Source organism: Bacillus sp. BF2-3, from assembly GCF_008368795.1.
Taxonomy (GTDB): Bacteria; Bacillota; Bacilli; order Bacillales; family Bacillaceae_G; genus Bacillus_A; species Bacillus_A cereus.
In genome coordinates this window covers 57,672-103,939 of sequence record NZ_QOSA01000003.1, presented here as the reverse complement: position 1 = coordinate 103,939, position 46,268 = coordinate 57,672, and the positions used below count along the sequence as shown (strand labels likewise).

Below are 46,268 nucleotides of genomic sequence, written 5' to 3'. Positions count from 1 at the left end.
GTTCTGGCGGCAATGGCTCTGGTGGCAATGGTTCTGGCGGTAACGGTTCTGGTGGTAACGGTTCTGGCGGCAATGGCTCTCAAGGCGGCAATCGTGTTAAAGGTGATAGCAGTTCTCAAGGGGGTAATGGCTCTCAAGGTGGCAATCGTGTTAAAGGCGATAGCAATTCTCAGGAGGGCAACGGTTCTCAAGGGGGTAATGTAAAAGATAATACGAAAAAACAAGGTGATAAATTACCTAATACTGCAACGCATTACCCTATATCTATTTTAATGGGGCTTTCAACATTCCTAATTGGTATGTTACTGTTTATTCGTCGTAAAAACGTAAAATAAGAACAACATCCTTCCATCTAAAAAGTACATGAAATACTGTATAAAACTAAAAAGGACTTTGGATTACATTTTATTATGCAGCCCAAAGTCCTTTTATCACCTATCAGAAAAAGTATTAATACGCTTTTCCCCAATACACCATTTGTTTAGCTTCTTTACCACAACAAATACATTCTTCAGCTAAATACTCTTGCTCAAAAGGCATACAACGTGAAGATACGCCAACTTCTTCTTTTAGTTTTTCTTCACAAGCTAATTCCCCGCACCACATTGCCTTAATAAAGCCTTGCTTTTCATCAGCTATTTTTTTCATCTCTTCGAAATTTGTCGCAACATACGTCTTCTCATCGCGAAATGCTTTTGCTTTATTAAATAAAGCAATATGAATTTCTTCAAGTAATGCTGGAATACGTTCTTCTAATTGATCCATTGGTACAAACTCTTTTTCCTTCGTATCTCTTCTTACAAGTACAACTTGATTCTTTTCAATATCTTTAGGGCCAACTTCTAATCGAATTGGAATCCCCTTCATTTCATACTCATTAAATTTCCAGCCTGGTGTTTTATTACTAGCATCTATTTTTACTCGTGCAACCTTTTGAATATGTGCTTGTAACTCTGTTGCTTTTGCTAAAACTCCTTCTTTATGCTGAGCAATTGGTACAATAACAACTTGCACTGGAGCGACTTTTGGTGGCATTACAAGTCCATTATTATCACTATGAACCATTATTAGCCCGCCTATCATTCTTGTTGATACACCCCAAGATGTTTGGTGCACATATTGCCACTTACCGTTACGATCTAAAAACTTAATATCAAATGCTTCTGAGAAATTCGTCCCAAAGTTATGAGAGGTTCCTGTTTGAAGTGCTTTTCCATCATGCATTAAACTTTCAATTGTATAAGTTGCCTTTGCTCCAGCAAACTTCTCTTTTTCTGTTTTTTGTCCTTTAATAACTGGTATTGCTAAATAATCCTCACAGAAAGAAGCATATAAGTTTAAAATATTTAATGTTTCAGCCTGCGATTCTTCTGCCGTTTCATGGATTGTATGACCCTCTTGCCATAAAAATTCAGTCGTACGAAGGAACGGCCTAGTTGTCTTCTCCCAACGAACTACTGAACACCACTGATTATATAACTTTGGCAAATCATTATAGGATTGCACAATTTTTGAAAAGTGCTCACAGAATAAAGTTTCAGATGTAGGACGTACACAAAGTCTTTCCGCTAACTTTTCATCTCCGCCATGCGTAACCCATGCTACTTCAGGAGCAAATCCTTCAACATGATCCTTCTCTTTTTGCAATAAACTCTCTGGGATAAACATTGGCATATATACATTTTCATGGCCAGTTTCTTTTAACTTCTCATCCATCACCTTCTGCATATTCTCCCATAAGGCATAACCATACGGACGTAAAATCATGCATCCTTTTACACTTGAATAATCAACAAGTTCGGCTTTTTTTACAATATCGGTATACCACTGCGCAAAGTCCTCTTCCATCTTCGTAATGGCTTGCACTTGTTCTTTTGCCATAGTCAGTCTTCCTCCTTCTAGAAAATACAAAAAAGCCCGCGTCCCTAAATAGGGACCGAGCTTTGTCGGCGTTACCACCCTGATTCATGCACAAAAATTGCGCATGCTCTCTTTTTGATAACGGGAAATTCCCGCTGCATATGCAGAACTCAAAGGCAGGTTCCATATTGCCTTTTTAAGAATCTTTCAGCCTGACGGATTCTCTCTCTGCTAAAAAGGTTGAACATGTACTAGTCCTTTTTCATCGTTATAACGAAATAAATTTGTTGATTATCATAATACAAATTCTTTTTTAAAACAATAGCTAATTTTCTTATTTTTATATATTCTTTTCATTTTTTGCAGTTTTATACGTAGCTTTTCCGCGTAATTTTCACAAGTTGATGTGCAATCATACCGATAAGTGTACCAAGTAGGACGAAGAAACCAATAAATCCATATCCCATTCCTTCCCACCCACCAATAACAATCATTGTAACGGGAAAGGACGCTAAGCAAAGAAGTATTAAACTAAGTGCAAATATAATATCGAACTGTTTGTCTGGAAACCGTTTCTTTAGTAAATATGAAATAGCAAATACAAGGATAATCGTGATTCCGCCAATGATGTAAAAGATACCAAATCCATCTAACCAATCCATAGTGTTTCCTCCTTCCATAGATTCCCTTATACTTAATTATATGTTTAATTTTTCTGAAAATAAATAATAAATTTTCACATAAAAATATATTTTTATTACTAGGTATTAATAGTAATATATAAGAATAGGTTTTATATAATCAGGAGGGAACTTTATGGATAAAGCATTAACAAACCATGTCATTATTTTATCATTCGACTGTTTATCAGCTTTAGATTTTCCTATACTACAAAAACTACCTCATTTCCAATCTCTAATAAAAAAGGGCACGGTTGTCGAAAAAGTAGAACCAATTTATCCTTCTGTAACATATCCAAGCCACTCAACAATCGTAACCGGTAATTACCCTAACAAGCACGGTGTTGTTAGCAATACGTTACTTCAACCAGGGCGTGAATCACCTGATTGGCATTGGTACCGAAAATCAATAAAAGGAACAACATTGTATGATGAAGCGCGCAAAGCAAATTTAACGACAGCTGCCCTTCTATGGCCTGTTACTGGAAGAGCGAACATCGATTACAATTTACCAGAAATTTTTCCAAATAGACCTTGGCAAAATCAAGTGTTAGTTTCCTTATTTAGCGGTAGCCCACTATACCAATTAGATTTAAATCGTCGTTTCGGCCATATAAGAAATGGTTTATCACAACCAGAGCTGGATGATTTCGTCCTCGCCTCTGCTGTGCATACAATCCAGACGAAAAAGCCTAATATCATGTTCGTACATTTCACCGATCTAGACACACAAAGACACTATCACGGCTTTGAATCTAACGAAACAATAGCTGCTATCCAGAGACACGACGAACGTCTAGGGAAAATTATTCAAGCACTAAAAGAAAGTGACTTATACGAAGAAAGTACAATTATTGCCCTTGGTGATCATAGCGCTTTAAGTGAAAACAAATCCATACAATTAAATGTGCTATTCCATCAAAGAGGACTTATATCTCTTAATAAAAAAAGAAAATTAGTAGACTGGAAAGCCTATTGCCAAAGTTGCGACGGCTCTGCCTATGTATATGTAAAGGACAAAAATGATACGGATACAATTCGGGAGGTACAACTACTCCTTGAAGAACTACTTCAAAATAAACAAAACGGAATTGAATTTATACTTCATGATGAAGCTGCGAAAGACTGCGGTGCAGACGGTAATTGTTTATTTATGTTAGAAGCACAAGAGGGGTATTATTTCACTGAAAACTATACAGGAGATTTTATAAAAGAAATTACTGCAAAAGATGTTACGCCTAGTAAAAAATATACATTTGGTACGCATGGATACTCTCCAACAAAACCTAACTATGAAACAATTTTTATAGCTGCTGGGAAAGGGATAAAAAGCGGCATTACCATACCGTATATGAGACTTATTGATGAGGGCCCAACTATCGCTAGACTACTCGGTTTACACTTAGGTGAAACAGACGGATCAATTGTAGAGGATTTACTCCAATTGTAAAGAACTGTGTATATATGTAAAAGTTATGTAAAATTCATCATTGTTTCTCTTTTTATAATTTTTATTTTTGTACACTGTTAGTAAAACAAATTTGAGGGGGAACATTATATGAAAAAAATGTCCAGACAAGAAAAAAGCTGGATATTATACGATTGGGCGAACTCCGTATATTCGCTCGTCATTACAACTGCATTATTTCCAATTTACTTTAAAGCAGCTGCAAAAGAAGCGGGTTTATCTGGGGCAACTTCAACAGCATATTGGGGATATGCAAACTCATTCGCAACACTTTTAATTTCTATACTTGCTCCTATTCTTGGCACAGTTGCTGATTATAAAGGATTTAAAAAACGTTTTTTCACATTCTTCTTTGGACTCGGTATCGTATTTACAAGTATGTTAGCAGTCGTTCCAACCTCTCAGTGGTACTTATTGCTAGGGTGCTATATGCTCGCCTTAATCGGCTTTGCTGGAGCAAACATTTTCTATGATGCATTTTTAGTAGACGTCACTTCTGAAGATAGAATGGACCGAATTTCTACAAGAGGATTTGCATTAGGTTATATCGGGAGTACAATTCCTTTTATCGGTTGTATCGCTCTTATTATTCTTTCCCAAAAAGGAACTATTCCCTTATCGGTCGGCATTGCTAGTCAAATTTCCTTTGCAATAACAGCTCTTTGGTGGGGATTATTTACAATTCCAATGCTAAAAAACGTAGAGCAAACACACTATATTGAGCGTCATCCAAGACCTATTAGAATGAGCTTCAAACGTCTTGCTGATACTTTTAAAAATATTAAAGAATATAAAACTGTATTTATGTTTCTAATCGCTTACTTTTTCTATATTGACGGAGTCGACACAATTATTACTATGTCTACCGCTTACGGAACCGATCTCGGTATTAGTGCAACGAATCTATTAATCATATTATTTGTAACACAAATTGTCGCTTGTCCATTTGCTTTACTATACGGAAAATTATCTGAAACATTTACTGGTAAAAAAATGTTATATGTCGGTATCATTATTTATATCATTATTTGCACATATGCTTATTTTTTAAAAACGACACTTGATTTTTGGATTTTAGCAATGTTAGTTGCTACATCTCAAGGTGGTATTCAAGCACTAAGTCGTTCATACTTTGCAAAACTAGTACCTAAAGAATCTGCTAATGAATTCTTCGGATTTTATAATATATTTGGCAAGTTTGCCGCAATTATGGGTCCGGTATTAGTCGGTGTTACAACCCAATTAACAGGAAAAACAAACGCTGGTGTTCTTAGTATTATTGTTCTGTTTATTATCGGAGGATTCTTACTAACTAGAGTTCCAGAAAATAATACATCCGTTACACCACCTAGTCCAAAGACTAAAACGCTATAAGAAAAGATCCTCTTCTCATAAGAAGAGGATCTTTTTTATTTTTAAAGGTGCGACTTATAATGAACGACTCTACTGCTTGTACAAAAATAATTTATCAACAGTTGTTCCTAATACTTCAGCTAAACGGAATGCTAACGCTAAACTTGGATCATATTTATTATTCTCAATTGCATTTATCGTTTGTCTAGAAACCTTACATTTATCAGCTAATGCGCCTTGTGAAATATTATTTTCAGTGCGTAATTCATAGATTTGATTTTTCACACCATTGCTCCTAACCTGTAAAATCGTTTTTACAACATCAGTATATAATTGGCTCATATAGTTGTCAAAAGTTCCTCAAAGAAAAAGGGAGCAATATTGCTCCCTTACAATAGTTATTTCGAAGCTAACGAATTTGTTAGTGCCTCTTTATTAGCAACATCTTCTTTTTTTATTTGCATACGTAGAACTGGCCCTATCGCTAATAAAATAAGTGCCATTGCTATACAAAACACAGTAACTAGTGAAGTTAGTTCCTTTAATCCTCCAGCTAGTGAAGTTCCAATTAGCATTGCCCCCATAAACAGTGGTAAAATCGTCCCATTTACTCTTCCAACCATATTTTCTGGTACAAGTTGAATCATAAGCGTACCGACAACAATATTAACACAAGCTAAACAAATACCTGTTCCAAACCTCATGAAACTAGTAATCCAAAATGATGTAGATAGCCCTTCTACTAAAAATGACATTGCTAATATGCCCATACCGAATACAAACATTTTTTTCGGATTCACTTTTGAAGCGAAAATTGCAGCAACAATACCACCAATTAACATACCTATTCCATCAGCTGCAGCTAAATATTGAACTGCTTCCTTTTCCATTCCAAGGCGTTCTATTACAAGAAACACCTCTAATGGAGTTGTTAATCCAACAGCTAAGCCTATAATGGTGAAAGTGATCGTAATCATACGTAAATTTTTCGTATGAAGAACATACTTCCAACCTTCTTTTATATCATTTTTTAATGAATCTCTCGCCACTTGCTCTTTTTCAACCCATTTTGGTAAAAATGAAAGGGCGATAGCAGATAACAAAAATAAAATGATTAAGCTATATAGTGACGTAAATAAACCAAGTTGTGTATACACAAGCGATCCTACCACTGGTCCAAAAATTAGAAATAATGACTGTAATGTTTGGTTAAATGCAATCGCATTTGCTACCTGTTCTTCTTTTACATAGCGCTTAAATATACGCGAAGATGAGGGCTGAGAAAACTGACCTACAATCGCGGAAATGAGTGTTGCAAAAAATATAGCCTGCCAATAATCCAACTTTAACAACAGGACAATTCCTATAATAGACAGTACACTCAACACATCTCCAGTGACCATTGTTCTTTTCGGATTCCAGCGATCAGCTAGCGCACCACCGATAAACGAGAAAATAAAAATAGGTGCATATTCCATAACTGATAACAAAGAAACAGAAACCGGATCATTATTCGTTCGCTCCATTATAAAATACAAAAGAGCCATATTTCTGATCCAAATTGCAAATTGTTGTAAAATATCAGACGCCATAACGAGCATAAATGCTCGGTTTTTAAATAAAGCGTTCATTTTCATTCCCCTTTCACAAACCGACCGTTCAGTCTAATTTATTTTGTAAGAAAAGCAACTGACCTATTATTCAGCTGCCATTCCTTTTAACAATACATCTATTGCCTTTTTATAAATACGCTTCAACTCTTTATAATCTAGCTCGTAGTAAAGTACTCCAAGCCCTGATAATAATCCATTCACAATATACATAAGATCACGAGTATTATCTTCACGGAACTCTCCAGACTGTATACCTGCTTCAATTAATTTCTCAAACATAACATATGATTCTCTAGTTAAAGCTAATAGTTCCTCCAAAATCTCTTTACTTACAACTTGACTCATAGAGAATTCCTCTATGGCATTTGAAATTGGTTGCTGTATGTCCTCTACATGATATTCCGCGAGACCATATAGTTTTTCAGTACTAGTGCTATACAACTTCTCTTTTTCATTCCATTTTTCAAGCCAATCATACGTATGCTGTTTCACTACAAATAAAAATAATTCTTCTTTACTTTTAAAGTGATAATAAATACTTCCTTTACTTCGCTCTGTAATTTCACAAATCTCTTCCATAGATGTAGCTGCGTAGCCCTTCTGTGAAAATAGACTTTCTGCTTTGTATGCAATTTCTTTCTTTATCTCTTCTGCGCTTCTTCTCATATTCACACCTCTTTAAACCGACCGTTCAGTCTAATAATAACAAATCAAAAACCTCTATCGCAAGAGGCTATATTCCTTATTTAAGAAAACGTACTTTCAAACCAAGTTCGAATCATATGTATTGTTCCAAATTTAAATGCTAATTTAACAAGAAATACGCCTCCCGCAGCTAATAAAAATAACACTACTTTCCCCTTATTTTTCACTTTCGGTTCCCTTTTCATTTCCATTCCCCTTAGTATGTTAAAAATATTAATCAAACGTTTGTTTAACTGTGTTTATGTATATGTAAGCCGACTAATCAAACGTTTGTTTAAAAAGAAATACGCCTATATAAGGCGCATTTTCATCAATCCCCACCGCCACCGCAGCTTCCTCCGCTATCTCCCCCAAAAGAGCCTCCACAATCATGTGAACCGCCATCATGCGAGCTATCATTATCCGATCCAGCAAAGAAAAATAATGGTGATGAGCTGTTAGATGAATTATGTATGTTATTTTGTTTCGCCAAGTTCACCTTCTTTTTGTTCGATCGAACTGCTGTTACGATTATTCCAACTACAACAAATAATAGTATGACAATAATAAATCCCATATAAAAGCCTCCCCTATTCCTCGAATAATTGAATGATTCTCTCTAGATTTTCAAGTGAAATGAAGCGTGATTCACGAAGAATTTCTTTTCCATTATGAAATAATAAAATTGTTGGCCCTGTAAATACTCCATATCGCCCCGCAATCTCTTGCATGTCTTGTAGTAATATCTCTATTTTCTCTACGTAATCATAATTCTCTAATACGCAATTTACTTTTCTTAGCATAACATCACAAACACCACAATTTTCCGTTTTAATAAACAGAAGTACCAATTGTTGTTCTTCGATATAGGTCGCTAATTCTTCTATCGTTTTAAATGTAGTCATCTTATCCCTCTTAGCGTAATTTACGAAATAATTTGCCTTGATACATACGAAAAGCTGAACTATCTTTAATCTTTCTCTTTTCCATTACCTGCTGAAAACGAAGAGTTTTTGCTGTTAACTCTTCTCGTAATTTCTTTCTCTCTTCTTCATCATAACAGCAAGCAATTAGATCCTCTATTTTTAATATATCTTTTTGTAGTTCCATTTCTGGTGGAATCATTCCCGCATTTTTTAAAATTTTATAACTCATTCTAAGTTCTGGAGGTACCATTGAAAGATCTTCTAATTGTAGTGGTTTTCCTTTTCCCGGAAGATAATCAAGATCACCATTCCGTATTGCTTGTCGAATTTTTTCTTCAGCAATGTTCAAAAACACATCCACACTATTCCCTCCTTTACATATTTTTACTATTATTTTACATGATATTTCCTTATCTTTCTACGTCTTTAATAATTGGCTCCATACAATTTTTTCTCAAATTTATTTATAATGAGCTTTTTCTTCCCATACCAATCTTTAGTTTTCATATATAGTTTGTATTCAAGCCTTTTTGTATTGAGAAAGTCTTTTTCAACTTAATAAAGCGTTTACACTAAATCTTACATTTGTTACGATTTAATCACCCCCAGCTCCCTTGTATAGACTTCGTGATGTCTGATCATTTTATCTAGACGTTTCATACGTCTAGATTCATTTTGGTTTATTGGCGTATGCCTTTAAATATATCTTTTATTTTGAAAGGAGAAATGGCTATGAGGTCTCAAAAATTCACACTGCTATTACTATCTCTACTACTTTTCTTACCTCTTTTTCTCACAAATTTTATTACTCCAAATCTCGCATTAGCAGATTCACCAAAGCAAAGTCAAAAAATTGTTGGGTACTTTCCTTCGTGGGGCGTTTACGGACGTAATTATCAAGTTGCTGACATTGATGCATCAAAGCTTACTCACCTTAACTATGCTTTCGCGGATATTTGTTGGAATGGAAAACATGGAAACCCTTCTACTCATCCTGATAATCCAAATAAACAAACGTGGAACTGTAAAGAATCTGGTGTACCATTGCAAAATAAAGAGGTTCCTAATGGTACTCTCGTACTCGGTGAACCATGGGCTGATGTTACCAAATCGTATCCTGGCTCAGGGACAACTTGGGAAGATTGCGATAAATATGCCCGTTGCGGAAATTTCGGGGAACTAAAACGATTAAAAGCTAAATATCCTCACTTAAAAACAATTATTTCCGTTGGTGGCTGGACTTGGTCTAACCGCTTTTCTGATATGGCCGCTGATGAAAAAACAAGAAAAGTATTTGCTGAATCTACAGTAGCTTTTCTTCGCGCATATGGGTTTGATGGCGTAGATTTAGACTGGGAATATCCGGGCGTTGAAACGATTCCTGGTGGTAGTTATCGTCCTGAAGATAAACAAAATTTCACTCTCCTTCTTCAAGATGTCCGAAATGCTTTGAATAAAGCAGGTGCTGAAGATGGCAAACAATATTTACTAACAATCGCTTCAGGCGCAAGCCAACGCTACGCTGATCATACAGAGCTAAAGAAAATTTCTCAAATACTCGATTGGATTAATATTATGACATATGATTTCCACGGCGGATGGGAAGCTACTTCTAATCATAATGCAGCTCTATATAAGGATCCAAATGACCCAGCAGCAAATACGAATTTTTACGTAGATGGTGCTATAAATGTTTATACAAATGAAGGTGTTCCAGTCGATAAACTAGTATTAGGCGTACCCTTTTACGGACGTGGCTGGAAAAGTTGTGGCAAAGAAAATAACGGACAATATCAACCTTGCAAACCAGGTAGTGATGGGAAACTTGCTTCTAAAGGTACTTGGGATGATTATTCTACCGGTGACACAGGTGTGTATGATTACGGTGATTTAGCAGCCAATTACGTTAATAAAAATGGTTTTGTACGCTACTGGAATGACACAGCTAAAGTACCTTATTTATATAATGCAACTACAGGCACATTTATTAGCTACGATGACAATGAATCTATGAAATACAAAACAGACTATATAAAGACGAAAGGTTTAAGTGGAGCAATGTTTTGGGAACTAAGCGGAGATTGCCGTACAAGTCCAAAATATAGTTGCAGTGGTCCAAAATTACTTGATACGCTAGTAAAAGAATTACTTGGTGGACCTATTAGTCAAAAAGATACTGAGCCACCAACGAATGTTAAAAACGTTGTAGTTACGAATAAAAATTCAAACTCAGTTCAATTAAACTGGACTGCATCTACTGATAACGTAGGAGTTATGGAATATGAAATTACTGCTGGAGAAGAGAAATGGAGTACAACAACAAATAGCATTACAATTAAAAACTTAAAACCTAATACGGAATACACATTTTCAATAATTGCCAAAGATGCTGCTGGAAATAAATCACAACCTACCGCTCTTACTGTCAAAACGGATGAAGCTAATACGACACCTCCTGATGGAAATGGTACTGCTACATTTTCAGTCACTTCGAATTGGGGCAGCGGTTATAACTTCTCGATTATAATCAAAAATAATGGAACGACTCCTATTAAAAATTGGAAATTAGAATTTGATTATAGCGGTAATTTAACACAAGTTTGGGATTCTAAAATTAGTAGTAAAACAAATAATCATTATGTAATTACGAACGCAGGATGGAATGGTGAAATTCCTCCTGGTGGATCTATTACAATTGGCGGTGCAGGAACAGGTAATCCTGCCGAACTTTTAAATACCGTCATTAGCGAAAACTAGACGTAATATCCATTAATTAATTCACTAAAGTTTGAATTTAGGTTTGAGCAATACCTCCTAAATTCAAACTTTTAATTTTACGAAAAATCAAAAATATCATAATAACCTATTATAATTATATTTAATTTCTAATATGAAGTTTATATGAAGTTCATTTGAATTTTACATGAATTTCCTTTAATTTCTATTGTCTTCCTATAATATCCATATTATCCTTTACATAAAGGAATTATTTTCATTCCATTTTGAACTATCTATATATATAAAGAAAGATAGTCACCTGTTAGGGAAAGGCTTTCGTATTATAAATATAACAAAAGAAAAAGCACGCTTATAAGCGCACCATAAGAGTGCTTCTTCATACAATTCTCATGTAAGAGTTCTCGAAAATCATGTTAATCACAAAGAAAAGGCATTAGCTCCTAAAAGCTAATGCCTTTTCTTTATTCATATTGTTCAGTATTCCAATCTTCTATATTCCATACTTTTGTTATCCACGATTCATAGAAAGAAGGTTCATGTGAGACAATTAAAACCGTTCCTTTGTATTGTTGTAACGCTTCCTGTAAAGCCATCTTAGTTTCTACATCCAAATGATTAGTCGGTTCGTCTAAAATTAAAATATCAGCTTTTTCTATTTTTTCATATAAGGAGCTAACACACTTAAAATCTCTTCTTTATCCTTTTTTAATTCGAGTGATGTTAACATATCCATCGTTCTCGGCCTAGGTAATTTCACTTGTACCTCGCCAACTATTGACGCTGGTCTTTGAGATAAAATAAATACGCGATCTGAAAGCAAGATTGCCTCATCTAAGTCATGTGTCACCATAACGATTGTTTGCTTTTCTTGATGCCAAGAGTTTAAAAGCCAGCTATGTACTTCCATTTTTGTAAATGCATCTAATTTACCAAAAGGCTCATCCAGCAGCATAATTGGCTTTTCACATAAATATGTGCGCAGAAAACTAATTCTTTGACGCATACCACCAGATAATTCATCTGGATAATGGTCTGCATATTCATCTAGTTGGAACTGCTTTAATGCTTCCATTCCTTCTGTCAGCCTTTGTTTTTTCGGCTTTCCTTCAATTTCTAACGGAAGAACGATATTTTGCAAAGCTGATCGCCACGGTAGTAATAAATCTTGTTGTGGCATATAACTAACAACATCTTGCTCTTGTACTTGCTTATCGTTATACGTTACGTTCCCGCTTGTTGGTTTTTCAACATTTGCAATCATGTTTAATAATGTGCTTTTCCCGCAACCACTCGGTCCTACAAAGGAAACAAACTCTCCCTCTTGTATAGAGGCACTAATATTCTCTAATACATTCTTTCCGTCAAAAGATTTCACTATATTTTTTATGTGTAATCCGCTCATTTTTCACTTGGAAGGAATTCATTTGTAAAAGCATCTTTTACATCGATTTTCTTTTTAATAACTTTGTTGTCATATAAGAAATTCATGTAATTCGTCCAAATTTCTTCCTTCTGTACTCCCCATGCTTTAGCATCATCTTGATACTTCGTACTTAACCATTTTTGGCTTTCTTGAACTAAATCTTTATTTACATCTGGAACAGCTTTAATTAAAATATCAGCAGCCTCTTTCGGTTCCTTAATTGCAAAATTATAACCTTCTGTCGTTGCACTCATAAACTTTTTCACAAAGTCTTTATCTTGCTTCGTATGTTTTTCACTCGTAATAATAACAGGACTATAGAAATCAAGCGCTGGATCTAAGTCCTTCACCATAATCGTATTTAACTCTTTTCCTTGGCGCTTTGCTTCAATACCATCCCAACCGTAATAAATCCATTCGAAATCTGCATCACGACCGATTGATTTAAAGAAATCTGTTTGTCCTAAGATGATTTTTTCAACTTTATTAAAATCAGCTTGATGTTTATCCATAATCGTCTTTAATGTCGCTTCTTCCGCTGGTCCTCCCCAGCCGCCGTAACGTTTACCTTCAAAATCTTTCGGTGACGTCATATTATCTTTCTTAAGCGATGCAAACGCTGAAGTGTTATGCTGAATAATCGCTCCTACAGATACAACAGGAATTCCTTCCACACGAGCTAACGTTACATTTTCTTGTGCGCTTATTGCGAAGTCTGCTTTTCCTGATGCTATCATTTGCTCTGCTGTTACATTGTCACCTGGTTGAATAATTTCTACATCTAATCCTTGCTTTTTGTAATAATCTTTCGTTTGCGCTACATACAAGCCAGTATGATTCGTATTTGGAAACCAATCTAATACTACTTTTACTTTTTGATCTTTACTTGCACTTTCTTCTTTCTTCGCCGGATTACATCCAGCCACACCTACCGCTACTAAGGCAGCTAACATAACTTTCAAACCTTTTTTCATTTTCTGCCGTCCTTTCTATATATCCATGGTGCTGTTATTCTTGCCATAAACTCTACGATAAAATACAGGCATAATGTCACCATAACGATGATTGCTGCAACACCAAATACTCGGGCAGTCAAAAAGGATTTTGTAGCCCTCGTAAGCATAACGCCTAATCCTTCACTTGCACCGAGCCATTCTCCGATAATTGCCCCCATTACGCTATATGTAACTGCAATTTTTAAACCTGAGAAAAAGTATGGAAGCACTGCTGGAAATTTTACTTTCTGGTAAACTTGCCATTTTGTCGCCTTCATTGTTTGTAACAGTTTCAGCATGTTTTTATCTACTGTTTGAAAACCTTCTAAAATACTAAGCGCAATTGGGAAGAAACAAACGAGTATTACGACCATTACTTTCGGCAACATCCCATATCCAAACCAAATAATAAATAGCGGTGCAAGTACAACAATTGGAATTGTTTGCGAAATAACGAGCAATGGATTTATTAAAATACGAAATAACGGTATAACGTCCATAATAATTGCGATGCTCGTCCCCAATAAAATTGCAAAGAATAGTCCAATTATAACTTCCTGCAGTGTTTGCATCGTATTTGGTAATAGTAAATCTTTCATCCCAATTAATTCTTGAACAATGGCAGAAGGCTTTGGTAAAATCCACGGTTCGATTTTAAATAATGAAACAGATCCTTCCCATATCGCAATGAGAAGGATAAGCCAAATAGTTGTAATAAGTTTAGATTGCTTCTGGTTTTGCATATTCATCACGGTACTTCCAAACCTTTTCATCTATCGTTACACCAGTGCTTGGACGATAATGGATTTTAATAGAAGTAATCACTTCTTCTGCTCCAGCATCGACGCAAGCTTGTTGCGCACGTTTAACGACATCAAGAAGTACATCTAATTCTCCTTCCAAAGTTGTTTCCATTGCCCCTACTTCATAACGAACTCCCGATTGTTGCACAACTTCAATTGCTTTATCGACAACAGAATATACATCTTTCGTTTTCGCTTGTGGTACTACTGAAAATGACATTGTAACTTGTTGTGACATAATAAAATCCCCCTTATAAAATTAAATTTCAAAAATAAGAAAAGGCTTTCCTACTGCGTAGGAAAGCCTTGTATGCAAGTTATTACAGAATAACATATGCTACATCACTTTAAGTAACTCCCTACGCTGGCATTATCCAGATCAGGTTGAGGGTCGATGTTTACTTACATCCTCTCAGCCAATTGGCTCCCCGGTCCTTAATTCGTTTTCATTGTAGCATGATTTATTTTATTGAACAAACAAAAGCATGCATAATCATTTCATTATTTTTGGAAAATAACCAACTTTTTCACCATGAGCTAATAACTGCTGAATAAATTCTTTATTAATTGCTGGTACTATCAATTCTTTTTTCTTAATCCATTTATTCGTTCTACGCGTACCCATTACAATTTCAGATTGCTGCGCTCCATCTCCTGCAACTTGAGAAGCAATTAACTCTGCTATTACTTCATTTCCCTTCGCTAATGCAAGTCCGGTATTTACATATTCTGAAAGTGGAACCATTTCAAGATTGTATCCACACTCTCCAATTAGCTGTATAAATTGTTCAAACTCAATTTGATGTGGATGACAAATATGTAACGTCTCTCCTATAATTTGCGCATCTTGCAAATACGATACAATTGATTTACTAGCAAAATCAATTGGTGTGAAATCAACTTTCCACTTCACATTTGGTGCTTCCCCAATTAATAGCATTGTTTTAATAAGACGATAAAATGCGTTTCCTTCAATATTTTGTTGGAACGAACCTGTTTCTGAATGACATGCTAAATTACCTGCACGATAAATATTTCCGCGCAAACCATTTTTCATTGCTTCACGAACAATGTTTTCCGCTTGTAGTTTACTATTTGAATATACATTCTCTAAGTCTACACTGTAATTAAAATCACCAGTTTTCATGTATGTATCCCATTGATCTACCGCTAATTCTAACGGGATACCAATTGTAGAAATAAAATGGAATGTAGCACCTTTCTCCGCTAATGCTAGCATACGGCTAGTTCCTTGGACATTTATATTTTCAAATTGTTTTACATCCCCAAAATGTCTTACATCTGCACCGCAATGAATTATCGTATCCATCTTAGAACTGATGAACATAAATTCTTCTTCGCTCATCCCAAGATACTCTTCTCCCAGATCACCAGCTACGGCCTGTATACGCTGTAACCATTCTTCACATACATCATTAAAGTAGCCTGTTAATGTATCTATAATTCTTTGCTGCACATCTTTAGTTGGTCTTACTAAACAATAAATAGTAGCAGCTGTATCTCTCAACAATTCATATAATATGTGTGATCCTAAATAACCAGTAGCTCCTGTTAAAAAGACATTTGAAATCTGGTTTTCTTCCAAAACGTTTGCATACGTGATAGTATCTGGTTCGTGAATCACTTTATATTCACGAAATACTTCTTCTTTCTCTACTTTTACTTCTCGCTCAATTCGAGCTAATCCATATATCGTTCTTTCTTTAAAGAAATCTTGAATTGTTAAATGTGAGAAATCTTCTTTTAACAATGTTAAGACTCGTAATACTTTTAATGAATGTCCACCAATTGTAAAGAAATCATCATGCACTCCAACTTTTGAAATTCCTAATACTTCCGCCCAGGCGTTCGCTATTTGTTTTTCTGCTTTATTAGAAGGTGCAACATATTCTTGTAGACGAACCGGTTCATACTTTTCTTCTAACTGAGCTAACTTCTTAACATCAATCTTTTTATTAGGTGTAAGTGGTAATTCATTAATATAAATTAGTTTAGATGGCACCATATAATCTGGTAATTGCTCTTGTAACTGATAAACTAATTCTGGTATTTCTTTTTTATTTAAAGTTGTATAGAACGCGATTAAATATTGGCTACCTTCCTTACTCTTCTTAGCAAAAACAGCATTTTCTTTTATATTATGATTTTGAGAAATTTTACTTTGGATTTCGCCTAGTTCAATACGATGTCCTCTAATTTTTACTTGATCATCTTTCCGATGTAAAAACTCTATATTTCCATCCTCTAGCAACTTAACGATATCACCTGTTTTATATATATTAACTATAGGATTAAAAGGGTTCGGAATAAAAGCTTCAATTGTTTTATTAGGCTTATTAAAATACCCTTTTGCTAATCCCACTGAATCTATATATAATTCACCAGGTACACCAATTGGACAAAGATTCATATTCTCATCCAAAATCATAACTTGATAATTAGCACATGGTTTACCAATGGGAATACTCGCAACATCCTCATTTAACTGACTAGGTATTTTATAGGTTGTCGTCACTACAGTACATTCTGTCGGTCCGTATACATTATGAATTTCAACATTTGTACCTATTCTTTCTCTCCACAATTTAATAACCTCTACAGGCAACATTTCACCGCCAATCGCAATTCTTTTTAGGGAAGCTAGCTTATATATATCTTCTTCTGCTAAATAAGTTGCTACTTGTCGAACAAAAATTGTTGCTAATGCCAAGATTGAAGTTGCTTTCACTTTATAGATTGCATTTGCAAATGCTTCTACAGACAATCGCTCTTCCTCTAATAGTACATATAAGTTTCCTCCACAGAATAAAGAAGCAAATGACTCCCATACAGAAGCATCGAAACTAAAGGAAGGAAATTGGGCAAATACATCCTCTTCTGTCAATTCATATTGCTTTTTCATCCAAGTATACAGATTAACAACGCCTCTATGTGCTAACATCGTTCCCTTTGGATTCCCTGTTGAACCAGATGTATAAATCATATAAGCTACATCATCACAATGAATAGACAACTTTACATCTGTATCTTCATAAGTTTCACTATCATACATTGAAACTGTTTGAACCCCATCACATGTTATAGGCGTCTCTTTCATCAATATAACTTTCGCTTGGCTATCTTGAATAATGTACTGTATTCTACTTTCCGGATAATCTGGATCAATCGGAACATACGCTGCACCAGCTTTTAATATAGCTACCATACTTACTACTGTGTCTATGCTACGTTTCATAAATATTCCAACATAGTCTCCTAATTGGACGCCGTTTTTAATTAACATATGAGCTATTTGATTACTTTTTTTATTTAGCTCCTCATAAGTTAAAGTACCTTCCCTTGAAGATAAAGCTATACGATTTGGAAATTGAGTAACAGTATTATAGAACATATCGACGATACTTTTCTCAGGATATACTGCTGTCGTATCATTCACTTGACTATAAAGTGACATCTCGGCCTCTGTAATAACATTAAAATTATTTATATGATTATTATTATTTTGTGATTTATTAATTAAAACACCTTGTATTTGTTGTGCATAACGAGTAATTGTTGTCTCTTTCCAATTAACACTATTAAATATTATTTCTACACTTTGCATATTTTTACTAAATACAAATTGTAATGTATTCGTGTCTTTTAGCTCATAATATGTTTCACCAATAATAATAGGTGACATTTCATATAACGTATTACCGTTTTGAAACTCTTCTATTTCTTCCTCATTCATTTCTTTAATTTGCTCCAGTTGCTCTTCAATTTGTAAATTTAAACTTTCATAGGAGAGAAAATTAGAAACTTCAATAGTAATCGGAAATAAACTTCCTCTTACATGATAAAGCACGACAATATGTTTTTCTTTAGAAATATGATATAACCACGTTGCAGTCGCTCCTATTAAATCTACAATGTGAGTCAAATTTGAAAACAGTTCCGTTTTCCTTTTTATCCTAAGTTCTGTTCCTTGCACATCTTTAGGTATTTTAATACTTCCTTCTACTTTTCCTAAAAATTCTTTTACCATCTCACTATAAGAAATTGCTAATTTCATATTTATGTAAATTCCTCTCTTAAATATAATAAAGGTGTGAAAATTCACACCTTTTTTATCCCTTATTAAAGGGCAGATTCGTTCAATTCATAATCAGTAGCGGAGATACGCCCTTGATTAGAATTGAACTTTCTCCTTATTCGCTTTTAAACTCACCAATAAGCTCTTGTAATTCCTGAGAGAGCCAACTTAAAGAAGTCGCTAATTCTGCAATATCTTGTACTGATATTTCTTGCTCTTTCATGCTTTCTTCAACATTACTACTGCTGTTGGCATAAGTATTTGCAATATGTGATAATTCATTTACGACTTGAACAATATTCTGGCTATTTTGTAAAATATCACTCGAATTACCAGAAACAGCTTTTACTTGATCTGTAACAGATTGCGCTGATTTTGAGATTTTTTCAAAGAAATCTCCGCTACTTTGAACAAGCGAAATTCCAGTTTCTACTTCTTTTGAACCTTTTTGCATGGAAACTACAGCATCTTCTGTCTCAGCTTGTGTTTCACCAATTAATTTCGCTATATCTTTAGCAGACGCTTCCGTCTGTTCTGCTAATTTTCGTACTTCATCAGCAACAACTGCAAACCCTCTTCCAGCTGCTCCAGCACGTGAAGCCTCAATAGAAGCATTTAAAGCTAATAAATTTGTTTGATTTGAAATGCCTGTAATTACAGTTACGATATCACTAATTTCTTTTGACCTTGTTTCTAACGAATAAATGATGGAAGATAAATCTTGTACTGCATTTTGGATTAAACTCATTTGATTAATAATTTGTCCAATCACTTCATTACCTTCAATTGAATGTTGCTCCATACCTTCAGAAGCAACCGCAACTTGTTTCGCAGCCCCAGTTATCTCTTCTACCTTATCTTCCATTCCATGTACAATCCCTAAACATTGTTGTACTGAAGTTTTTTGAGACTGTGCCCCTACTCTTAAACCTTCAATAGAACTTGCAATCTCTTGAACTGCCATGCTGTTTTCCTCTGTACTCGCCGACAATTCTTGTGAAGAAGAAGAAACTTGCTCAGCAGTTTGCCTTACTTTATCTATAATCCCTTTAAACTTTTCAATCGTGTTATTGAAATAAACATTAATAATTCCAATATCATCTGGTCTTTCTTTTAATTTAATACTCAAGTCACCTTCGCCAATTTTACGTAACCCTTCTCGTAAATCTTTTAATGGAGCTAGCGAGTGACGCACGATAAAGAATTGAGTAATAGTCGCAATTGCTAATGAAATAATGATAAAGAGTAAACCCTGTATCATAAACTTCTCTTTTGTAATAGGAACAATGGAAGCATCTAAGTCAGCGGCAACAATTGCAATAATATTGTTTTCTCCATCTGTAATTGGTTCTAATATTGTCACCCACGAACCTATTTCATCTTCATATACTTCTGTCATTTGAGCCTTTTTCGTATCAATCACTTTATCGTATGCCTTCATCCAATGAGCGGGTTGTTCATAATAATCTCCCGGCTTTATAGGAAACGCATTTGTTAACTCTGTAGTCAAACCAACGAGTTGTAATTCTCGCTTTTCATTCGGCTTTGCTCCTGTAACATACGTTTGTCCAACGCTTTTCAATTCTTTTGATACTTCATCTAATTTCTCTGTTAACTTTTCTTTTTTCACTTTTTCGGCTGTAGGATCTTTCGCCATGTCTCTAACTAATTCTACATCCAGTTTTTTCAATACTATTTCTCCTGTTTCAATAGACTGCCTTTCAAATAAAGACATCATACTATTTTGAAACATATTGAAACTTAACGCACCCATACTTCCAACAAGTGTCAAAATAACTAATACGGTTAATAAGACGTTCTTTTGAAGGAACGATAACTTATGCCAATATTTTTTCATTAATATCCACCTTCCTTAATCAACACAAACAAAAAAACAAAATATATGGATATTTTGTTTGAAAATGTTTCTCAATATGTTCGAGAATAAAAAAAAGCCAATGTAAAAGCATTGGCCAAGACCAACCCTATCCGTCCGGTAACTGGCTAGCGTAGCCTTTCGACCTTAGCTCCTGTAGTTTTGCGTCCTCATGTTTCCATCAGTTTGCCTTTCTCGCTGAACGAGTTGAACGATATGGGAGTTCTATGAGAATTAATTTATTCTCTTTCAAAGATTACAACATATAAATCAAAATGTCTACTTATTTAGAGATATAAATACAAATTTTTAATGCATTGCTTTTTCGAAATAATTTCAAAAAGTACGTGAATGTTACTTTTTTTGTGTTATATAATAAAAAATGTATAAATAACAAGGATTTCTTCGGGTATTTATTTAATTTTCATTCAAATTAAACTATTCGAATATATCTTAACTAATGAATTTCGGAGGTAGTTTATCATGTTTTGGCTACAATTTCTTACCTTGTTACTCTGTATTTTTATTGGTGCACGCCTAGGCGGAGTTGGTTTAGGAGTAATGGGTGGAGTTGGTATGGCAATACTCGTTTTTGTCTTCCACCTACAACCAACCGCGCCTCCTATCGATGTAATGCTTATGATTTTGGCAGTAATTACAGCTGCTGGTGCTTTGCAAGCTGCTGGAGGAATGGACTATCTTGTTCATCTAGCTGAAAAGGCATTACGAAAAAATCCAAAGCGTATTACTTTTTTTGCTCCAATTGTTACTTATTTATTCACACTATGTGCAGGTACTGGTCACGTTGCCTATTCTGTACTTCCTGTTATTGCAGAAGTCTCTCGTGAATCAGGGATTAGACCGGAACGCCCAATGTCAATTGCCGTAATCGCTTCTCAACAAGCAATTACAGCTAGTCCAATTTCAGCTGCCACAGTTGCTCTTTTAGCAATGTTAGCTGACTATAAAATCACTTTATTAGATATTTTAAAAGTGAGTATTCCTTCCACTTTCATTGCTTGTATGTTAGCAGCATTCGTTGCTAGTAAGATGGGAAAAGAATTAAATGAAGACCCTGAATACTTAAAACGATTAAAAGAAGGAATGATTCCTAAGCTTGAAGAGAAAAAAGAATTTGTAGGTGTAAAGGGCGCAAAATTATCAGTTATCCTTTTCCTTGTAGGAACCTTCCTTGTTGTACTTCTTGGTTCATTTGAAGCACTTCGTCCAGGATGGATAGTTGATGGGAAGTTAGCCCGTCTTTCCATGCCGAATACAATTGAGATGGTTATGTTAACTATCGCGGCTCTTATTATTATTTTCTGTAAACCAAATGTAGAAAGCATTGTGTCTGGTAACGTCTTTAAAGCGGGGGCAACAGCAGTTGTTGCTATTTTCGGTATCGCTTGGATGGGAGATACTTTCTTTAATGGAAACTTAAATATGATTCAAGGATCCATTCAGCATTTAGTAACAAGTGCACCTTGGCTATTTACCATCGCACTATTCATTCTATCTATTTTACTGTACAGCCAAGCAGCAACTGTTCGTGCCTTAATGCCACTTGGACTATCTCTTGGCATTCCACCAGCGCTACTGATTGCTATGTTCCCTGCAGTAAATGGATATTTCTTCATTCCAAACTATGGAACAATCGTTGCTGCTATTAACTTTGACCGTACTGGTACAACAGGTATCGGTAAATACGTATTAAATCATAGTTTTATGATTCCTGGCCTAATTGCAACATTTACTTCTATCGGAATTGGAATGCTCTTAATTTCAATTATGTTTTAAAGAAAAAGCACAAACCTTTATTTAAAAAGGTTTGTGCTTTTTTAATCAAATGTTTGTTTAAATTTTGGGGCAGTCTATTTCTCCATGTAGCACTTAAAATACTACACGTCCTTCCCTACAAACTTCTCTTTACTTCTTCAGCTAATTTTCTCGTACTTTCATACGCAGATTCAGCTAAACTAATTGCTGAAATAACTGAAACACCGTCCGCACCCGCTTCTATAACTGCCGCTGTATTTTCAATTGTAATCCCACCAATACCAACGATTGGCACTGTAATTCCTTGTTCTCTAAAATAGGCTAATCCTTTCGTTCCTTGAACCGCTTTCGTATCTTTTTTCGTACTCGTTGGGAAAATAGGTCCAACGCCTAAATAATCTGCTCCATTTTCGATTGCAAAGCGTGCTTCTTCAATTGTATGAGCAGATACGCCGATAATTTTATCTCCCATTTTTTCACGAACAGATGTAATTCCTTCATCATCTTGTCCTACATGAACACCATCTGCATCTAATTCAATGGCTAATTCTACATCATCATTTACAATGAAAGGAACACTATATTCCTTACAAAGCGTTTGCAATTCTTTTGCAAAGCGCACTCTATCTTCTCCGATTAAAGAACCTTCCTCCTTCTCGCGAAACTGAAAAATTGTCACTCCACCATCTAACGCTTCTTTCAATACAACTAAAGGATCCCTCGTGCAGTTATTACTTCCCATAATAAAATACACTTGCAATAGCTTAGACATTTTATCTATTTCAATGCGTGCCATTTCTTTCACTCCCTCTTACTCTAACTCCTCAATCTTTCCATACTTCTCAATATCACTAGAAGTAGTATTCGCTAACTGATTTAAAAATTCAATTTGGAAACTACCAGGTCCCTTTTCCACGGTCTTAGCAGCTGCCAGTTCCGAAGCTACACCATAAAACGTTAATGCTGCTACTGCTGCTTTTACATAATCTTTTTCCACTGCTACAAATGCTCCTATTACAGAAGTTAGTAAACAACCTGTTCCCGTAACTTTCGTTAAAATAGGGTGACCATTTCGAATAACAATAGTTCTCTTTCCATCTGTAACAACATCTTCTTTTCCAGTAATGACCGCAACTGTATTTAGTTCATCTGCTGCCTGCCTTGCAATACTTACAACATTGCCATTTCCAGTACCAGCGTCTACCCCTTTAATTTCCCATTTCTCATTAATAACATTTGCTATTTCAGCTGCATTTCCGCGGATAATTGCTAACTCAATTTCAGCCGGAATATGTCTCGCAACTTCTGTTCGATACGAAGTTGCTCCTGCACCAACTGGATCAAATAGTACTGGCACATTGTTCGCATTTGCTGATTTACCCGCGAGTAACATCGCTTCTACTTCTTCAGGACGAAGTGTCCCCATATTTAATACTAACGCTCCAGCAATGCTAGCCATTTCTGCTACTTCTTCTTTCGCATACGCCATTACAGGCGATGCCCCAAGTGCCAACAAACCGTTAGCAGTAAAATTTGTTACAACAACATTTGTAATATTATGAACAAGCGGATTAGATTCTCTCACCAAATCCACTACTTTACTAATTTCTTTCATATTCATCCTTTTCATCTCCTAACTATAATGATGGGAGATACACAAAAAGACACTTTGCGCGTACGCAAAGTGCCTGAATATGTGCTTTTACACTCTCCCTACGCTGGCATTATCCAACAGGTTCAAATGGTCAATGACGGACTAGTAGCCATACTCTCAGTTTGTATCCACAAACTCCCATGTGTTTCTTATTCATCTACTTCAAAGTCTACTCTTATTCTAGTAAAATAACAAGTTCTTTACTTTTCTATTTGATATAGAGGCAACTGATAAAGTGAAACTTTAATCAGTTGGGATTTTGTTAACTCCATTAAAAACAGCTGAAATATGGAGCGAAACTGAATCTCAAGAAGATGTATGCTATATTTAACTTATGGAAATTTGAAAGGATGTTTTTAATATGTCAAAAAGCGTTGTAATCGCTGAAAAACCTTCCGTTGCACGAGATATTGCTCGTGTACTGAAGTGTGATAAAAAAGGAAACGGCTATCTTGAAGGTAGTAAATATATTGTAACTTGGGCTTTAGGTCATCTCGTTACATTAGCAGATCCAGAAAGTTATGATGTGAAATATAAAAAGTGGAATTTAGAAGATTTACCGATGCTACCTGAGCGTTTGAAATTAACGGTTATTAAACAAACTGGTAAACAATTTAATGCTGTAAAAAGTCAGCTACTTAGAAAAGATGTAAATGAAATTATTGTAGCAACAGACGCTGGACGTGAAGGGGAATTAGTCGCACGCTGGATTATCGATAAAGTTAAGCTAAATAAACCAATCAAACGTTTATGGATTTCTTCTGTAACCGATAAAGCAATTAAAGATGGTTTTGCAAATTTAAAACCAGGTAAAGCCTATGACAATTTATACGCTTCAGCAGTTGCGCGTTCAGAAGCTGACTGGTATATCGGTCTTAATGCAACTCGTGCTTTAACGACTCGCTTTAATGCCCAGTTAAATTGCGGCCGTGTACAAATGTATCCCGTCAATAGCTAGGGTGAAATTAATATTTCTAGTATTTATATGACTTGTATGATTTCCTCCCAAATTTATATGGTTATAATGATAATTTAAAGTAGTAAAAACCTCGAATTGATTGTAAAATACCTCTCCTTATTTGATAAGAAACAAAAGGAAACCATTTTGAAAAAAAATTAATCAAAACAGATTCCTACTCCCTAAACCATTATACATTTATTGTAAAAAACATTCCCAGCATCTGCTTAATAATCCGATGAATTGTTTATCAGTGATTCTTTATATCTCCATGTAGGTTTAAAATAAAATTTGATCAAAATTATGCTGCAAACATTGATTTATAGATAGAATAAACCCACGTGTTTTAAACTTAGATTGATCAAAATACGTAGGTTTTGTTTTTGAATTATGGAAGTTTTTATAAAAAGATTGATTAGAAAGATTTTTGTAAGGTATTTTCAATTTGAATAGGTACATGAATACGGTCTCTTGCTACTACTGTACCTTCGTAAACAATATAACATTCTACGAAATGATCTCCATTGAAATTAGCAGGTTCTGTACATTTTTCGACGCCCTTTTTTATTTGCCCTCGAATACAATTTCTACGAATTGCTTCTTCTCCCCTATTTAAAACCTTCCAATATATATCAAATTTAAATTTCTCATCAGAACTTAGTTGTTTTATTGAATTGCGTTCTTGAATGACTTTTTCAAATTCATTTTCAACAATCAAAAATTCAAGTGTTTTTCGACGTTTAATTCTATTTTGCATTTTCAAGAGGTCTCTTAAAAATGCAGGTCTGTAACCATCCTGTTTAATAATACAGTCAATTTTAAGAGAATAACGTATATCAACTTTAAATTTATTTTCAATAAATTCCTCAGTATTAGTTGCTCTAGTATAAGCAGACTCAAAGTAGGCAACAGATTTATTAACCGTTTCTGGAACTGGGAAGGTTTGACCAAATAAATATACTAGTGTTTCATATAAGTCTGTACTACCCTCGTCTAAATCTTTAATTTTGTTATAAGCCTTCTTTGCTTTCTTTACGAACTTACACTTTTTATTGTAGACTTTTTGATTGCTACCTAGAGCATACCAATAAGTTTGTTCTTCATTCAAATCTTTTAAATACTTAAATAAATCCTTTAACAAATCTAAATAATCAGCAAAAGTTGCAGAATAATACTTAGAATTTTCGTTCAAGAATTTGTAAACTAATGTGTCAATCAATAACCCACCAAATTTAAACCCGATGTTATTTTTCCAGGCTCTAACTAAATAACAAACATAGCTAAAATTATTATTGGTAGTAGTATTGAAAGTATTTGCTTCAGCGATTTCTGGAATTGGGTCTGTTTTTTTCCAACTACCACCTTCGTTTGCATCAGGGTATAAAAAGGAGTCATCCGATTGTTCAAATACAGGGCAGACTTCAATAATCTTTTTTAAACTTTCAAAACTTACAACAACAACTTGTCCATCGCCACGTACAATTGTCTTAGGATATCGTTTTTTTATTTCTTTTTTTACATCTTGCAGTAGTTTTGATTGACCATTACCATCATGATCATCATATTGCTTTTTTTTACTGCTTGGTAAAATAAATAACATATCTACATCACTAAATGATTTAATTGCTGTTTGTCTTCCCAGTGATCCCACAACTTCACAATGTTCGGTTTCACTTTCACAACCATCGTAATAAGATTTGTTTAATCTCTTTGTAATTTCCTTTACGCGTTTAGTCTCCTCTTCAGTATCTTCTATCTTTAAAGAATCAATGAATTCTTCCATGTATGTAGCTAGCATCCCTTATCTCCTTTACTGGTGATTTTCACATTAAAACTTTATTACAAGAATTAAAATTGTAATTGTCAAAATGACGGTCCATATTCTCAAAGACATTGGAAATTTATCTTTCCAAGTAAAGCTTTTTTGCTCATCAATCCATTCATGCTGCGCTTGATAAAAGAATTTGTAATGGGCATACCAATCGCTAAATGCTATTTGCTTTGTAATGCTTGTAGCATAATAGTCATTCAACAATCTTTTAAGTTTTTCTTGTTCTTCATCAGTCACATCAGATTCAGTAGAACTGTTTATCTGATAATACATATCTTTTAACTCATTATGAATTTCTGTTAACCTTATGCCAGCTTCCATATAATCTTCTTTTTGAGCACTATATTGATTTATTTGAAGAGCCACCACACTTACTAAAATAATTACAAGAGACACTTCTTTGCTATAGTCAAAAGACGGTGCATACAATTGCCATATACCGATTAATAATGTAATCAATGCTATGCCACTTGGTATTTTTTCAACAATATCATACGTTGCAAAATGCTTTTTAGCGCCAAACATCACATTGTATCCATGTTCTGCTAACGACTTTAAAAAGGTTTCTTTTTTCATATTAACTCCCTTTCTATAAAAAAATCATTCTAATATTGCATAATACTAGAATGATTTTTGATTTTTAAATAAACATTTGTTGCATAAATCCTTTTTTCTGCTCTTGTAGTAAATCAATTTTTTGTTGTTGGAGTCGAATTTTTTTGTCAATCAATTCTAAAAAAGAACTAATTTTTTCTTGTTCTTTAATACAAGGTAAATAAATAGTTAATGAACCATATTCTTCCCCATTTATCCCTGGTTGTCCAGATCGCATAGACATTACCTTAACCCATTTATAATAATCATTTGTTAATGTTTGTTGATAAATAAAATTAGCATTATAAATTCTACTAATTCTTGCTCGAATCAAAAATCCTGCAAAATAAAACTTTCTTTCTTCATTTTTAAAAATAAAACTTTTCCCTGTACTTGCTCCTGTACGTGCAAATACAATATCATTCTCTTTTAAAAGATATTTCTCATTTAATTCACCGTCAGGAGAAACTTTACCTTTTTCAATAAAAGAACGATTTTTTTCTTCAATATCAGTTATTCTTAAATAAATGTTTTCTCCATCAAATTCTTTTGCTGCTGCATTCATTCCATAGGTAATTGAATCTGTCAGTTCTTTTAAATGTTTTTTAACCCATTGCCCACTAAACTCTTTAAATCTCAACTCTTGTTTAAAAATCTTCTGCATATATCCTTTTTTTTGTTCTTGCAGCAAATCCATTTTTTGTTGTTGGAGTTGGATTTTTTTCTCTATAATTTCTAAAGCAGAAGAAATGTATTTTTGTACTTCTAAACTTGGAAGTTGAATTTTAGATTCCATAAAATCTTTTTGACTTAGCGTCTTATTACGACCTGCCCCACCAGGAGAAGCATCTTCTAATAGTTTTTTTCCCTTTGGAGTTAATAAGTAATGCATTAAATAATCTAAATTTACATTCTTCTTTGTTTTGTACATTGGAAATCTATGTGACGCAATCAATCCATTTAAATCTGAAGTTGTTTTAGAAACAGCACGCTCCCATGCAAAAACAATATTCACTATTAAACAATCTGGTTCAATCCAAAAAACTCGTTTGTTCCCTAATGATTCACCCGTAACAGGTTCTTTAACAAAAATACCTTTACCGTGTGAACGAATACCTATCTGGGTGTAAGTTTCGGCTTTTTCAACTTCAACTGGTTTACTTATTCTACTCAATAAATCTTTCAATTTAAATACTTGTAAAGTATTCTCTAGGAGATTCACACCCTACACCCCCAATTCTTTGAAGTATGCAGCTAATTCTTCATCGACCTTGGCGATTTCTTCATCGATCTCCTGAATACGTTTTGCGACTGCTTCTAAATCAACTGGTTCTTCTTCCTCGAATGTATCAACGTAGCGAGGGATATTTAAATTGTAATCATTTTCTTGGATTTCATCTAATGTTGCTGCGTAAGAGTATTTGTTGATTGTTTCACGTTTTAAATAAGTAGCCACGATTTTATCAACATGATCATCTGATAAGTGGTTTTGATTTTTACCTTTTTCAAACTCATTTGAAGCATCAATAAAGATTACATTGTCATCGTGTTTACGGCATTTTTTGAACACTAGAATACATGTGGGAATACTTGTACCGAAGAAAATATTCGCTGGTAAACCGATTACCGCATCTAAATAGTTTTTCTCTTCAATTAAATATTTACGAATCACACCTTCTGCAGCACCACGGAATAATACACCATGTGGTAATACGACTGCGAATGTACCGTTATCATCTAAGTGATGAATAAAGTGTTGCACAAATGCAAAGTCGGCTTTTGATTTTGGTGCTAATCTTGCATAATTACTAAAACGTTCGTCGTCTTGGAATTTATCATCAGCACTCCATTTAGCACTATATGGTGGATTGGCAACGATTGCTTCAAAGCGTTTATCCATGTGCTGTGGTTCTTCTAACGTATCGGTATTTTTAATATCAAATCGTTGGTATGGAATATCATGCAGCAACATATTCATACGTGCTAAGTTGTACGTTGTCGATACTTTTTCTTGGCCGTAGTAGTTATAAACTTTCGTTTCTTTCCCTACACGTAGTAACAGTGAACCCGATCCACATGTACCGTCATAAACATCTTTGATTTCTGTTTTACCAGCTGTGACGATTTTCGCTAAAATACGTGATACTTGTTGAGGTGTATAAAATTCGCCAGCTTTTTTCCCTGCATTAGCAGCGAATTGCGAAATCATATACTCATAAGCATCACCTAATACGTCGATTTCCACATCATCTTGTAAGAATGGAATATCTGCAATATTCACAAGTACTTTCGCAATTAGTTCTGAACGTGCTTTTACTGTACGACCTAATTTTGATGAGTTTAAATCCATATCATCAAATAAGTTTTCAAAGTCTTCTTGACTAGCCGCACCCATTGTAGAAGCCTCAATTGCCTTTACACCATTTTGAAGCATTTCAATATCAAAGTTACCATTCGCACCTAATTCGATTTCTTTTACAAATGTAGAAAATAAATATTGTGGTGTAATGACATAACCTAATTCATTAATTAAATACTCTTGTAAACCTTCACGATATTCTTCATTTTCCCAAGCTTCCGCAAATTTCAATTCATCTTCCGCAAGTAATGAATTCGCACGTGATTCCACTTTTTCTGATAAATACCGATAGAAAATTAGTCCTAAAATATAATCTTTAAACTCATAAGCATCCATTTGACCTCGTAAGTCATTCGCCATTGCCCATAGCTTCTTATGTAACTCAGCTTGTTGCTGGCGTTGTTTTTCACTTGTTGTCATCTATATGACCTCCTATTGTTCTGTGATCTTCACCATTTGATGATGAAGGAAAAGTTGTTCCAATGTATCTTTTTCTTTTAAAAGTGCTGACTTTTTCTTTTTTAGTTGCGCAATCCGTCCAATTTTTTGTTGCTTTTCAATTGATGGAAGTATAAGTTCAATTTCTTTTACATTCGATAATTTCAATGAAGAAATAATACTGCCTTCTGTAAATAGCACTATTTGTTTTTGAATCGAAGGATGTTCATTAAATAGCCATTCCATAAAATGCACATCTACTTCTTTCGAAAAACTTATTTTCATAAAGTTATTCGTTAATAATAGCCCTTGATATTCGGGAGGAAACCAAACAACCTTTTGCGTTAATGTATGCAGCACAAGGCTGTCCGTATCTGTTAATACTTCTTGTTTAATCTTCTCTTTTTTCACATAAATGGAGCGATCTTTTTCTTGGGAAATCCGATAATCCGTTCCAAGTAAATGATTGAACTCTTTTAATGTTACCAACTGCAGCTGAACACTGTCTTCATTCAAATTCGATGTTTCAATTCGATTTGTAAAAACACCTTGTGTGACTTCTGCACATTCGCTTAACTTCATCGTATGACCTCCTCTCTTAAGAATATACTAAATGATATTTTAAAAAATATCAAGTTTAATTGATATCATTTTTGATATTTTTTAAAATAACAAAAAAGAGAAGGCAGGTTCCCTCTCTTTTTTTCTATGCGCCATATTTTGCTACTTGCTCATGAATAAAGCTTTTAATTACCTTAATCGCCTTATTTTTCTTTAAGAATGAACCGGATAAGCAGTCCATAATCGTACTATCTTCAATAACATTAGCATATTCATATGTCGCTACTTGTTCTTTTAAAACGGATTGCTCTAACCCAACTTCACTTGCAAAGGTATTCATTTCTTCCTCTTGTACCTCTTCTTCATACTTTGAGTATTCATCAAGAATCGATACATTTGCACCGAGCTGCGGCACAATTTTATCTAAGAAATTGTGAATAAGTTCCACTTTTAAACGTAGCTTCTCATCAGATGCATGATCCAACTCTAACTTAATCAGCTTAATCTCTTGCTCACGTGTTTTGTCGTCATCCATCGTAAGATTGGCGATCAGATTCATAATGTAGCTCACATTGATACGATCTGTATACATTAGCTCTAACTCGAAGTCGATGTCTTGTAAAATTGACTCTTTACGTGGACCTTCTTTTTTCAAACGATCATGGATTTTAAAATATTTACTTTTATAATCCTCGTATGATTGCTCAGTGATTTGTAACTCAGTTTCATCAAATTTGAAATCTGAAAATGATTGCAGACGTTGAAGCATTTTCGTGACGTTTTTGAAGGCCACAATAAATTCACGTTGGTCTTCTTCGGTTTGGAGTGCATCTACTTGTTCTGGTGATGCTGCAAGTTTCTTTAAATCCGTTAATGCTTCTTTAAACTTCGCTAAATAGGCATCATAGTTTTGCATTAACACATCATCAACTGAATTTGTTTTAGAGAATAAACGAATGGTATCATCTGTTTGTGTTTTTAAATTGCGGTAGCACACTACATTCCCATACGGTTTAGTCGCCTTTTCCACACGATTTGTCCGACTATAAGCTTGTAATAAGTTATGATACTGCAAGTTTTTATCGATATATAGTGTATTTAACGGCTTACTGTCAAAACCCGTTAAGAACATGTTCACGACTAGTAAAATGTCAATTTGTGCTTTCTTCATTTTTTTCGATACGTCTGAGAAATAACGGTCCCAAGTATCTGTTGAGTAATCTGTTCCAAACATTTGATTATAGTCCACAATTATACGGTCCAATGCTTCACGTGAATGTTCTTCTGTACCATCACTTTCTTCATTTGCACCGAATGAATAGATTCCTGCAATTTTCAAATTATGATCCTTTGCTTTAAATAAATCGTAGTATTTAATTAATGTTTGAATCGAATCAACCGCAAAGATACCACAATACCCTTTACTTTTCGTACGACGGTTATGATTATCGATAATGTGCTCTGTAATCATATTTAAACGTGTAGGATGGTGCAACACTTCATCCGTATCAATTCCCTCTACTTTAGTATCATCTAATTCATCAACTTTAGATTGGAACGTCCTAATGTATTCGACTGAGAAACCTAATACGTTACCATCACGAATTGCATCTTTGATTAAGTAATGATGCAAACACTTTTCAAATAGATCAGCTGTAGTACGACCATCTTGGCTTTTATTTTCTTCAAATCGTGGCGTACCAGTAAAGCCAAAGTATTGTGCATTTTGGAAGTGATGATCAATATCTTTACGCATATCACCAAATTGACTACGATGGCATTCATCAATAATAAAGACGACATGCTCTTGCTTGTACGGCTCCATTACTTTCCCATAACGTGGATTTTTAACGGCGTTACTCATTTTTTGAATCGTTGTTACGATAAAACGTTTCATTGGATTTTTGATTTGCTTAATTAATTCCTCCGTTTTATCCGTGCGGTCCACAGAGCCTTTTTCGAACTTGTTAAACTCTGCAGTAGTTTGGCTGTCCAAATCTTGACGATCGACAAGGAAGAATACTTTCTTAATGCTTTCTTCATTTGCTAAAATTTGCCCTGCTTTGAAAGAAGTCAGCGTCTTGCCCGAACCCGTTGTATGCCAAATGAATCCATTATTATTCGTTTCATTTGCACGCTTTACTAAGGCTTCTACTGCATATACTTGATATGGACGCATAACCATTAAAGCTTTATCTGTATCATTAATAATCATATAACGGCTAATCATCTTCGCTAGATGACAAGGTTGTAAAAATGCCTTCGTAAAATCCTGTAAATTCGTGATGATATTATTTTCTTCATCTGACCAAAAGAAAGTAAAACCAAATTGAATATCATAATCAGAATTGGAGAAGTACTTCGTATCAACGCCATTACTTACAACAAAGATTTGCAAGAAGTGATATAACCCTTGGAATGAATGGCGACGATAGCGCTGGATTTGATTAAACGCTTCTTTAAAGTCTAGTCCACGGCGCTTCAACTCAATTTGAACAATGGGTAAACCATTAATGAAAATCGTGACATCATAACGATTTTCATATTTACCGAACATTGTCGTCTGTGTTGTTACTTGAAATAAGTTTTTACACCATTGTTTTGTATTCATTAATTCTAAATAAAGTTCTGTTCCATCTTCACGCTCGATTAATAACTTGTCACGTAAGATTTTCGCAGATTCATAGATACTTTTATTTTCTGTTGCGACAAGTACACGCTTAAATTCTTTATCTGTTAAAGGTTGCCCATTTAATTTCTTTTCATTAAATTTATTTAGTTGCGTACGAAGGTTTTCTAACACACCTGCATAATCCGATAACTGTACAGCCTCATATCCTTGCGTTTGCAATTGTTCGACTAAATGTTTCTCTAGTTGTGCTTCTGACTGATAACCCACTTTTTCATATCCCCCATCTCTTCACTTTTCTTACTTTATATTATAGTATATTTCATTTACTAATTAATTAAATTTATTAATAACCAATGATGCCCTATGCTCATAATTTTTCTTACTATGCTTTGATTTCTGTATGGTAATTCCGTTTTCTTCAATCTCAATAAGCGATTCCTTCAACCATACTCCACTATCTGTAACTAAGTTTCTTAGTAATGGTTCTATTACCTCATGCCAAAAAAGAGAGCTAATCCAAATCACCTTTGCTCGCTCTCCCTTTTCAAATGGCCAATTATTTAGTTTAACCGAGCGTCCTCTCACCTTCTGACACTTCCTCTTTATACTGAATATACGCTGCTAAGGTTGTTTTAATTTCTTGAAAATGATGTAACTTAATTGCTGCTTTTCTCTGAATCTCCCATATCTTGAAAGGTTCATTTTGTTCAATTAACTGATTTATGATTTTACAAGCACGTCGAATTTGAAAAGCTTGTACAGTCTCTATAATTTGTGAAAGCAGTTCTTCTGTAAAAGGCATTTTATCCAAATGATGCTGTAGATTTACTAGAACCCCTAATCGATTACCTAAAGTAGAAATCGTAATTCGTACTGGCTTTTTTTTCGTTCAATAAATGTTTATGCACTTGTTTAATCTGTTGCACATATTGTTAATCACTGTTATGCCAATCCACCTTTTGAATTGGCGTAGCTTTCTTTTTCAGCGTAGGAACATTTGACGTTAACCACTCTTTATCATTGCGATATAAATACATATAAACCGCACTATTTTTCTCTCTTGATGCTGTACGTGATAACTGTGGATACGTATTGCATAGTTCTAACTATCTTCTTTTGCATTCCTCAAGCTTTTCTATGGATAACTGTTTATCCTTTACTTTATTTAATTCAACATTTCCATTTTAATTCCTTTTTACTGTTTTTTGAATCTACTTCTAATGCTCTTGCTATCGCACGAAAACTCAAATTCTCTTTGTGTTGTTTTAGAATAAAGTTTGTTCAAATTAATGCAAATAACCTTGATAAACAAACAAAAAGAAAAAGCGTGTTTTGAAAAAAGATTAATCAAAATGGAGTCTTTTCTATTCAAATAAACATTCTTTTTTATAAAAATGTTTGATTAAAATTCTTTAATTAAAAGGGGAAACAGCGTAACTCAAAATTTTAGTAGAAGTTTGGTAAGCGCAATACATTAACAAAAATATTTTTTATAAAAAATTAAATATGATAGATTATAAATGTATATATTATAACAATAATTTAATAGGAGGATTTGATTATTAGTGAAAATTAATAGAGAAGCATTTGATGAATTTAATCAAGTGTGTAATGATTACTTTGAAAAAGACGCAAATAAACATTTTGAAAGTAATACTAAAATTATGTCAGCTAGAGCAGTTATAAATTATGCTTTGCAAGATATAAACAATAAAAATGATGATATTAATGTGTATGAATTAATATCAGTTTCAGACAAAATATTAACATCAATAGAATACTTGTTAAAATCATTAACAGTCTATGACAAAAAGAACGACAAAGACGAGTTTTATGGTGTTAAAAGTGAAAATAGGGATAAATATGATTATTTCAAAGCGATTAGATCATATATAGTTGCTCATCCTCTAAATACAACATTTAAAGAATATGAAAGATTTGGCTTTAATAAAAATGTAGTATTTGAGGATATCCAAAAGACAAAAGAACTTCATAAAACTTTAATGAAAGAAATGATAGAAAATATCGAAAAGGCTGATTATGTTATTACGTTTACAAGAATTAATGTTGATTTTGAAAATAGTGATGTTGAGAATATTGATAACTTGGGTGAAACGTTTAAAAAAGGACTTAATATAGAAGAAGACATATTGAGTCTAATTAGATATGCTATTGATAAAATGAAGGTCATAACAGAGCATTTAAAAGTTATGATTTCTCAAAATGAGACTACAATAAATGATGTTGAATAAATTGAGAATGGAGGTTTACAGTATGAAAAATATACAGCAATCCCTAAAAAATCCATTTATTAAATACCCATTAGCCCTAATTTCAGCTATAGCTATAATAAAAACAGGCTATGATTTAGGCTCTTTTATAATAAAGTTAAAATATATTTAAATCATAAAAAAGAAATTAATCTTTTTAAACAAAAGATTAATTTCTTTTTTATCGCAACTTTCTTTGGAGCATCGCGTCTTTTTTATAGTTAAAATATATTTAAATCATAAAAAAGAAATTAATCTTTTAAGATTAATTTCTTTTTTATCGCAACTTTCTTTGGAGCATCGCGTCTTTTTTATAAACATCATAACTTTATTTAAAAGCAAAACACGCCCTTAATATTTTCAATTGTTTCACTCTTTTATAATAAAGTTGGATCATTTCCTATCCATGTTGCTTAACAATCCCGCCCTTTGGCTTAATAAGAAAATCCCTTATTCAAATACAACCATTCCCCGACATCTATAAATCTAAATTACTTATAGATATTTTCCCATTGTTAGTAAATAAAAAACTTTGTGCACTTGCACAAAGTTTTTTTCAGTATATTTGAAAACAAAAGCAAGCATGCCTTTATTTTTTGAGAAGTCTCACTACTCGTTATTAAATTTCATTTTATTAACAAAAGTTCTCCTCTAAAATACGAATTTAATCAAACTTTAATTTTTTTAATGCCTCTGCGAATGCGTTATTCAATGGTTCTTCTTCTTTTTTCTGTTGTTTCATATATTTTTGAACGTCGCGTTTATCGGCCTTGTTACCTGATTCTTTCTTACGTCTTTCTTGGAATGTAGAAAGTTTCTCACGATAACCACATTTACATACGAAAATTTGGCCAGCACCTTCACCACGTAATTCTAGTTTCTTCTTACATTGTGGACAGCGTGCATTGGTTACTCTTGATACGTTTTTACGATGACCACATTCACGATCTTGGCAAACAAGCATTTTTCCTTTTTTACCGTTTACTTCAAGCATAGGTTTACCGCAGTCAGGACATGACTTTGTAGAAATATTTTCATGTTTGTATTTTTTATCACTTGCTTTAACTTCTGCAACGATTTCTTTAGTGTGCTGTTTCATTTCATTAATAAAAGCATCTTTTTTCAGCTTGCCTTTTGCAATTAGTTCAAGTTTTTGTTCCCACTCAGCTGTTGTAGCTGGTGAGCGTAATTCTTCCGGAACTAAATCTAACAGTTGGCGACCCTTGGCTGTGATGTAAATATCCTTGCCACTACGTTTTTCGATTAGGAATGAATTAAATAGTTTATCAATGATATCTGCACGTGTCGCTACAGTACCTAATCCACCAGTGGATTTTAACGTATCAGCAAGTTGTTTATTTTGCGTATCCATATATTTTGTAGGATTCTCCATTGCTGATAGTAAAGTTGCTTCGTTAAATCGTGCAGGTGGCTTTGTTTGACCCGATGTTTGCATAATTAACTTTATAGTTAATGTATCACCCTTTTCAATGCGAGGTAGAAGTTGCTCTTTTACGTCATCAGTTGCATCATCTTCTTCAAAGCGATTTTCGTATACTTCCTTCCAACCAGCATGTAAAATTGTTTTCCCGCGTGCAATGAACGTTTCATTACCGACTTCTGTACGTAATGTTAGTTGTTCATATTCGAATGCTGGGAATAAAACGGCTAAGAAACGTTTTACAACTAAATCATAAATTTTACGTTCTTTATCTGTGAAGGCTGAGAAGTTAACATAGCCTTCTGTTGGAATAATTGCGTGATGATCGCTTACCTTACCATCATCAACAAATGATTTATTAGATTTTATCGGTTTATTTAAAATTTTATATGCTAAAGAACGGTATTCTCCAACTCCACAAGCCTTCAGACGCTCTGGAAGTGTCCCAACGATATCTGATGAAATGTAGCGTGAATCTGTACGAGGATACGTTAGCACTTTATGCTGTTCATACAACTTCTGCATAATGTTTAATGTTTCTTTAGCAGAGTAACCGAACTTTTTATTTGCATCACGTTGCAACTCAGTTAAATCGTAAAGACCAGGAGAGAATGACTTCTTCTGCTTTTTATCAATCTCCACAACAGTAGCACTTTGCTTATCTAAGTTCTTTACGATACTATCAATTTTTTCTTTGTTAAAACTTCGATTATTCCCGTTAGTATCTTGCCAAGTTAGTTTGACTGAATCAGTTTGTGCTTCAATGCCATAGTACACTTGTGGTTTGAAGTTTTTAATTTCATCTTCACGTGCAGCTATCATGGCTACAGTAGGCGTCTGAACACGCCCACAATTTAACTGTGCATTATATTTTGTCGTTAAAGCTCTAGTGGCATTTAGTCCGATGTACCAATCTGCTTCAGAACGAGCTACGGCAGCAAAATATAAGTTTTCGTATGCTTTACCAGGTTTTAAATTATTGAATCCATCTTTGATTGCCTTATCTGTTACGGATGAAATCCATAAACGTTTGATTGGTTTATTTACTTTAGATTTGGCGATAATCCAACGGGCCACTAACTCACCTTCACGCCCCGCATCTGTCGCGATAATGATTTCATTTACGTCATTACGATTCAACTGTGATTTAACAGAATTAAACTGTTTACCGGATTGTTTGATTACTGATAGTTTTAAACGGTCAGGTAGCATTGGTAAATCTTCTAAATTCCATTTTTGATATTTCTTATCATACATTTCTGGATCAGCTAGGGTTACTAGATGTCCTAGTGCCCATGTCACGATATATTTATCGCCCTCTAAAAAGCCGTTCCCTTTTTTATTACATTTCAGTACATTCGCAATATCACGAGCTACTGATGGTTTTTCTGCTAATACTAAGCTTTTTGCCATATCTTCATGCTCCTTCAATATCTTGTACTTTATACTATAACACAGTTCTAATACATGAAATATGGATAAAGGATTAGTTCTATTTTGAAGTCATTATTGTCATTGCTTGTTTAAGTATTTCTACTTCCTGTTTTAAACGTTTATTTTCTTTTTGAATAGCACTGAATTCTTTAAAAGAAATAGCGGATTCATCAGCATATAGTTTTATCCAAGAATAGATTGCTGTGGGTGACACTTTATATTCCTTACCCAGTTCAGTTGTTGCCCTTCCTTCAAGATGTAGTTGAACAATTTTCTTTTTAAAACTTTCGTCATATTTCTTACTAGACATAAAAAATCTCCTTCAAAAAATGTTTATTAATATTGTAGCATCACCTCTTTATGATGACTATAGTCGGTCGATTAAATTAGTAGATTTCTTAGTTAATTAACTAAGAGGTGAGCTTATGGAGATATCAAAAGCTTTTGGTACCGTATTAAGAAAACACAGAAAACTAGCTGGTCTTTCCCAAGAACAATTGGCGTTACAATGCGACCTAGATAGAACTTTTATTGGATTACTAGAACGCGGACAAAGACAGCCTAGCATTACTACGATATTTATTATTTGTGGGGTACTAAAAATAATGCCCCATGAATTGATTAAAGAAGTTGAAAGTTTATGCGTTATTTAAATGATGTATTTCACAAAATACATAGGGAAACTGAAGAGCGAATATACTATACGAAAGCATGCCTAAATTAAGAGAACCCATGCTAGTTGAGTAAGGTTCTCTTAATTAAAGCAAAATATATTTTTTATTTTTCCTCTTTATCGGAAGACTATAGATCTAAGTCTTCGATAAGTGTATTTTTTATCTTCGTTATTGTTACTACATTATCAATTGTATTATCAGTATTAAGCTCTAGTATAGCCTTATTAGGCCGTTCCTTAAATATATCCTTAAATAGTTGTTCCACTGTAGCAGATCTAGTTTTTCCAGTTGTAATTAAGTTTATTAAATTAAGATCTTTAACGCTTGATAAATTTGCCCATTGGAAAAGAACATTTTGATAGATTTCGTTATTGTCCTTAAGATTTACAATCTCAGCCTTAAGTTCGGCGATTTCTTTTGTCATCTTAGCTTCTTTTTCTTTGAGTTGATTGTAGCGAGTAGATATTTTACGATAGCCATACTCATTTACCTTCAGTTGATTAATAATTTTCTTTTTAGTAGCTGGAGTGTCTTGTGATAATCTGCTTATAACATCATTTGTTGAGACAATTTCAATGTATTGATCATTGTTTTCTATTAAAGCGCTTCTCTTTTTATTGATTTCATCAACGAGCAATTTTCCTTGACGACCAGGTTTTCTCCAAAAATCTTCACTCAGTTTAAAATCTAATATTCCTTTGTTATATTCCTCTAGCGCATAAAGAAAGATTTCTTTATATCTTATAATTTGAACATTTGCCTGATTTCTTAAGAAATCATCAATAATCTTTAGAAGAATATCTTTAGGATATATTTTAGGCTTACGCCCTCGACTTTTCATACATTTCAAACCTTTCCTTTAGTTTTGCCAATTGGTATAATGCATCTTTTACTTTCTTAGAACTTTCAATTAATTGATAATTGAATTGTGAATTTTTTTCATCATACACATCATTTTTATGATGTATGAGACCAGTTTTATGAAGCGCTAATAATTTATCAATGCATAATTTAAGAACAGACTCTTGATTAACAAGGATGTTTTGTAACTTATCATAATGTTTTTGGTAATCGTCTAAGGTTATTCTCCAATGCTTACAGAGATAGTGTTCATCTACGGGACAGTCTTGTAAAGAATCTGTACAATAACCGATTTCTAATGGAATTTTAACAACTTCAGAAACTTCCGTAGTGATAGTCATCGCATTTTTGAAAATAATTTCTTTGAAAAATTCGTTTGAAAGGTTACCTAAGTGTCTTTTTTGATTCGTTAATAATTTTATTAAATCTGAATCAATCCAATATTCCAAGTGGTTATGATAAGTCATTTGAGAATAAACAGAATTGTGCCCCCCTAATCTAGCAATCTCACTGGGATGATAACCTTGCAACATTAAATTCAAAAATGCAAAATGGCGAGTATCGTTTGGTCTTATTTTCCTATAGATATTGTAAGGTGATTGGGTATGGGGATCTGAACTGTTCTCTAATAATTTGAGACCATACTTCCCACAAACAATTTCCCTATAAAATTTGCCTAATAAATTCCTGAAATTTCTGTAATTAAAGATTTCTGGTTTTATATTTCGAACTGTACTAGACGTTTGTAATAATGTTTTAGACGGTTTAGCAGAATATATTTTTTGTTGATATAATTCAATTGATTTGGCAATTTTATCCGAAACCAAAATTTTGTCATAAGCGATTTTACGATTCCTTAATTTTTTGCTTCGAGGTAAAGATAAAAAATACCCTTCTTTATTAAAAGTTAAACAATCAAATTTCAAATTACAGAATTCGTTAATACGTATTGGGATAACATTTGTTAAATTCCACCATAAATAAATTGGATAGTAATCCAAATATACTTTATCAATGTCCTCATTAGAAAAGTATACTTCAACTATTAAAGAAAATTTAAGAACATCTTGGCTTGATGGCAATTTCCTTATTGCTGCTGAATTCTGTGTTTGATAGTATCCTAAAATTAGTTCCAGATACTCTTCTGGCACTATCAGGTCTTGGCAAAAATCTAGAAATTCTAATAGTAGAGATGCTTTATTTTGTAGAGTACTAGGTTTAAGATCTTTAGAAAAATAGTTCAGTTCAAATTCATCTATTGCTCCTAGATTAAATCCTTTACTTAGGATCAATGCATCCTTTGCTCTTCTGGTTTTCTTTGCTAAATGATGAAAACTGTTACCACCCTCTAAAAGTAGAATAAACCAAGATTTTAATAGCAAGATAAATTGTTCAGTATCAAACTTCTTTGATGAAAAAGAATCGAAGCTAAAGTCTACCAAATATGTTTGTGAAAAATATTCATCATAAATATTCCACCTGCTATTGGATGCTTCGGCTGTAAGATTTACACCCATGCCTTTAAGACTGTTTATCCTATCTTGTAAAGTGCCACGGAGGCTCTCATTATAATGAGTTGAGGTAGACGAAAAATCTAAACTATGGTTATTCTCCATATTAATTGCCTCCAATTGTTAGATTTTCACTTATACTATCTAAGCTGCGTATGTTATTTAAGAAATCTGAGTAGTCCTTACCTAAAAATGAACTTAGTACATTTTCTCCAAATTGTTTTTTAGCAGTACTTATTAAGGAAAGGTTTTTGTATAATAAATTAGCTAATCTAACCCTTTCGCCTTTATAAGAAATGTTTTTAATCTGTTCTAATTTAGGTATCAAATTATTTAGGTTGTGAACAGTCTTTGTTAGTACATAGAAGTGTGGGATTGCAAATGGGCAACTGTTACATTTTCTATCTAGATATAAACAATCACCAAGAATACATTGCCAAAAGGATTCTTTGGCCGGCAATTGATTCATATTTATTAAATCTAATACTTCTCTCTGTTGTTCTTGTGATAAACTCTTAACGAACTCGTATAAAGGTTTCTTTTGTTCTTCAATTGCATTTAACATTATGGATAAATTTTCAATTTTATATATGTCTCCAAAAACTGTGGCTAACAGATTTTTTTCATTGTTTTCCATAGAATTATTTTGAGATTCACCAATAACAATTTGTTTTAAATAATCGTAGGTATAGCCAAAATAGCCTTTATCAAATAATTGCTTACTAATTTTATTTAGATGTTCTTCATTTACATGTACATATCTGTTGGTAGTGTCTAAAGAATCATGATTTCTAATGAATTTAGTAATCTCCAAAGGATTACGATTTGTTTTTTGTTTTAGGATTGAATTCACAAAAGTTATAAATGTGCTGTTGGCCATTAGCGATTTAAATTTAAAATTATTTATAGGAAAAGTTTTGAAAAACTTATCATGCATGCTAGTAGTCAATTCGTTTGAATTACCTAAATCAATCAAGTTATTTCTTTTTGAATTTATTAATTGAGCCTTAAGTTCACATAAAACGATAGCATTAGCTACAGGTACAATCATATCTTCAGAAATAAAGAAAAAAGCCCTTTTACCATTTTTGTTATGATAAACATTCATTAAATTCGATGTTAATTCCCAGATAATTTTTGTAGATTCTTCTAAGGTTAAATTGTAGTTTTCAAATGATTTATAATCCTGCACAGGGATAGACAAGGGGATACGAGGTATCTTTTCAATAAAATCAGTACTTCTCCACCCGTTATTTAAATGAAGCATTACGTATAACCAAATGGATTCATAATTCCCCTTTGTCTCACACATTTGTTTTTTCTTATATTCAGAAAGGGCATTGTCTTTATGGCGTTGAATGTCTTTAACATAGTCCAGTAGTGTTAAAAACTCATTAATCGAATAGATTTGCTTATTGTGTTTAGAGTTTGCTAAACGCTCATTTTTTTCCACATATGGGTTATTAAGCTCTGAAACCAAGTACTTACAATTAGAAAACCTTAAAAGTAAGTGATTAAAAAAACTATATAAAACTTCTTTGTAAGTACTTGGAACTTTATTGTTTAAAAATACGAAATTAATCTCATTAGAAGTCATGTCCATAATTTCTTTTGAAATTAATTTTGACTGTAGTAATTCTGTTATTTTAATAAATCGAACAAAAAGCTTCTTGATCGTTTTAATATTTCCGTTTGAACTTAATAATTTTTTTGAAGCAAAATTATGCCATGCTATTTCTGTCTCTTTAACTAAATCCAGAAAATTTAAGTCCAATTCTTTGACTACTTTTAAAAAAATTTTATCTGGAAGAGTATTATATTCTAATTCATTTTTATATCGTTCGATTGAATCTGAAAATTCTAACGATTTTAAGTGATTATCAATAACTTTCTTAGGATATACGTATTTAAGTTTTTTTAGGCGACCAAATCTTAAATGAGGTGGTATTTGAACCTTTTCTCTATTTTTATATAATACGGTGCTAGGGACTTTTGCAATTGCTTCAACATGAGTATAGTTTAAACCTAATAAATTGTTTTGCTCTTCATATAACTTTTTTAAAAGATTAGAACAATCCTCTAGCAAATAATAATTAATATTTCCGTACTCCAACTTTAAGATGCGAAAGTGTTCGTTATTTTCATCAAACTGTTTCTTTGAATAGTCTAATTGGATTATTAAATCTTTTTCGGAAATTATGGTTTTAATTTTGTCATTTATAGAGGGCGTTGAATAGTTCGCTATTTCTTCTAAAATTTGTACGATTTTTTCATCATCTAAATGCCCAAGTACTTGAAGTGAACTCTTTATTTCTGAGGTGGTGTTTGAATTATGTTGTGTATCATTACTAGATTCTAAAACATTGATCGTTTGATGATTAGTAGTACTTTGTCTTTGTTTATCATTGATTTTTGCAAAAATGTTATCAATTTTATCCTTTGGAAAACCTAAATGAGATTTAGTGAATTTATTAAACTTTACCTCAATCGGTAATTCTTCAGCAGTAATATGAATGTTAAAATCTGAACAAATACTGTAGAACTTACTTATGCTACATCCTAGTAAATATTCCACGTCACTAATTAAATAATAATTCGAATCGTAGTAGTTATATAGATCATTTCTTCTTTTAGCAAAATCATCAACCTCTTCCTTGTGCCAATAATTTTGACGTGATAAAGGGATTTTTATAGGGGAAATTCTAAATTTAGTCATATACCTATTAATATTATTTGGTATATTGAGCAATTCCATTAATTGTTTGGAAGTATAATATTCAGTTAAAACATTATTAGTTTCAGCTAGATCGCGATATTGTTTCTTTAAATCGAGAAATTGTTCCTTATCATAGAAAATAACGGCGTTCGCAAACTTATATACGTTATCAATAGGTCTTGTGTGGATAGGGGTTAATTTACGAATAAGTTTTCTAGAATATCCTAAGGCTTTTATTTGACCACTGGTTATTTTGGTTTCAAGGTTATGTTCATAATTTTTATCTATAATATTTTTCAGGGAATCTATATTGGACTTGTCATAATAATTAATTTCATATTTCCCATTTGACGTTAATGTGATGCCATATTCTTGAATCATTTTTTTGAACTTTTCAGTATTTTTATAGCCCAAATGTTCTTTAGCATCCTTTTCGCAGATAGTATGATTTAGAAATTTTTTGAATTTTAATTTCCTCTCCACTTCGGTTTTATCATAAAAGGCAAGTCCCCCAGCTTCAGCATACTCATTAATTCTATCGATAGGTTCTGCCTTAACCTTTTGAAATACTATTCTATCATTTTTTTTAAATCCTAGTTCCTGCATTTGCTGAGTACTCAAACGATTGGCTTTATTGAATGAATACCTTTTTTTAACCAAGTCAATAAAGAACTTTATATCTGATTCCTTATAATACTTGAAGGAACTATATCCTCTTTTTACTTCTTTAATATTGCAATCGTTTAATGCATGTTGAAGTTGTTGGAGTGTTTTAAAATCCACTAATTCCATTATTTGCAAAAGTGATAATAATTCAGAACTACAGCTTTTAGATGCTAAATATGCATTTACTTCTAATTTTTCATAGAAATAAGAGATTCCAGTAAAAGTCCTATATCTATCGAAAAGTGAAGTAGGTTCGCTCTTAAGAATAGCTCTATCGTGTCCAGTACATCCTAACGTGATAAGTTCTTTAGGAGTATATTTATTTAAGCAATTGTCTTTATATCTTTTTTCAAGAATATCGCGTAAATTATTTATAACATTGGTATCATAAACAATTTCTCTAGAATTATTAATACCTATTTTTTGTATTGAGGCTTCTTTAAGAAATAACCTAGTTTGATATATCGATAAGTTAAGGAGGGTTGAAACCTCTTTTAATGTCATATGATTAGGCAAGTCCTACACTTCCTTTAGTATGTCAAAATTATTGATTGCTAAATTCATAGAGCTAAGTAATGTATTTTCATCTACATAACTTAATGCAGACTGTAAGCTTCTATCGCCTCTAGCTAATGCAATTTGGGTAGGAGTTAGACCCAAATCTATTAATATGTTCGTGAAAACGCCTCTGCCAATATGCGTAGACCATTTATTGTTTGTTAACAGTATATAATCTTCGACTTGATTTTTTGCTAGTAAGTCATTTAAAAACTGTTGTTTAATCTTATCAATTTTTGCTGAATATCTTTTGCCCCTTAAAGCTTTAAAATTCCTCGCTGAGATAAAAAGTGCTTCGGAAGTTCCTTTAGTTAATTTGGTTAGCATTTTTAGTTGTTCTTCATACAGGGGCTTTATAATTTCAGGGCAAATACATATTTGATCTCTTGGATATTTAACTTGAATATCAGCCTTATTTATTGCATCTGCAAATAAGATGTTTTGATTGTCTCTAATCTCAATTATTAGGTTACTATTAGCCCACTTTAAACTAGAGCATTTTAAGTTAATGACCTCAGAACGTCTTAATCCTCCAAAGAATTGTAAAGCTATACCTAATGCCATTAATGGTTCAATACGCTTTGCTGTCATAATAAAATCTATAATTAGTCTATTTCTATTTTTACCGAAGTCTTTAATAACATTATTTTGAATGGAATTTCTTATTGGTAAAATAATATCTAAGTCATTAGTGTTTTCAAAAATATTGGTCTCAATTTCCCGGCTTTTTCGACCGTAATAAACAGTCTGGTAATTTACACTAAAGACCTGGTTAATTATTTTTTCTGATTTCAACCAATGGAAAAGTTTGTTTAGAT

General features: G+C 33.3%; 39 protein-coding genes, 3 pseudogenes, 3 riboswitches and 1 other annotated feature (1 of these 46 only partly in view). Of the genes and pseudogenes, 9 read left to right on the top strand and 33 right to left on the bottom strand.

Annotated elements, in window-relative coordinates:
* Window positions 1–335: LPXTG cell wall anchor domain-containing protein (locus tag DN401_RS04200; RefSeq protein WP_149287546.1), on the top strand; the 335-nt coding region annotated here is incomplete at its 5' end.
* Window positions 336–450: 115 nt separating this feature from the next.
* Here the strand turns inward: DN401_RS04200 and proS are convergent.
* Complete coding sequence (proS, locus tag DN401_RS04195; RefSeq protein WP_098212573.1) at window positions 451–1,881, bottom strand: proline--tRNA ligase; 1,431 nt, start codon at window positions 1,879–1,881, stop codon at window positions 451–453.
* Window positions 1,882–1,928: 47 nt separating this feature from the next.
* Window positions 1,929–2,135, bottom strand: a binding site (T-box leader).
* Between the two features lie 93 nt (window positions 2,136–2,228).
* Complete coding sequence (locus DN401_RS04190) at window positions 2,229–2,522, bottom strand: YesK-like family protein (RefSeq protein WP_000383850.1); 294 nt, start codon at window positions 2,520–2,522, stop codon at window positions 2,229–2,231.
* 154 nt (window positions 2,523–2,676) lie between these two features.
* On the opposite strand from DN401_RS04190, the gene DN401_RS04185 reads away from it, so the two are divergent.
* Together DN401_RS04185 and DN401_RS04180 are read left to right on the top strand one after the other, a co-directional pair.
* Window positions 2,677–3,990 (top strand): alkaline phosphatase family protein, encoded by a 1,314-nt coding sequence (locus DN401_RS04185; RefSeq protein ID WP_000356407.1) that lies wholly within the window; start codon window positions 2,677–2,679, stop codon window positions 3,988–3,990.
* Between the two features lie 108 nt (window positions 3,991–4,098).
* Entirely contained in the window at window positions 4,099–5,382 is a 1,284-nt protein-coding gene (locus tag DN401_RS04180) for an MFS transporter (protein WP_000738812.1), read from the top strand.
* A 69-nt stretch (window positions 5,383–5,451) separates the two neighbouring features.
* On the opposite strand, the gene DN401_RS04175 is transcribed toward DN401_RS04180, so the two are convergent.
* From DN401_RS04175 to DN401_RS04145, 7 genes are all read right to left on the bottom strand, one after another.
* Complete coding sequence (locus tag DN401_RS04175) at window positions 5,452–5,703, bottom strand: helix-turn-helix transcriptional regulator (protein ID WP_002023181.1); 252 nt, start codon at window positions 5,701–5,703, stop codon at window positions 5,452–5,454.
* Window positions 5,704–5,759: 56 nt separating this feature from the next.
* Entirely contained in the window at window positions 5,760–6,992 is a 1,233-nt protein-coding gene (locus tag DN401_RS04170) for an MFS transporter (protein WP_000992579.1), read from the bottom strand.
* A 66-nt stretch (window positions 6,993–7,058) separates the two neighbouring features.
* A complete protein-coding gene (locus DN401_RS04165; RefSeq protein WP_001254439.1) occupies window positions 7,059–7,640 on the bottom strand; it encodes a TetR/AcrR family transcriptional regulator in 582 nt (193 codons plus the stop codon).
* Window positions 7,641–7,720: 80 nt separating this feature from the next.
* Window positions 7,721–7,864, bottom strand: a complete 144-nt coding sequence (locus DN401_RS04160; protein WP_000817981.1) for a hypothetical protein — start codon at window positions 7,862–7,864, stop codon at window positions 7,721–7,723.
* 125 nt (window positions 7,865–7,989) lie between these two features.
* Entirely contained in the window at window positions 7,990–8,235 is a 246-nt protein-coding gene (locus DN401_RS04155) for a hypothetical protein (RefSeq protein WP_000505774.1), read from the bottom strand.
* A gap of 13 nt (window positions 8,236–8,248) precedes the next feature.
* Window positions 8,249–8,563, bottom strand: a complete 315-nt coding sequence (locus tag DN401_RS04150; RefSeq protein ID WP_000206515.1) for a thioredoxin family protein — start codon at window positions 8,561–8,563, stop codon at window positions 8,249–8,251.
* Window positions 8,564–8,573: 10 nt separating this feature from the next.
* Window positions 8,574–8,945, bottom strand: coding sequence for a DnaJ family domain-containing protein (locus DN401_RS04145; protein ID WP_000382376.1), 372 nt, complete (start codon window positions 8,943–8,945; stop codon window positions 8,574–8,576).
* Window positions 8,946–9,316: 371 nt separating this feature from the next.
* Between DN401_RS04145 and DN401_RS04135 the strand changes: the two genes are divergently transcribed.
* Complete coding sequence (locus tag DN401_RS04135; RefSeq protein WP_001257487.1) at window positions 9,317–11,341, top strand: glycosyl hydrolase family 18 protein; 2,025 nt, start codon at window positions 9,317–9,319, stop codon at window positions 11,339–11,341.
* Window positions 11,342–11,784: 443 nt separating this feature from the next.
* On the opposite strand, the pseudogene DN401_RS04130 reads toward DN401_RS04135, so the two are convergent.
* The 7 genes and pseudogenes from DN401_RS04130 to DN401_RS04100 all read right to left on the bottom strand — a co-directional run.
* A pseudogene (locus tag DN401_RS04130) lies at window positions 11,785–11,967 on the bottom strand (P-loop NTPase family protein); the annotation flags it as partial.
* 8 nt (window positions 11,968–11,975) lie between these two features.
* Window positions 11,976–12,725 (bottom strand): ABC transporter ATP-binding protein, encoded by a 750-nt coding sequence (locus DN401_RS04125; RefSeq protein WP_033695432.1) that lies wholly within the window; start codon window positions 12,723–12,725, stop codon window positions 11,976–11,978.
* Entirely contained in the window at window positions 12,722–13,720 is a 999-nt protein-coding gene (locus tag DN401_RS04120) for an ABC transporter substrate-binding protein (RefSeq protein WP_000715573.1), read from the bottom strand. Before DN401_RS04120 ends, DN401_RS04125 begins: the two co-directional genes overlap by 4 nt.
* Window positions 13,717–14,490, bottom strand: a complete 774-nt coding sequence (locus DN401_RS04115; RefSeq protein ID WP_001057166.1) for an ABC transporter permease — start codon at window positions 14,488–14,490, stop codon at window positions 13,717–13,719. Before DN401_RS04115 ends, DN401_RS04120 begins: the two co-directional genes overlap by 4 nt.
* Window positions 14,462–14,782 carry an MTH1187 family thiamine-binding protein gene (locus DN401_RS04110; protein ID WP_000082906.1) on the bottom strand — a complete coding sequence of 107 codons (321 nt, stop codon included), beginning with the start codon at window positions 14,780–14,782 and terminating at the stop codon, window positions 14,462–14,464. Before DN401_RS04110 ends, DN401_RS04115 begins: the two co-directional genes overlap by 29 nt.
* A gap of 101 nt (window positions 14,783–14,883) precedes the next feature.
* Window positions 14,884–14,985, bottom strand: a riboswitch (TPP riboswitch).
* 52 nt (window positions 14,986–15,037) lie between these two features.
* Window positions 15,038–18,619, bottom strand: coding sequence for a non-ribosomal peptide synthetase family protein (locus tag DN401_RS04105; protein ID WP_149287545.1), 3,582 nt, complete (start codon window positions 18,617–18,619; stop codon window positions 15,038–15,040).
* Window positions 18,620–18,755: 136 nt separating this feature from the next.
* Window positions 18,756–20,498: a methyl-accepting chemotaxis protein gene (locus DN401_RS04100; RefSeq protein WP_000761079.1), complete on the bottom strand. Its 1,743-nt coding sequence runs from the start codon at window positions 20,496–20,498 to the stop codon at window positions 18,756–18,758.
* Window positions 20,499–20,632: 134 nt separating this feature from the next.
* Window positions 20,633–20,717: riboswitch (cyclic di-GMP riboswitch) on the bottom strand.
* Window positions 20,718–20,999: 282 nt separating this feature from the next.
* On the opposite strand from DN401_RS04100, the gene DN401_RS04095 reads away from it, so the two are divergent.
* Entirely contained in the window at window positions 21,000–22,313 is a 1,314-nt protein-coding gene (locus tag DN401_RS04095; RefSeq protein WP_136362996.1) for an anaerobic C4-dicarboxylate transporter family protein, read from the top strand.
* Window positions 22,314–22,428: 115 nt separating this feature from the next.
* Here the strand turns inward: DN401_RS04095 and thiE are convergent, their stop codons facing one another.
* Together thiE and thiM are read right to left on the bottom strand one after the other, a co-directional pair.
* On the bottom strand, window positions 22,429–23,088 hold the full coding sequence (gene thiE / locus DN401_RS04090; RefSeq protein WP_149287544.1) for a thiamine phosphate synthase: 660 nt from the start codon (window positions 23,086–23,088) through the stop codon (window positions 22,429–22,431).
* 15 nt (window positions 23,089–23,103) lie between these two features.
* A complete protein-coding gene (gene thiM / locus DN401_RS04085; protein WP_136362992.1) occupies window positions 23,104–23,913 on the bottom strand; it encodes a hydroxyethylthiazole kinase in 810 nt (269 codons plus the stop codon).
* A gap of 72 nt (window positions 23,914–23,985) precedes the next feature.
* Window positions 23,986–24,098, bottom strand: a riboswitch (TPP riboswitch).
* Window positions 24,099–24,307: 209 nt separating this feature from the next.
* Here thiM and topB point away from each other — a divergent pair.
* Window positions 24,308–24,883 (top strand): annotated as a pseudogene (topB, locus tag DN401_RS04080) (DNA topoisomerase III); the annotation flags it as partial.
* A 436-nt stretch (window positions 24,884–25,319) separates the two neighbouring features.
* Here topB and DN401_RS04070 read toward each other — a convergent pair.
* The 9 genes and pseudogenes from DN401_RS04070 to DN401_RS29690 all read right to left on the bottom strand — a co-directional run.
* Window positions 25,320–26,702 carry a nucleotide-binding domain-containing protein gene (locus DN401_RS04070; RefSeq protein ID WP_149287542.1) on the bottom strand — a complete coding sequence of 461 codons (1,383 nt, stop codon included), beginning with the start codon at window positions 26,700–26,702 and terminating at the stop codon, window positions 25,320–25,322.
* Between the two features lie 30 nt (window positions 26,703–26,732).
* Window positions 26,733–27,311 (bottom strand): SLATT domain-containing protein, encoded by a 579-nt coding sequence (locus tag DN401_RS04065; RefSeq protein WP_149287541.1) that lies wholly within the window; start codon window positions 27,309–27,311, stop codon window positions 26,733–26,735.
* A 64-nt stretch (window positions 27,312–27,375) separates the two neighbouring features.
* On the bottom strand, window positions 27,376–28,551 hold the full coding sequence (locus tag DN401_RS04060; RefSeq protein WP_149287540.1) for a restriction endonuclease subunit S: 1,176 nt from the start codon (window positions 28,549–28,551) through the stop codon (window positions 27,376–27,378).
* Between the two features lie 3 nt (window positions 28,552–28,554).
* Window positions 28,555–30,108 (bottom strand): type I restriction-modification system subunit M, encoded by a 1,554-nt coding sequence (locus tag DN401_RS04055; protein WP_149287539.1) that lies wholly within the window; start codon window positions 30,106–30,108, stop codon window positions 28,555–28,557.
* A 12-nt stretch (window positions 30,109–30,120) separates the two neighbouring features.
* A complete protein-coding gene (locus DN401_RS04050; RefSeq protein WP_149287538.1) occupies window positions 30,121–30,708 on the bottom strand; it encodes a restriction endonuclease subunit S domain-containing protein in 588 nt (195 codons plus the stop codon).
* A 124-nt stretch (window positions 30,709–30,832) separates the two neighbouring features.
* The gene (locus DN401_RS04045; RefSeq protein ID WP_149287537.1) at window positions 30,833–33,586 is read right to left on the bottom strand and encodes a type I restriction endonuclease subunit R, EcoR124 family; all 2,754 of its coding nucleotides are present in this window, start codon (window positions 33,584–33,586) and stop codon (window positions 30,833–30,835) included.
* Between the two features lie 63 nt (window positions 33,587–33,649).
* Entirely contained in the window at window positions 33,650–33,904 is a 255-nt protein-coding gene (locus DN401_RS04040; RefSeq protein ID WP_149287536.1) for a hypothetical protein, read from the bottom strand.
* Window positions 33,885–34,121, bottom strand: coding sequence for a hypothetical protein (locus DN401_RS04035; RefSeq protein ID WP_149287535.1), 237 nt, complete (start codon window positions 34,119–34,121; stop codon window positions 33,885–33,887). Before DN401_RS04035 ends, DN401_RS04040 begins: the two co-directional genes overlap by 20 nt.
* 130 nt (window positions 34,122–34,251) lie before the next feature.
* A pseudogene (locus DN401_RS29690) lies at window positions 34,252–34,410 on the bottom strand (TnsD family Tn7-like transposition protein); the annotation flags it as partial.
* A 474-nt stretch (window positions 34,411–34,884) separates the two neighbouring features.
* On the opposite strand from DN401_RS29690, the gene DN401_RS04025 reads away from it, so the two are divergent.
* Together DN401_RS04025 and DN401_RS30095 are read left to right on the top strand one after the other, a co-directional pair.
* Complete coding sequence (locus DN401_RS04025) at window positions 34,885–35,571, top strand: hypothetical protein (RefSeq protein ID WP_149287533.1); 687 nt, start codon at window positions 34,885–34,887, stop codon at window positions 35,569–35,571.
* A gap of 22 nt (window positions 35,572–35,593) precedes the next feature.
* Window positions 35,594–35,722 carry a hypothetical protein gene (locus DN401_RS30095; RefSeq protein ID WP_255481215.1) on the top strand — a complete coding sequence of 43 codons (129 nt, stop codon included), beginning with the start codon at window positions 35,594–35,596 and terminating at the stop codon, window positions 35,720–35,722.
* Window positions 35,723–36,253: 531 nt separating this feature from the next.
* On the opposite strand, the gene DN401_RS04020 is transcribed toward DN401_RS30095, so the two are convergent.
* Window positions 36,254–38,443, bottom strand: coding sequence for a DNA topoisomerase III (locus DN401_RS04020; RefSeq protein ID WP_149287532.1), 2,190 nt, complete (start codon window positions 38,441–38,443; stop codon window positions 36,254–36,256).
* Window positions 38,444–38,522: 79 nt separating this feature from the next.
* The gene (locus DN401_RS04015; RefSeq protein ID WP_002169259.1) at window positions 38,523–38,774 is read right to left on the bottom strand and encodes a transposase; all 252 of its coding nucleotides are present in this window, start codon (window positions 38,772–38,774) and stop codon (window positions 38,523–38,525) included.
* A gap of 115 nt (window positions 38,775–38,889) precedes the next feature.
* Between DN401_RS04015 and DN401_RS04010 the strand changes: the two genes are divergently transcribed.
* Window positions 38,890–39,117, top strand: coding sequence for a helix-turn-helix domain-containing protein (locus DN401_RS04010; RefSeq protein ID WP_016103240.1), 228 nt, complete (start codon window positions 38,890–38,892; stop codon window positions 39,115–39,117).
* Between the two features lie 148 nt (window positions 39,118–39,265).
* On the opposite strand, the gene DN401_RS04005 is transcribed toward DN401_RS04010, so the two are convergent.
* The 4 genes in view from DN401_RS04005 to DN401_RS03990 are tightly spaced (at most 3 nt apart) and all read right to left on the bottom strand, a layout consistent with a single transcriptional unit that may run on beyond the window.
* Entirely contained in the window at window positions 39,266–39,979 is a 714-nt protein-coding gene (locus DN401_RS04005) for a hypothetical protein (protein WP_149287531.1), read from the bottom strand.
* The gene (locus DN401_RS04000) at window positions 39,960–41,615 is read right to left on the bottom strand and encodes a tyrosine-type recombinase/integrase (RefSeq protein WP_149287530.1); all 1,656 of its coding nucleotides are present in this window, start codon (window positions 41,613–41,615) and stop codon (window positions 39,960–39,962) included. The genes DN401_RS04005 and DN401_RS04000 overlap by 20 nt, the downstream gene beginning before the upstream one ends.
* Before the next feature lies 1 nt (window position 41,616).
* A complete protein-coding gene (locus DN401_RS03995) occupies window positions 41,617–45,408 on the bottom strand; it encodes a hypothetical protein (RefSeq protein WP_255481213.1) in 3,792 nt (1,263 codons plus the stop codon).
* Between the two features lie 3 nt (window positions 45,409–45,411).
* A protein-coding gene (locus tag DN401_RS03990; RefSeq protein ID WP_149287529.1) for a site-specific integrase crosses the window boundary here: on the bottom strand, window positions 45,412–46,268 show its 3' portion. 355 nt of this gene lie beyond the right edge of the window; 857 of the gene's 1,212 nt are visible here — the last part of the coding sequence; the start codon falls outside the window, past its right edge; the stop codon is at window positions 45,412–45,414.

What these genes read in the sequence shown, in the direction of transcription:
- proS (WP_098212573.1), bottom strand. Translation starts at nt 1,881, where the DNA reads ATGGCAAAAGAACAAGTGCAAGCCATTACGAAGATGGAAGAGGACTTT.
- DN401_RS04190 (WP_000383850.1), bottom strand. Translation starts at nt 2,522, where the DNA reads ATGGATTGGTTAGATGGATTTGGTATCTTTTACATCATTGGCGGAATC.
- DN401_RS04185 (WP_000356407.1), top strand. Translation starts at nt 2,677, where the DNA reads ATGGATAAAGCATTAACAAACCATGTCATTATTTTATCATTCGACTGT.
- DN401_RS04180 (WP_000738812.1), top strand. Translation starts at nt 4,099, where the DNA reads ATGAAAAAAATGTCCAGACAAGAAAAAAGCTGGATATTATACGATTGG.
- DN401_RS04175 (WP_002023181.1), bottom strand. Translation starts at nt 5,703, where the DNA reads ATGAGCCAATTATATACTGATGTTGTAAAAACGATTTTACAGGTTAGG.
- DN401_RS04170 (WP_000992579.1), bottom strand. Translation starts at nt 6,992, where the DNA reads ATGAACGCTTTATTTAAAAACCGAGCATTTATGCTCGTTATGGCGTCT.
- DN401_RS04165 (WP_001254439.1), bottom strand. Translation starts at nt 7,640, where the DNA reads ATGAGAAGAAGCGCAGAAGAGATAAAGAAAGAAATTGCATACAAAGCA.
- DN401_RS04160 (WP_000817981.1), bottom strand. Translation starts at nt 7,864, where the DNA reads ATGAAAAGGGAACCGAAAGTGAAAAATAAGGGGAAAGTAGTGTTATTT.
- DN401_RS04155 (WP_000505774.1), bottom strand. Translation starts at nt 8,235, where the DNA reads ATGGGATTTATTATTGTCATACTATTATTTGTTGTAGTTGGAATAATC.
- DN401_RS04150 (WP_000206515.1), bottom strand. Translation starts at nt 8,563, where the DNA reads ATGACTACATTTAAAACGATAGAAGAATTAGCGACCTATATCGAAGAA.
- DN401_RS04135 (WP_001257487.1), top strand. Translation starts at nt 9,317, where the DNA reads ATGAGGTCTCAAAAATTCACACTGCTATTACTATCTCTACTACTTTTC.
- DN401_RS04125 (WP_033695432.1), bottom strand. Translation starts at nt 12,725, where the DNA reads ATGAGCGGATTACACATAAAAAATATAGTGAAATCTTTTGACGGAAAG.
- DN401_RS04120 (WP_000715573.1), bottom strand. Translation starts at nt 13,720, where the DNA reads ATGAAAAAAGGTTTGAAAGTTATGTTAGCTGCCTTAGTAGCGGTAGGT.
- DN401_RS04115 (WP_001057166.1), bottom strand. Translation starts at nt 14,490, where the DNA reads ATGAATATGCAAAACCAGAAGCAATCTAAACTTATTACAACTATTTGG.
- DN401_RS04110 (WP_000082906.1), bottom strand. Translation starts at nt 14,782, where the DNA reads ATGTCACAACAAGTTACAATGTCATTTTCAGTAGTACCACAAGCGAAA.
- DN401_RS04105 (WP_149287545.1), bottom strand. Translation starts at nt 18,619, where the DNA reads ATGAAATTAGCAATTTCTTATAGTGAGATGGTAAAAGAATTTTTAGGA.
- DN401_RS04100 (WP_000761079.1), bottom strand. Translation starts at nt 20,498, where the DNA reads ATGAAAAAATATTGGCATAAGTTATCGTTCCTTCAAAAGAACGTCTTA.
- DN401_RS04095 (WP_136362996.1), top strand. Translation starts at nt 21,000, where the DNA reads ATGTTTTGGCTACAATTTCTTACCTTGTTACTCTGTATTTTTATTGGT.
- thiE (WP_149287544.1), bottom strand. Translation starts at nt 23,088, where the DNA reads ATGGCACGCATTGAAATAGATAAAATGTCTAAGCTATTGCAAGTGTAT.
- thiM (WP_136362992.1), bottom strand. Translation starts at nt 23,913, where the DNA reads ATGAATATGAAAGAAATTAGTAAAGTAGTGGATTTGGTGAGAGAATCT.
- DN401_RS04070 (WP_149287542.1), bottom strand. Translation starts at nt 26,702, where the DNA reads ATGCTAGCTACATACATGGAAGAATTCATTGATTCTTTAAAGATAGAA.
- DN401_RS04065 (WP_149287541.1), bottom strand. Translation starts at nt 27,311, where the DNA reads ATGAAAAAAGAAACCTTTTTAAAGTCGTTAGCAGAACATGGATACAAT.
- DN401_RS04055 (WP_149287539.1), bottom strand. Translation starts at nt 30,108, where the DNA reads ATGACAACAAGTGAAAAACAACGCCAGCAACAAGCTGAGTTACATAAG.
- DN401_RS04050 (WP_149287538.1), bottom strand. Translation starts at nt 30,708, where the DNA reads ATGAAGTTAAGCGAATGTGCAGAAGTCACACAAGGTGTTTTTACAAAT.
- DN401_RS04035 (WP_149287535.1), bottom strand. Translation starts at nt 34,121, where the DNA reads ATGCCTTTTACAGAAGAACTGCTTTCACAAATTATAGAGACTGTACAA.
- DN401_RS30095 (WP_255481215.1), top strand. Translation starts at nt 35,594, where the DNA reads ATGAAAAATATACAGCAATCCCTAAAAAATCCATTTATTAAATACCCA.
- DN401_RS04020 (WP_149287532.1), bottom strand. Translation starts at nt 38,443, where the DNA reads ATGGCAAAAAGCTTAGTATTAGCAGAAAAACCATCAGTAGCTCGTGAT.
- DN401_RS04015 (WP_002169259.1), bottom strand. Translation starts at nt 38,774, where the DNA reads ATGTCTAGTAAGAAATATGACGAAAGTTTTAAAAAGAAAATTGTTCAA.
- DN401_RS04010 (WP_016103240.1), top strand. Translation starts at nt 38,890, where the DNA reads ATGGAGATATCAAAAGCTTTTGGTACCGTATTAAGAAAACACAGAAAA.
- DN401_RS04005 (WP_149287531.1), bottom strand. Translation starts at nt 39,979, where the DNA reads ATGAAAAGTCGAGGGCGTAAGCCTAAAATATATCCTAAAGATATTCTT.
- DN401_RS04000 (WP_149287530.1), bottom strand. Translation starts at nt 41,615, where the DNA reads ATGGAGAATAACCATAGTTTAGATTTTTCGTCTACCTCAACTCATTAT.